The organism is Streptomyces sp. UW30 (assembly GCF_008042075.1).
Classification (GTDB): domain Bacteria; phylum Actinomycetota; class Actinomycetes; order Streptomycetales; family Streptomycetaceae; genus Streptomyces.
Window position 1 is genome coordinate 174359 of sequence record NZ_RDBN01000001.1, and the last position, 57038, is coordinate 231396.

The window sequence follows — 57038 nt, forward strand, 5'->3', positions numbered from 1 at the left end:
TTCATGGCCGCTCTGCGCAGGCCGCGCGGCGCGACCTTGCGCAGCCGGTGCAGCGCCTTGTCGAGCCGTTGGAAGGCGCCGTCCCAACTCGCCCAAGCCCCTTGCCCCGGCGGCGAGTTGGGACGGCGCCTTCCAACGGCTCGACAAGGCGCTGCACCGGCTGCGCAAGGTCGCGCCGCGCGGCCTGCGCAGAGCGGCCATGAACAGCGCCGCGCGCTGGATCATCGAGCGGCAGGAGAACGACGGCTGCTGGGGCGGCATCCAGCCCCCGGCGGTCTACTCGATCATCGCCCTGCACCTGCTCGGCTACGACCTCGAACACCCCGTGATGCGCGAGGGGTTGGCATCGCTGGACCGTTTCGCCATCTGGCGCGAGGACGGGGCCCGGATGATCGAGGCCTGCCAGTCGCCGGTCTGGGACACCTGCCTCGCCACCATCGCGCTCGTGGACGCCGGAGTGCCCGCCGATCATCCGCAGCTCGTCAAGGCGGCCGACTGGATGCTGGGCGAGGAGATCGTCCGGCCCGGCGACTGGGCGGTCAAGCGGCCCCAACTGCCCCCGGGCGGCTGGGCGTTCGAGTTCCACAACGACAACTACCCCGACATCGACGACACCGCCGAGGTGGTCCTCGCGCTGCGCCGGGTCAGGCATCACGACCCGGAGCGGGTGGAGAGAGCCATCGGCCGCGGCGTGCGCTGGAACCTCGGGATGCAGTCGAGGAACGGGGCGTGGGGCGCCTTCGACGTCGACAACACCAGCCCGTTCCCCAACCGGCTGCCGTTCTGCGACTTCGGCGAGGTCATCGATCCGCCGTCGGCGGACGTCACCGCGCACGTCGTCGAGATGCTCGCGGTCGAGGGCCTCGCCCACGACCCCCGCACCCGGCGCGGCATCCGCTGGCTGCTCGCCGAGCAGGAACCGGACGGCTCGTGGTTCGGGCGCTGGGGCGTGAACTACGTCTACGGCACCGGGTCGGTCGTCCCGGCGCTGGTGGCCGCCGGCATGCCGGGCTCGCACCCCGCGATCCGCCGCGCTGTGAGCTGGCTGGAGTCCGTCCAGAACGACGACGGCGGCTGGGGCGAGGACCTGCGCTCCTACAGGTACGCCAAGGAGTGGAGCGGCAGGGGCGCCTCGACCGCCTCGCAGACCGCGTGGGCGCTGATGGCGCTGCTGTCCGCGGGGGAGAGGGACTCCAAGGCCGTCGAGCGGGGCGTCGAGTGGCTCGCGGCCACCCAGCGCGAGGACGGCTCCTGGGACGAGCCGTACTTCACCGGCACCGGGTTCCCGTGGGACTTCTCCATCAACTACCACCTCTACCGCCAGGTCTTCCCGCTGACCGCGCTCGGCCGGTACGTCCACGGCGAGCCCTTCGCGGAGAAGTCCAAGGCGCCTCTCGTCGAGGCCAGGGTGAGCTGATGAGCCCACAGCCCGTCCCGGCCCCGCTGCTGATCGCCTGCGCGCTCGGCATCGAGCAGTTCGCCCTGCGCACGAGCGAGCGCGGCGGGGCCGGCGGGCCGGTCACCGTGCTCCGTACGGGCATGGGGCCGAAGGCCGCCGAGCGCTCCGTCACCCGGGTGCTGGCCGATCCGGCCCTCAGCGGGGCCGCCGTGCTCGCCACCGGCTTCTGCGCGGGGCTCGCCCCCGGGATGCACCCCGGCGATCTGGTGGTCGCCGAGGAGACCCGGGATCCGGCGGGAACCGTTCCGTGCGTGGGAACCGACCTACTCGTCAAAGAACTCGTGCGGACCGTCCCGGGCCGCACCGTCCACACCGGACCGCTCACCGGCTCCGATCATGTCGTCCGTGGTCAGGAACGGTCCGATCTGCTCGCGACCGGCGCAATCGCGGTCGACATGGAATCCGCGGTCACGCTCCTGAGCGCCGTGCGCGCGGGCGAGCGCCCGGTTGCGGCCGTACGGGTGGTCGTGGACGCTCCAGAACATGAACTCGTCCGGATCGGCACGTTGCGCGGTGGAATATCGGCTTTCCGCGTCCTTCGTACCGTTCTACCTGCATTCTACGAATGGCACCGTTCTTTGTTGCTCCCCAGGAGGTGAGCCAGATGGCCATGCCGCTGCGTCAGTCCATCAAGGTCGCTACTTACTTGGCCGAACAGAAGCTCCGCAGGCGAGACAAGTTCCCGCTGATCGTCGAGCTGGAACCGCTCTTCGCCTGCAACCTGAAGTGCGAGGGCTGCGGCAAGATCCAGCACCCGGCCGGAGTCCTGAAGCAGCGCATGCCGGTGGCCCAGGCCGTGGGTGCGGTGCTCGAATCCGGCGCGCCGATGGTGTCCATCGCCGGCGGCGAGCCGCTGATGCACCCGCAGMTCGACGAGATCGTGCGGCAGCTCGTGGCCAAGCGGAAATACGTCTTCCTGTGCACCAACGCCATGCTGCTGCGCAAGAAGATGGACAAGTTCACGCCCTCGCCCTACTTCGCCTTCGCCGTGCACATCGACGGCCTGCGCGAGCGCCACGACGAGTCCGTGGCCAAGGAGGGCGTCTTCGACGAGGCGGTCGAGGCCATCAAGGAGGCCAAGCAGCGCGGCTTCCGGGTCACGACCAACTCGACCTTCTTCAACACCGACACCCCGCAGACCATCATCGAGGTGCTCAACTTCCTCAACGACGACCTCAAGGTCGACGAGATGATGATCTCGCCCGCCTACGCCTACGAGAAGGCCCCCGACCAGGAGCACTTCCTCGGCGTCGAGCAGACCCGCGAACTGTTCAAGAAAGCCTTCGCGGGCGGCAACCGCAGGAAGTGGCGGCTCAACCACTCGCCGCTGTTCCTCGACTTCCTCGAGGGCAAGGTCGACTTCCCGTGCACCGCCTGGGCGATCCCGAACTACTCCCTGTTCGGCTGGCAGCGCCCCTGCTACCTGATGAGCGACGGCTACGTCCCGACGTACCGCGAGCTGATCGAGGAGACCGACTGGGACAAGTACGGCCGCGGCAAGGACCCGCGCTGCGCCAACTGCATGGCGCACTGCGGCTACGAGCCCACCGCCGTCCTCGCCACCATGGGATCGCTCAAGGAGTCGCTGCGCGCCATGCGCGAGACGGTCTCCGGAAACCGGGAGTGACGCCATGACCGCCATCTCCTTGGGCGTCCCCGAGGTACCGGTCCGGCCGGTCGCCGAGCGACGTGTGTCGCGGCAGATCCAGGTCGGCCCGGTGGCGGTCGGGGGCGGTGCCCCGGTGTCGGTGCAGTCGATGACGACGACCCGTACGTCCGACATCGGCGCCACCTTGCAGCAGATCGCGGAGCTGACGGCGTCCGGCTGCCAGATCGTGCGCGTGGCCTGCCCGACGCAGGACGACGCGGACGCGCTCGCGACCATCGCCCGCAAGTCCCAGATCCCGGTGATCGCGGACATCCACTTCCAGCCGAAGTACGTGTTCGCGGCGATCGAGGCGGGCTGTGCGGCCGTACGCGTCAATCCGGGGAACATCAAGCAGTTCGACGACAAGGTCAAGGAGATCGCGCGGGCCGCGAAGGACCACGGCACTCCGATCCGTATCGGCGTCAACGCGGGCTCGCTCGACAAGCGGCTGCTGCAGAAGTACGGCAAGGCGACGCCGGAGGCGCTCGTGGAGAGCGCGCTGTGGGAGGCGTCGCTGTTCGAGGAGCACGACTTCCGGGACATCAAGATCTCGGTGAAGCACAACGACCCGGTCGTGATGATCGAGGCGTACAAGCAGCTCGCGGCGCAGTGCGACTACCCGCTGCACCTCGGGGTCACCGAGGCCGGGCCCGCCTTCCAGGGCACGATCAAGTCGGCGGTCGCCTTCGGGGCGCTGCTCTCGCAGGGCATCGGCGACACGATCCGCGTGTCCCTGAGCGCCCCGCCCGCCGAGGAGGTCAAGGTCGGCATCCAGATCCTGGAGTCCCTGAATCTCAAGCAGCGGCGCCTGGAGATCGTCTCCTGCCCGTCGTGCGGGCGGGCCCAGGTCGACGTCTACAAGCTGGCCGACGAGGTCACCGCCGGCCTGGAAGGCATGGAAGTGCCGTTGCGGGTAGCCGTCATGGGCTGTGTGGTCAACGGCCCCGGCGAGGCACGGGAGGCCGACCTCGGGGTCGCTTCCGGCAACGGCAAGGGCCAGATCTTCGTCAAGGGCGAGGTCGTCAAGACCGTCCCCGAGTCGAAGATCGTCGAGACGCTGATCGAAGAGGCGATGAAGATCGCCGAGCAGATGGAGCAGGACGGGGCCGCATCGGGCGCCCCCACCGTCACGGGGAAACCGGCAGTGACTGTGAGTTGAGGCAAGGCACGGACCGAGAGGGGGCCCGAGCGTGACGATTCTGGAGAGCATCCGTGGACCACGCGACCTGAAGGCGCTGTCCGAGGCGGAACTCGGTGAACTGTCCGACGAGATCCGGGAGTTCCTGGTGCACGCGGTCGCCAGGACCGGCGGCCATCTCGGGCCCAACCTGGGGGTGGTGGAACTCTCCATCGCACTCCACCGGGTCTTCGAGTCACCGGTCGACCGCATCGTCTGGGACACCGGCCACCAGAGCTACGTACACAAGCTGCTGACGGGTCGGCAGGACTTCTCCAAGCTGCGCGGCAAGGGCGGCCTGTCCGGCTACCCCTCACGTGAGGAGTCCGAGCACGACATCGTCGAGAACAGCCACGCCTCCACGGCGCTCGGCTGGGCCGACGGGCTCGCCAAGGCCCGCCAGGTGCAGGGGGAGAAGGGGCACGTCGTCGCGGTGATCGGCGACGGGGCACTGACCRGCGGCATGGCCTGGGAGGCGCTCAACAACATCGCGGCGGCCAAGGACCGGCCGCTGATCGTCGTCGTCAACGACAACGAGCGGTCGTACGCGCCGACCATCGGAGGGCTCGCCAACCACCTGGCCACCCTGCGCACGACCGACAGCTACGAGCGGGTTCTGGCCTGGGGCAAGGACGTGCTCCAGCACACGCCCGTCGTCGGCAACACCGTCTACGAGGCGCTGCACGGCGCGAAGAAGGGCTTCAAGGACGCGTTCGCGCCGCAGGGGCTCTTCGAGGATCTCGGGCTGAAGTACGTCGGTCCGATCGACGGGCACGACATCGGGGCCGTCGAGTCCGCGCTGCGGCGGGCCAAGCGCTTCCACGGGCCCGTACTGATCCACTGCCTCACGGAGAAGGGGCGCGGTTACGAACCCGCCCTCGCCCACGAGGAGGACCACTTCCACACCGTCGGTGTGATGGACCCGCTGACCTGCGAGCCGCTCGCGCCGTCGGGCGGGCCGTCCTGGACGTCGGTCTTCGGCGACGAGATCGTACGGATCGGCGAGGAACGCGACGACGTCGTGGCGATCACGGCGGCCATGCTGCATCCCGTCGGGCTCGGCAAGTTCGCGGAACGGTTCCCCGACCGGGTCTGGGACGTCGGGATCGCCGAGCAGCACGCGGCCGTGTCGGCGGCGGGGCTCGCGACGGGCGGGCTGCACCCGGTCGTCGCCATCTACGCCACGTTCCTCAACCGTGCCTTCGACCAGCTGCTGATGGACATCGCGCTGCACCGCTGCGGAGTGACGTTCGTGCTGGACCGGGCAGGCGTCACCGGCGCCGACGGAGCCTCCCACAACGGCATGTGGGACATGTCGATCCTCCAGGTCGTCCCCGGCCTCAGGATCGCCGCCCCGCGTGACGCCGACCAGCTGCGGGCGCAGCTGCGCGAGGCCGTGGCCTGCGACGACGCTCCGACCCTCGTACGGTTCCCGAAGGAGTCGGTCGGGCCGACGATCCCCGCGGTCGACCGGGTGGGCGGCCTGGACGTGCTGCACCGGGACGCCGGTGAGCCGGACGTCCTGCTCGTCGCCGTCGGCGTGATGGCCCCGGTGTGCCTCCAGGCGGCCGAGCTGCTCCAGGCCCGCGGCATCAACTGCACCGTCGTCGACCCCCGGTGGGTCAAGCCCGTCGACCCCGCGCTCGCGCCCCTCGCCGCACAGCATCGGATGGTGGCCGTCGTCGAGGACAACAGCCGCGCGTCGGGAGTCGGTGCGGCCGTCGCGCTGGCGCTGTGCGATGCCGACGTCGACGTGCCCGTGCGGCGGTTCGGCATCCCGGAGCAGTTCCTCGCGCACGCCAAGCGGGGCGAGGTGCTCGCCGACATCGGGCTCACGCCCGTGGAGGTCGCCGGGCGGATCAGCGCGAGCCTCGCCCTCAAGGAGGCCGAGGAGAGCCTGGCGGCCCGCCCGGAGCAGGCCGGCGGCAGCCGTGACGGGCGTACCGGCAGCCATGACGGTCGTAAGCGTGACGGTCGTAAGGTCGTGTCAGTCAAGGAGAAAGCCGAATGACCACGGAGTTCGACCTCGGCCGCCTCCTGGCCGAGCGCGGAGCCGAGCGTTACGAGCTGCACACGAAGTACCTCAACCACCAGCTCCCGCGCATGCTGCACACCATCGGCTTCGACAAGGTCTACGAGCGGGCCGAGGGCGCGTACTTCTGGGACACGGACGGCGACGACTACCTGGACATGCTCGCCGGGTTCGGGGTGATGGGCCTGGGGCGCCACCACCCCGTCGTCCGCAAGGCGCTGCACGACGTCCTCGACGCCGGCCTCGCCGACCTCACCCGCTTCGACTGCCAGCCGCTGCCCGGGCTGCTGGCGGAGAGGCTGCTGGCGCACAGCCCGCACCTGGACCGGGTGTTCTTCGGGAACAGCGGTACGGAGGCGGTGGAGACGGCGCTGAAGTTCGCGCGGTTCGTCACCGGGAAGCCGCGCGTCCTGTACTGCGACCATGCCTTTCACGGGCTGACCACGGGCTCGCTGTCGGTGAACGGCGAGTCCGGCTTCCGGGACGGCTTCGCCCCGCTGCTGCCCGACACGGCCGTACCGCTCGGTGATCTCGACGCGCTGGCGCGAGAGCTGAAGAAGGGCGACGTGGCCGCCCTGATCGTCGAGCCGATCCAGGGCAAGGGCGTGCACGAGGCCCCGCCCGGCCATTTGCGGGCCGCCCAGGAACTGCTGCACAAGCACAAGGCGCTGCTCATCGCCGACGAGGTGCAGACGGGACTTGGCCGGACCGGTGACTTCTACGCCTACCAGCACGAGGACGGTGTCGAGCCGGACCTGGTGTGCGTGGCCAAGGCACTCTCCGGGGGCTATGTGCCGGTGGGCGCCACGCTCGGCAAGGACTGGATCTTCAAGAAGGTCTACTCGTCCATGGACCGTGTGCTGGTCCACTCGGCGAGCTTCGGGTCCAACGCGCAGGCCATGGCTGCCGGGCTCGCCGTCCTGTCCGTCATGGAGAACGAGCAGATCGTCGCGAACGCGCGGGCGACCGGGGAGCAGCTGAAGTCCCGGCTCGCGGCGCTGACCGACAAGTACGAGCTGCTCGCCGACGTCCGCGGCCGGGGCCTGATGATCGGCATCGAGTTCGGCAGGCCCGACTCGCTCAAGCTGCGCAGCCGCTGGACCATGCTCCAGGCCGCGCGCAAGGGCCTGTTCGCGCAGATGGTCGTCGTTCCGCTGCTGCGGCGGCACCGGATCCTCACCCAGGTGTCCGGTGACCACCTGGAGGTGATCAAGCTGATCCCGCCGCTGGTCATCGGGGAGCGGGAGGTGGATCGGTTCGTCGACGCCTTCACCGATGTGATGGACGACGCGCACAGCGGTGGCGGGCTGATGTGGGACTTCGGCAAGACGCTGATCAAGCAGGCGGTCGCCAACCGGTGAAGTCCGGGGCCGTCGATGGGGCGGCCCTTGGGCTGTTTTGCCTCTGAGGCAAAAAATTTGCCGCAGAGGCAAGCTTCCGGCTGAATGGAGAGCATGAGCTCTCCCGAGACCGAGCCGGAGCCCGAGACCGAGCCGGAGCCCGCGGCCCGGGCCGAGGCCGTTGCGACGGGGCCGGTCGAAGCCCTGCCCGTCGTCGCGCCCCAGCTCCGCGCGCTGCGCAGGCGCTCCTCCCTCACCCTGGAGGCCGCGGCCCGCGCCGCCGGGCTGTCGCCCGCTCACCTCTCCCGGCTGGAGACCGGGCAACGCCAGCCCTCGCTGCCCATGCTGCTCGCGCTCGCGCGTATCTACGGTACGACGGTCTCCGAGCTGCTCGGGGAGACGGTCGCCGACCGGGATGCCGTCGTGCGCGCCACCGACATGGAGTCGACCGCCGCGGGTGGCTGGACGTACTGGCAGGCGGGCGCGCCCGGGCGTGGGATGCAGGCCCTGCGGGTCCATGTGCCGCACGGCTCACAGGGCGACATCGTGCGGGTGCATCCCGGCGAGGAGTGGCTGTACGTCCTCGAAGGGCGGCTGCGGCTGCGCCTCGGCGACACCACGCACCGCCTCGCCCCGGGCGACAGCGCGCACTTCGACTCGCTCACCCCGCACCGCATCGCCGCCCAGGACGAAGGCGGGGTCGAGCTCCTGTTCGTCCACACCCTGTTGCAGAGCCCCACGGCCACCCTGTGCCTGGGCCCCATCCCTGGAGAGACGCCATGAGTGACATGGAGGAGAAGTTCCCGCGCGCCATGTGGGTGCGGCTCATCATCTACATCGCGGTGGGGCACGTCTTCGCCGCCTTCATCTACCTGCTGTTCGAGTTGGGGGCGAAGCAGTAGGCGCGCGGGGCGGGTGGGCGCCGGGGATCAGTCGAGCAGGCGCTCCCGCAGACGCTCCCGGGTCTCCGGGGTGATCCGCAGGCCCTTCTCCAGGTAGGTGTCGACGCCGCCCCACGTCTCATCGATCGTCTCGAAGGCCGCCGTCAGATACTCGGCCCGTGCGTCGAACAGCGGGCTGAGCAGCTCCATGATCTCGGGGGAGTAGGCGGCGGAGTCGCTGCCGCTGCGGCGCACCTTGTAGCGGCGGTGCTTCGCGTTGGACTCCAGGTAGTCGGCGACGATCGCCTCGCGCTCCACGCCGACGGCGAGCAGTGTCACGGCGATGGACAGGCCCGCTCGGTCCTTGCCGGCCGCGCAGTGCATCAGGGCCGGGACGCTGTCCTCGGCGAGCGCGWGCAGCACCCGGGAGTGCTCGTCGGTGCGCTCCTTGATGATCGAGCGGTAGGACACGATCATCCGGTTCGCGCCCTTGCCGTCCGCGAGGATCCCGCGCAGCTGGTCCAGATCGCCGTCCCGGACCATCTTCCAGAACTCCGCGCCGTCCGCAGGGTCGGACAGCGGCAGGTTCACATTGCGCACGCCCGGCAGCTCGACGTCCGGGCCTTCGAGCTTCTGGTCGGCCGCGTTGCGGAAGTCGAAGATCGTGTGCAGCCCGAGCGAGTCGAGGAAGTCGGCGTCCTGTGCGGTCGCGTGCGCGAGATGGCCGCTGCGGAACAGCACTCCGTGCCGCACCCGTCGTCCGTCCACTGTCGGCAGTCCGCCCACATCACGGAAGTTGCGAACCCCGGCCAGCTCGGGCTCGGTCGACGGGATCTGCTGCGTCACGGGGGCTCCTCCCGGTCGGCCCCGCGGCGCGGCTCGGCGATGCGGCCGACGGGGTGCGCTCTCGACCATACGACATGGATTCCTGGGGCAATGAGTTATCCACAGGCGTTGCCTCGGGGCCGCTCGGCCCTTGATGATGTTGGTACTTGATCGCACCTGTTCGTCTCTGTGGGGGCTTGATGCTCGAGATCTCCGACAACGGCCGTACGTGGCTCCTTTCCGGGCCGACCAGCAGCTATGCCGTCCATCTGACCGACGGCGACGAACTGCTGCACCTGCACTGGGGGCCGCGGATCGAGCTCGCGGACGCCGAGGCCCTCGCTGTCCGCCCACTGCCGGAGTACTGGCCCTTCGAGTCCCCGCTCGACGGCCGCGAGGAGTACCCGGTCGAGGGCGGCCCGCGCTTCGTACGGCCCGCCCTGTCCGTGCGCACCGACGGGCGGCGCGGCACCGAGTGGGGTTTCGAGCGCCACGAGACCGAGGGTGACGAGCTGCGGTTGCGCTTTTGTGACGGCGGGCTGAACGTCACCCTGCACTACCGGATGCGCCAGGACGTCGTGGAGCGCTGGGTGACTCTGGACAACGAGGGGCCCACCCTGGAGCTGCTGCGGGCCGACTCGGCGACCTGGACGCTGCCCGACCGGGAGGACTGGCGGCTGTCCCAGCTGCACGGCCGCTGGGGTGCCGAGTCCCGGCTGGCACAGGCCCCGCTCACCTACGGTGAGAAGGTCATCGGCAGCCGCCGCGGACATACCGGGCACCAGCACCTGCCGTGGGTCGCGCTCGACACGGACGCCACCGAGGAGCGCGGCGAGGTCTACGGCTGCGCGCTCGGCTGGTCCGGGTCCTGGCGCATCGGCGTGGCCCAACTCCCGGACGCGCGCGTGCAGATCGCCGGCGGCCTCGGGTACGACGACTCGGGTCTGCTGCGCCTGGCGGCGGGGGAGTCCTTCACGACACCCGTCTTCGCGGGCCTCTGGAGCGACGTCGGCTTCGGCGGGGCCAGCCGCGCCTGGCACGCGTACCAGCGCGCGTATGTGATCCCGGACGCCGACCAGGACCGGCCCGTGCTGTTCAACTCCTGGGAGGCGACGGAGTTCGACATCTCCGAGGAACAGCAGAGCCTGCTCGCGCGGCGGGCCGCGGCCATCGGCGTCGAGCTTTTCGTGGTCGACGACGGCTGGTTCGGCACGCGCACCAGCGACCGCGCCGGGCTCGGCGACTGGACGCCCAACCCGGACCGCTTCCCGTCCGGCCTCAAGCCGCTCGCCGAGTACGTGCACGCGCTCGGCATGCAGTTCGGCATCTGGGTCGAACCGGAAATGGTCAATCCGGACAGCGAGCTGTATCGCGCCCACCCGGACTGGGTGCAGTACCAAACGGGACGAAAGCGTACGGAGTTCCGCAATCAACTCGTACTGAACCTCGCCCGCGACGATGTCCAGGAGTACCTCTGGGAACAGCTCGACGGGCTCCTCTCCGGCGCCCCGATCGACTATGTGAAGTGGGACTTCAACCGCTGCTTCTCCGACGCCGGCTGGCCCGGCGAGCCGTATCCGCAGCGCCTGTGGGTCGACCATGTGCGCGGCCTGTATGCCCTGCTGGACCGGCTGCGTGCCGCTCATCCCGGCGTCGCCTTCGAGTCCTGCTCGGGCGGCGGCGGACGGATCGACCTCGGCGTGCTGAGCCGTACGGACCAGGTGTGGACCTCGGACAACACCGACCCCCTCGACCGGCTCGCCATCCAGCACGGCTTCAGCCAGATCCACCCGGCCCGGGCCATGGCCGCCTGGGTCACCGACAGCCCGAACGCCATGCTCAACCACCGCGCCAGCTCGCTGCGCTTCCGGTTCGTGAGCGCCATGGCCGGGGTGCTCGGGGTCGGCGGTGACCTCGCGCAGTGGACCGAGGAGGAGCTTGCCGAGGCCCGGGAGTGGGTGACGCTCTACAAGGAGATCCGGCCTCTGGTGCAGCGCGGCGACCTCTACCGGCTGCGGCCTCCACGTGGCGGGCTGAGTGCGGTGCAGTACGTGCTCGGGGGCGACACGGTCGTCCTCGCCTGGCTCCAGGCGCAGAGCTACGGCGAGCCCCTACCGGCTCTGCGGCTGCGTGGCCTGGATCCGACAGTGTCGTACGAATGCCTTGAAACGGGCGAAATTCACCGAGGGGCCGTACTGGTACATCACGGACTGCGTACCGGCCTGAAGGGCGATCTGGATGCGGCAGTTATTCGACTCCGTCGCATCTAGGCGTTCTGTCCGAATTGGCGCCTTCATTCCAACTCGCTCTGCAATAAAGAAAGCTGGAGCAGCGTCACGTGAGGAGCGTCATATCCGTGACGGTGCGTCGCCCGTCATGTCCACGTAATTCATGTGCTTTTCATGGGGCTTTGAGTCGGGCGGCGCCCCCATATTTCACGCACGGTGACGGCTAATTCCCACAAGGGATCAACAGGAACGCATTCGGACGGAACCTCTCACTTGTTCCTTTGCGTCTTCCTCGCTTACGTTCGCCACCAATCCGGACGGACGCCTAATCCTGCCGCCGCCTGGATCCCGCGCAAACTCACCCGTACACGGCAGGAGCGGGGGACCCACAGGTAGAACCGCCTGTTCCGGTCTCCGGAACGGCTTGGGGTCAAGTCGCGCCTCGGCGCGGCCGGGCATCTCCAGCCCGCACCCGACAGCTCACCTCGCAGGCGCCGGAGAGGAATTCGCCATGCCCGCGAAGGGTAAGCACCGCCGTCCGAAGTCCCTGCGCTTCACCCGCTCCATCGCCGTCGCCGGAACCGGTGGCGCCGCTCTCGCTCTTCCGCTCATGGGGGCCACCGGCGCCCACGCCGCTCCCTCGCAGACCGTTTCGGAAAAGGCCGTCTCGGCCCTTCCGGCCGCCGGCCAGAAGGCTGCCGAGAAGAAGTCCGCCAAGAAGGCGGACGTGCGGACCTATTCGGTGAAGGTCGGCGATTACCTTTCGAAGATCGCCAACGAGCAGAACGTCGGCGGTGGCTGGAAGAAGCTCTACGCCGACAACCGTGAGGCCGTCGGCGCCGACCCGTCGCTGATCCACCCCGGTCTGAAGCTGACGATCGGCGGCAAGAAGGCCGCGGCGACCGCCCCCAAGTCGTCGTCCTCCAAGCCCTCTTCGGCGTCCAAGTCGTCCTCGAACTCGTCCGCCGCGAAGTCCGCCACGCCGAAGAAGGCGCAGAAGGCGACCACGGCCGCCGAGACGACCAGCACCGTCAACGGCTTCTCCGCCCCGCTGGACGGCGCTTCCCTCGGCACCGGCTACAAGGTGGCGGGCAGCATGTGGTCCAGCGGCTATCACACCGGCGTCGACTTCGCCGCCGCCACCGGCACCTCACTGAAGGCGGTCGGCGCGGGCACCGTCGTCTCGGCCGGCTGGGGCGGTGCGTACGGCAACCAGGTCGTCATCCAGCTCGCCGACGGCTACTACGCCCAGTACGCCCACCTGTCCTCGCTCTCGGTCTCCAGCGGCCAGAGCGTGACCGCGGGCCAGCAGATCGGCCTCTCCGGCGCGACCGGCAATGTCACCGGCCCGCACCTGCACTTCGAGATCCGCACCACGCCGGACTACGGCTCGGACGTGGACCCGGTCGCCTACCTGGCCTCCAAGGGCGTCTCCATCGGCTGACGGGCGCCCCACGCGAAAACCACCCGCCTGACACGCGGCCGAAGGCCGGACCCCGATCCCCGGGTCCGGCCTTCGGCATGTTCCGGGACTGGCGGTTGCGCCCGTCAACACCCCTGATCAGAGGGATATTCCTCGCTTGGCGAACACTTTAGGAGTGGCTTATCTCACCGTTCGTCAAGCCCTTCCTACGGTCGCGTAGGTCACATTCGAAGGTGAATCATGTCCCGATGTGGCAGACGATTCGAAGAGTGACAGCAGATCAGTGATCGGGTCGTACGTTGCGGTGGGGGACAGCTTCACCGAGGGCGTCGGCGACCCCGGCCCCGACGGGGCGTTCGTCGGCTGGGCCGACCGGTTCGCGGTCCTGCTCGCGGACCGGCGCCCCGAGGGCGACTTCAACTACACCAACCTCGCCGTGCGCGGCAGACTGCTCGACCAGATCATCGAGGAACAGCTTCCGAAGGCCGCCGAACTGGCCCCGGACCTGGTCTCGTTCTGTGCGGGCGGCAACGACATCATCCGACCCGGAACCGACCCCGACGAGGTCGCCGAGCGCTTCGAGCGGGCGATCACCCGGCTCACCTCCGCCGTCGGCACCGTCATGGTGACGACCGGCTTCGACACCCGTGGCGTGCCCGTGCTGAAGCATCTGCGCGGCAAGATCGCCACGTACAACGGACATGTGCGGGCCATTGCCGACCGGTACGGCTGCCCGGTGCTCGACCTGTGGTCCCTGAAGACCGTTCAGGACCGCCGGGCCTGGGACGACGACCGGCTCCACCTGTCTCCCGAGGGGCACACGCGCGTGGCGCTTCGCGCGGGCCAGGTCCTCGGCCTGGAGATCCCCGCCGACCCCGACCAGCCCTGGCCGCCGCTCCCGCCGCGCGGCACGCTCGAGGTCCGTCGGGACGACGTCCACTGGGCGCGCGAGTACCTGGTGCCGTGGATCGGCCGACGACTGCGCGGCGAGTCGTCCGGGGACCATGTGACGGCCAAGGGCGCGCTGTCCCCGGACGACATCAAGATGCGGATCCGATCGGTGGCTTGAGAGCGGTTCACGAGCGACCGATACGTCCGGGCCATGCCGATGCCTGATCGGTACGGCCCGGACGTGTGCGTTCGGTACAGAGCCCTGCGCGGACGTGGGTACTTTGTACGGCGCTCACGTACGTGCTCGGTACGGCTCGCCCCGAACCCCCGGCGCCATCACCGCGTCGACGCCGTCAACGCCTTCCGCTCCAGCCCGAGTTCCCGGGCGAGCGCCTCGTCCGCCCACTCCTGGGCACGCGCGCGTGAGATCGCACCCGGATACGACGTCAGCTGTACGGCGAGCCCGTCGAGCAGGGCCGTCAGGCGTAGGGCCGCGCCGTGCGGGTCGGGGCAGTGGAACTCCTCCGCGGCGACGCCCTCGGCGATCACCTCGGTGATCGCCCCCTTCCACTGCCGGTCGAGGTCCCGCGTGACCTCCTTGAGCGCGGGCTCGCGCAGAGCCGCCGCCCAGCCCTCGATCCACAGCCGCCAGCCCTTGGCCTGGCCGGTCGGCGCATACCAGCGCACGGCCGCCCGCAGCCGCCGCAGCGCCGTCGTACGTCGCCCGAGGAGGCGGCGCAGATGGGCCAGGTCGCCTTGGGCCGCATGAGTGAACGCGGCCGCGACCAGCTTCTCCTTGGTGGCGAAGTGATAGAGCACCAGCGCGTTGCTCACACCGAGCACCGAGGCGACGTCGGCGATCCTGACCGCCGCCACGCCTCGCGCCTCTATCTGCTCGACGGCGGCTTGCAGCAACTCCTCACGCCGCTCCGCCACGCTCAACCGCACTCTTGCCACACCGTCACCCTAAAGCCTCGTCACCGGCCGGACCCGGGGCCCGGTCGGACCAGGCCCCCGCGACCGCCGTCACCGGTACCGCCCGAACCGCTCCGTGATCACCGGCAGCCGGTCCGCCGCGATGGCGTGCGCCGCGGCCCGCGGCGCCGAACCGTCCGCCTCGGCGCGGGCCAGCGTGAGGTCGGTCAGGGCACGCATCGAGCGCCGTGTGTGGTCGAACGCCTCGTCCGCTTCCGGGCCGATGTCCCCGAACAGCGTCCACCACCACCAGGCGTTCGTCGCCGAGTTGACCACGACGTCCGGCAGCACGGTGACACCCCGTACGGCCAGCAGTTCCTCCGCGTCGGGTCGTACCGGCATGTTGGCGGCCTCGGCGATCCAACGCGCGGTGACACGGCCCTGGTTCGAGGCGTCGATCGCGTACGACACAGCCGCCGGAACCAGGACCTCCGCCTCGACCGACAGCCAGGCGTCACCCGGCAGTTCGCGGTCGCCGGGGCGCAGCGAGGCGCGGTCGATGGTGCCGTAGGCGTCCCGTGCCGCCAGCAGGCTCTCGATGTCGAGGCCGGCCGGGTTGGCGATGGTGCCCTTGATATCGGCGACGGCCACTACGGTGAGCCCCGCGCGCGTGAGGAAGCGTGCCGTGGCCCCGCCCATGGTCCCCAGACCCTGCACGGCGACGCGCGTCCTCCAGTACGGCACACCGGCCCGGTCCAGAGCGGTCAGCACCGCCTCCGCGACCCCGCAGCCGCCCACCAGCTCGTCGAGACCGATGCCGTCGACCTCGACGGTGAACGCCTCCGCGAGCCGCCGCCGAGCGCCCGCCTCGTCGTCGAGCAGCGGATACACGGCCTGGACGGACGACACCAGCCCTGCCTCGACGGCCGCCCGGTCGACGACGTCCTGGGTGAGCCCGAGGTCCTCGCCCGTGGTCCAGAAGCTCTCGATGTACGGCCGCATGGCACGCAGGTAGCGCACCAGCAGGCCGTACGCCTCCGGATCCTGGGGGTCGCAGTCGATGCCGCCCTTGGCGCCGCCCAGGGGGACGTACCGCGACTCGGGGTCGTAGTGCAGCGCCTCCTTCATGCTCATGCCTTGGGCGAGTCCGGTGACCTCGTCCAGCGTGCAGCCCGGCCGCATCCGCAGCCCGCCGCTGGCCACACCGCGCACCAGCCGGTCGATGACCAGGAAGCCCTGGCGACCGGTGACGTCGTCGGTCCAGGTGAGCGACAGCAGGGGGGTGCTCGGGGTGGTCATGGGGTCTCCGGGGTCGGGGGCCGGTTTCCGGGCCAAGGGGCCGCGGCTCGGCTACTGAACGATGAGTCAGTATCAGAGCAGGGTGGGGACATGTCAACGTAGTGGGGTGGATCTCTGTGGACCGTCCGTGGCGAGGGCGGCGGGGAGGCGCCGGAGCCCGCCGCACCAGGGGGGATCCGAGGCTGTCGGAGGCGCCGACCATAATGGAACTCCTCACCGAATCCACCTGGAGGTACCGTGGCCGGTTTCCGATTCCCGAGCTCCGGGCTGCGCGCCCTGCGGCCCGAGGCCTTCGGCGTGGATCCGAGCGGTGAGCGCATGGCGCGGATCCGTAGATCGCCGCACTTCAAGGACGGGGTCTTCCAGAACCCCGGGGGTATCGCCCGGACCCGGCCCTCGGGGTCGATGCTGGAGTTCGCCAAGATCTACTTCGACAAGGAATCCCGGCCCCACCGGGCCCCGAAGGGCACCGTGCCGGTGCACCCCACCACCTTTGCCGACCTGGCCAAGCCGCCCGCCACGGGACTGCGCCTGACCTGGATGGGACACTCCAGCATCCTTGCGGAGATCGACGGGCATCGCGTCCTCTTCGACCCGGTGTGGGGCGAGCGGTGCTCCCCGTTCCCCTTCGCCGGACCGAAGCGGCTGCACCCCGTGCCGCTGCCGCTGGCCGCTCTGGGGCCGGTCGACGTCGTCGTGATCTCGCACGATCACTACGACCACCTCGACATGCCCACGATCAAGGCGTTGGCCGGCACCGACACGCTCTTCGCCGTGCCGCTCGGCGTCGGCGGCCACCTCGAACAGTGGGGAGTGTCCGCCGACCGGCTCCGTGAGCTGGACTGGCACGAGACGACGAAGGTCGGCGGGCTCACCCTGACCGCCAGCCCGGCCCGCCACTTCTGCGGGCGCGGACTGCGCAACACCCAGCACACGCTCTGGGCGTCCTGGGTCGTCGCCTCGGACGAGCACCGGATCTACCACAGCGGCGACACCGGCTATTTCGACGGCTTCAAGGACATCGGCGCCGAGCACGGCCCGTTCGACGCCACGATGATCCAGGTCGGCGCCTACTCGGACTTCTGGCCCGACATCCACATGACGCCGGACGAGGGCGTCCGGGCCCACCTCGACCTTCAGGGCGGCGATCCTGCGGCCGGCGTCATGCTGCCGATCCACTGGGGCACCTTCAACCTGGCGCCGCATCCGTGGGCGGAGCCCGGCGAGTGGATGATGCGGGCCACGCACAAGGCCGGGGTCACGATGGCGGCTCCGCCCTGCGGTGAGCCCTTCGAGCCGGCCTCGTTGGCGGCGGTGACGCCGTGGTGGCGGGATGTCGCGGAGACGCCCGCCGAGGGGTGGCAGGCATGGCCGCCGGTGGCTTCGGCGCCGGACGGGACGGCAGTTTCCTAGCGCGACCCACCGTTGGGGGGCGCGACGAGTCACTCCTTGCGCCCCTGTACGGCGATTCCTGCGGGGCGCGTGAGTGGGCGTGAGGGCGCTTGAGTGGAACCGTGCGCCGCTACTGCCGGTGACGTTCTGGGGGTAGGAGAACCGGGCGCGAGAGGTGCGGAAACGTCCCGGCCGGGGTGGTTGCGGGTGAGAGGTCGAGACGTCGTCGAGGGGCGGGGCACGTAAAGTGCCCCGCCCCTCGACTTTTCCCGTGACCACTTCTGACCAGGTCCGATCGTTCGAATGCTCCTTGTGGGCGAACGGTGGAACGGGTTATCGGTCTGTCGTACGAGACCTCATACCAGAGCGGGACGCTGCCTGCGGGAGTTTGTCAACTGCCCACCGCACTTGATGCGAAGGCGACTACTGTCAGTGTCCGTCGGGCGACGCGGAGCCGAATTCGTCGGCTCTGTCGACCGACATCGTGATGGCGCACGCCCCGGGCCGCGCAGAGCGCGCGCACCCCCAGGCCCCCGACCGACGGACCAGTACTGAGGACCCCGATGTCTCATCTACGCGCCCCGGCCACACGCGCAGACCGCCGTGAGGGCGGGCGGCACGGGCGCCCGGCTGCCCGCACCGCACCCGCGCTGCCCGAGACCCATATACGGCCCCAACTGCTGCGGCTGGCGGTGCTGCCACCCGTCGCGGTCACCCTCAGCGCCTGCGCGGCCGTGCTGTTCGTGGTGCGCTCCACGGGCGTGCGGCCGAGCCTCACCCTGTGGGCCGTGCTCGCCGGCGCGGTCTCGGTGACCTTGGCGGGCATCCTGATCGCCGCCGTGGCCGCCAACCGCACCGCCAGGTCCGTGAGCGACCGCATCCGCGCACTGCGCCGCAGCAGCGCGCGCAGCGAGGCCGATCTGCGGACCCTCGTCGAGACACTGCGGCGCGGCGACGGGCCGCCGAAGCGCAAGTCCCGCAGCGGTCCGCCCGAGGGCGCCGACGACTTCGAACTGCTCGCAGCCGACCTGGCCCGTGCCCACGACGGCGCCGTCACCGCCGTCGTCCAGGCCGCCCAGCTCTCCAGCCAGGCGGGCAGCGAGCAGAAGCTGGAAGTCTTCGTCAATCTCGCCCGGCGCCTTCAGTCGCTGGTGCACCGGGAGATCTCCATCCTCGACGAGCTGGAGAACGAGATCGAGGACCCCGACCTGCTCAAGGGGCTCTTCCACGTCGACCACCTCGCCACCCGCATCCGCCGCCACGCGGAGAACCTCGCCGTCCTCGGCGGCGCCGTCTCCCGCCGGCAGTGGAGCAACCCGGTCTCCATGACCGAGGTGCTGCGCTCGGCCATCGCCGAGGTCGAGCAGTACTCGCGCGTCAAGCTCGTGCCGCCGATCGACGGCACCCTGCGCGGGCACGCCGTCGCCGACGTCATCCACCTGCTGGCCGAACTGGTCGAGAACGCCACGGTGTTCTCCGCCCCCCACACCCAGGTGCTGCTCCGGGCCAACCTCGTGACCTCGGGGCTCGCCGTCGAGGTCGAGGACCGCGGGCTCGGCATGCCCGTAGGTGAGCAGAACCGCATGAACGCTCTGCTCACCGACCCCGACCAGGTCAATGTCGCCAGCCTGTTGGCGGACGGACGCATCGGGCTGTTCGTGGTGTCGCAACTCGCGAAGCGGCATGGCATCCATGTGCGCCTCCAGACCAACATCTACGGCGGTGTGCAGGCCGTACTGGTGGTGCCGCAGGGTTTGTTGGGGACTGAACCGGGAGCGCGGGCGGGTGCGGTCCGGGAGGAGCCGCAAGGGACGGCCGGTACGGCCATGCCGCCGCAGGCTCCTCCACAGGCCTCTTCACCGTCCTCGCCGCAGGCGCGTCAGCAGCCGCCCGTGCCGCCTCAGCAGCGTCGGCACCCTACGTCTGCCGGGTCGGCCGCGGCGGCTGCGCCGGTCGGAGCGCAGAGCGGTGGACAGCGCGGCATGACCGAGACGTCACAGGCGTCGTCGGTGTCGCAGGCCGCGCCGCGTCGGCACGAGCCGCAGGGCCGCGGAAGGGGCGAGGCCCCGAGCGCGAACGGCACCGCACCGGCACCGCTGCCCGTGCGGGGCGCCCAGGAACGGGCCAACCCGGCTGAGGCCGTGCCCGGCATCAGGCCCGACGATCGCCGGCGCGTCGCGGAGAACACCGGCGCACCGCCGACCCCACGCGTCAGCACCGTCCGCGGCACCATGGGCAAGCCCCAACTCCCGCGCCGCCGCGSCCAGGAACACATCGCACCCCAACTCCGTGGTGGTCCCGCACCACGACAGGAGTCCGACTCTCTCGCCGGGCACGACCCGGGGCTGATGGCGGCCTTCCAGCGGGGGATCGGGCTGGCCGAGACGCAGCAGCACATGGAGTCGGTGCGGGGGGATGCCGAGCATCTGGATGCGGGGTACATGGGCGCAGACCACATGGCCACCGGCCACACGAGCATGAGCAGCGGCCACACGAGCGCGGGCCACATGGACTCGGCGCACACCTCCACCACCCACGGGATCACCCCCGCCTACACCCCCTCACCGCACACCACGACCGACACCACGTCACTCACCCCGGAGTCGACCCGTCCGGAACCCACGGTCTCCCAGCCCACCCACCTGGAGTCCGTACGCCCGGCGCCCAGCCGACTGGAGCCGACGAGCCTCGACACAGCTCGCCCGCAGCCCACACATCTGCGCCCGACGTCCCTGGATGCACTCCACATGGATGTGACCCCCATGACCACGCGGCCGCCTATGGACGTCTCGCCCATGGACCCGGCCCATATGACCGAGCCGCACCCCGGGCCCGCGCCCGGTACCGACCACACCACCTGGCCTGACGGGAGCGCACCAGCCGGATGACCACGACCGTGACCAGCTCGAAGTCCGCCTGGGAGACCACCCCCAACCCCAGCGCTCCCGCAGACCTTCGTACCTCAAGGAGTCGATCCACCATGGCGAGCGAAGCGCCGACCGCCCATGTCTCCGATCTCGACTGGCTGATGAGCGGCCTCGTCCAGCGCGTACCCCACACCAGCAGCGCGGTCCTCCTCTCCTGCGACGGGCTCGTGAAGTCGGTCCACGGCCTCGACCCGGACAGCGCCGACCACATGGCCGCCCTGGCCTCCGGCCTGTACTCCCTCGGCCGCAGCGCCGGAGTCCGCTTCGGCGACGGAGGAGAGGTGCGTCAGGTCGTCGTGGAGCTCGACTCGACCCTGCTCTTCGTGACCACCGCCGGATCCGGTACCTGTCTCGCCGTGCTGGCCGGCCGCGAGGCCGACGCGGCGGTGCTGGGCTACGAGATGGCCATGCTGGTCAAGAGCGTCCGTCCGTACCTGATCACCGCCCCCCGGCAGCACTCCGTCGAACCCTCGGCGTTGAGGCCTTGAACATGACGGCGGCCGGCGACGGGCCCTGGCTCGACGACGCGGCCGGACGGCTGGTGCGCCCTTTCACGGTCAGCAACGGCCGTACCAGGCCCACCGTCGCGCTCGACCTCATGTCGCAGGTGATGGCCACCGGGGCGACCCCCCTCGGCTATCTCGGCCCCGAGCACGAGCAGGCGCTCGACCTGTGCCGCGCTCCCGTCTCGGTCGCCGAGGTGGCCGCCCACCTGAAGCTGCCGGCCGCGGTCACCAAGGTGCTGCTGTCGGACCTCGTCGACTGCGGGGCGCTCACCACCAAGCCCCCCGAGTTCCACCACAACCCGACAGACCGGGCCCTTCTGGAGGCAGTGCTCGATGGACTACGACGACAGCTCTGACCCCTTCCCCACCGCACTGAAGATCTTGGTGGCGGGAGGGTTCGGGGTAGGCAAGACGACCTTCGTGGGCGCGGTCAGCGAGATCGCACCACTCAGTACGGAGGAACTGCTCACCACCGTCAGCGCCGCGACCGACAGCCTCGAAGGCGTCGAGAACAAGGTCGAGACGACGGTGGCCATGGACTTCGGCCGCATCACGCTCGATCCGGAACACGTCCTGTACCTGTTCGGCACACCCGGACAGGAACGGTTCTGGTTCATGTGGGACGAACTCTCGGAGGGTGCGCTCGGTGCGGTCATCCTCGCCGACACCCGACGATTGGAGGACTGCTTCGCCGCGGTCGACTTCTTCGAGCAGCGAGGCCTCGGCTTCATCGTGGCGATCAACGAGTTCGACGGCGGCCACCGCTACGACCCGGAGGAGGTCCGCGCCGCCATCGACCTCGACCCAGAGATCCCCGTCGTCCGCTGCGACGCCCGCATCTCCAGCTCCGGCGTTCAGACGCTGCTGACCCTGGTACGGCACCTCATCGCCCACACGCCGGCACCCGCGCCAAGCCATGGCGCCCACATGTGACAGCCGCACACACCCGCACGGAGCCGCATATGACGTACGCCCACAGGGACGGAAACCGCCCATGAGCTACGGCCCACCCCATCCGGTCGCTCGCCTGCTGCTGACCCCCGAGGACAAGGAGGCCCCCGCCCGCGCCCAGCGGCTTTTCCGGCTGGGGCTGGGAGACCATGCCGACCCGGCCCTCGACGTCTTCGCGGACCATCTCGCCGACCTCACCGGGGCGCCGTACGCCATGGTCAACTTCATCGACGAGAACCGGCAGTTCTTCGCCGGGCTGCACGCACGGCACAGGGTGACACTCGCGCGGGCCGACGAAGCCAAGCCGGAGCTGGGCCGCCATATGGAGCGCGACCATGGGTTCTGCCCCCATGTGGTCGTGCGACGCAAGGCACTGGTCCTGGAGGACGTCTGCGACTATCCGCGGTTCGCCGGGAATCCGATAGTCGACGAGTTCGGTATCCGCTCCTACATGGGCGCGCCGCTCATCGACAGTACGGGTATGGCGCTCGGCACGGTGTGTGTCGTGGACGTGGAGCCGCGGCCCTGGGGGAGGGCCGGGCTGGAGACCATCAAGGCGTCGGCCGCGGACCTGGTGACCCGGCTGGAACGACGGGAGGCGGACGGTCTCCCGCTGCTCTGAAGGGGCGGCGGACCATGTGGCCCCGAACTCCTAGCCGACCGGTCTAGTACTTCCGTACACTGGAGCCGTGGGACGCACCAGTGACGCCAGGCAGAAGATCCTCGGTGCCGCGCGCTCGCTGATCGAGGGGCGCGGCTACTCGGCGTTGGGCGTGGCCGAGATCTGCAAGGCGGCCGGGGTACCGAAGGGCAGCTTCTACTACTTCTTCGAGTCGAAGGAGTCCCTCGCGCTCGCGGTCGTCGACGAGCACTGGGCGGCCCAGCGGCGCGACTGGGCGCGCGTCCTGGACGGTGACGGGGAGCCGTTGCAGCGGCTGCGGCAACTGTTCGAGGAGACTCAGGCGGGCCAGCGCGCCGTCCAAGAGGGCTGCGGCACCGTGTCGGGCTGCCTGTTCGGCAACCTCACGCTGGAATTGAGCAACCAGACCGAGGCGGTGCGCCGGCGATTGCAGGAGATCTTCGACGCGCAGGTCGACATGGTCCAGACGGTCGTCACCGAGGCCCGGGAGCGCGGCGACGTCACCGTGCCGGACACGCGTCAGGCGGCGCGGGCCGTGGTGGCGCAGCTGGAGGGCCAGGTGATGTTCGCCAAGCTCTACAACAGCACGGAGCGCATGAGCCCGCTGTGGGACAACTGCCTGGCGCTGCTCGGCGCCCGCTGACCCTCGGCCCCGCATCAACCCCTAGAAGCCGCGCCACACGTTGTCGAACGCGGCGTCCTCGATCGCCCGCCGCTGCCGTACGGCCTCCAGCTCCATCACCGCGTTGCCGACGGCGGCCAGCACGGTCGTGACCGCTTCGTCGGTCAGCTCCTCGGTGGCGTCGGCCGACTCGTCGTTGATCCCCGCGGCGGTGGCCAGGGCGGCGAGGACCGGCTCGCCCGACGTCCAGCGCTCCTCCGCCTGACGCCGGGCCGCCGAGTCCACCGGCGCCGTCCGTGTGGCCCGCAGCGAAATCCGGCGGCTGCGCGGCCGGGCGGTGAGCCCCACGCGCTCCAGATCCTGGACGTAGGCCGCGGACAGTCCCCGGCCCCGGCGCCACAGCCAGTCCTCGACCGACTCGTACGGGTCCTGCCGTACGAGTGAGGAGGCGGCCTCGTCCAGCAGGCGGTCGCCCGTCGGCGCCTGCGCGCTGGGTGTGATGAGGTCGCCGTCCAGGACGAGGGCCCGGGCGTCGATGAGGTCGAACACCTCCGCCGCCGCGAGCGCGAGCGACAGATCGCCTTGTTCCACTGTGTGGTCCGGCGCCATGTCCAGAGCGACGATCGCGAGGTCCCGTGCGGTGTTCATGAGCGGCTCCTGGTCAGTCGGCCGAGTAGCGGGGCGGGTATCGGCATGCCTCGGTGCTCCGGGCGTACTACGTCGATTCTCGCTGCCGTTCGGGCACTGTGTGGCGTACTACCACCATGTGGTGCGCGCACACCATTCTCAGCGCGGCGGCGGCCGCGGCCCACGAGGGCGGTCAGGAGCAGGGCCGGGGGGTGGGGCGGTCACCGGGAGGCGTCGAGCCGGCCCGGGTCGTTGGGGTGGGACTCCAGCGGGGTGACGGTCAGTGTCATCCAGGGGCGCAACGGCAGTGTGCCGAGTACCTTCTCGTGGAGTTCCTCCTCGTCGGTGGCCCGCCACACCCCGATGCTGCGCAGCTCGCCCACGGGGCGCCACAGGCGGGCGAGGTTGCCGGTGGCGGCCAGTTCCGCGGCGCGGGCGGCCTCGGCGGAGCGCCGCCGGTCGACCTCCTCCTGCCCGGTGCCCTCGGGGACGGTGGTGGTGATCTCGACCAGGAACTCGCGCATGGCCTCTCTCCTCAGGGGGCGGGCCGCGCTGCGGTGCCGGCGGCCGCGATGCCCCCATCGTGTGCTCGTCACCTGCGCCGATGCCAGGACCGGCTTGCTCGCTGCTGATAGGCGCAGCCTCCCAGCGCGCGTAGCATGACCGGCGTGGAGCTGCGCCAACTGCGGTACTTCGTCGCCGTCGCCGAGGAACTGAACTTCGGCCGGGCCGCCGAGCGGTTGCTCATCGCCGGGCCCTCGCTCTCCCAGCAGATCAAGGCGCTCGAGCGGGATCTGGGGGTGCGGCTTTTCGACCGTGATCGCCGCTCGGTCTCCCTCACCCCGGCCGGCGCCGCCCTGCTCCCGCACACCCGGTCCCTGCTGGAACGGGCCGACGACCTGAAGCGGCGGGCCGGCCGACTGTCGGGCTCGGAGTCGGTACGGCTCGGCTACGTCAACTGGCTCCCCGCGGATCTGACTTCACGCACCGCCCCGGTGGCCCGGGTGCATGTCGACGCATGGGTCGCGCCCTCCCACACCCAGGCCGCCCGGGTCGCCGACGGCAGCCTGGACCTCGCCGTGTGCTGGGTGCGGACCGAGGACCTGAAGCGGCTCGGGCTGCGGGCCCGGCTCATCGGCGCGGACCGGCTCTACGCCGTGGCCAAGGGCACGGACACCGGTGACGTCGCGGCGCGGGACATGGACGTGCTCATCGACGACGACGTCACGTCCTGGGCGTCCTGGAACGAATACGCCGAGGAACTGGCGCGGGACACCGGCGCCAAGGCCGTACGCATCTCCGACGGAGCCATCACCGGGCCCGCCTTCTTCGACCACGTCCGCCGCTGCACCCGCCCCGTCCTCAACTCGCCCAAGGGGCAGACCACTCCACTGCCACCCGACCTGGTCCGCCGGGAGGTCGACGCGCCGAAGGTGTACTGGACCTGGTCCCTCGTCCGGCGTGAGAGCGAACTGCGCACCGGCGTCCTGGCCGTCGTCGACGCCCTGTGCGACGGCGTCGGGGACCTCGGGATACGCACCCCGGATGCCTGGCTGCCCTCGGACGATCCGTACGCACTCGGGCGCTGACCTGTACTGGGAGCCGGTGCCTCCCACACGGGAGGAAACGGGTCCCGCGTAAACCCCTTCTGACCTTTGACGTTGCCGCGAGCCCGACTTACCTTCCAAATAGTCGACCGGTCGGCTAGTACGGTCATCAGCTTGAGGAAGGTCACCATGAGCACTCGGAACCAGAAGGTCGCGATCATCACCGGCGCCTCGCAGGGCATAGGCGCCGCCCTCGTCGAGGGCTACCGCAAGCTCGGATACGCCGTCGTCGCGACCTCGCGCACCATCGCACCCGTCGACGACGCCGACGTCCTCACCGTGCAGGGCGACATCGCCGATCCCGCCACCGCGGAGCGGGTCGTCGCCGCGGCCGTCGAGCGGTTCGGCCGGATCGACACCGTGGTCAACAACGCGGGCATCTTCGTCGCGAAGCCGTTCACCGAGTACACGGCCGAGGACTACGCCGCCGTGATCGGGATCAACCTGTCCGGCGTCTTCCACCTCACCCAGCGGGCCGTGCCGCACCTGCTCGCCCAGGGCGGCGGGCACGTGGTGGCCATCACCACCAGCCTGGTCGACAACGCGGACTCCAACGTCCCGTCCGTCCTCGCTTCGCTGACCAAGGGCGGGGTGCAGTCCGCCACCAAGTCCCTCGCCATCGAGTACGCGACCCGTGGCATCCGCGTCAACGCCGTGTCGCCCGGCACCATCAAGACCCCCATGCATCCGGAGGAGAACCACGAGTTCCTCGCCGCCCTGCACCCGGTGGGGCGGATGGGCGAAGTGAGCGACATCGTCGACGCCGTGCTCTATCTGGAGACGGCTCCGTTCGTCACCGGCGAGATCCTGCACGTCGACGGCGGTATGAGCGCCGGACACTGACGGCCCGTCCGAGCCACGACCCGGGAAACGTACATGGGAACGACCAAGGAGTGAGCATGACCGCCACGAAGGACGCGAAGGCGATCCTGAGCAGCGTCCTCGACCAGTGGAAGGCCGGTGTCGACGGGCACCAACCCGAGCGTGTCGCCTCCCGCTTCACCGAGGACGCCATCTTCCAGGGGCTGCACCCCTACACCGTCGGCCGGCCAGGTGTGGCCGAGTACTACGCCTCCCAGCCACTGGGTATGCGGGCCACATACCGCATCCTCGAGACCAGGCAGCCTGCCGACGGCCTCGTCCTCGGCTACATGGACGTCCGGTTCTCGTTCACCGACCGGCCTGCGCTGGACGTCAAGCTCGCGGTCCTCGTGACCCTCGTCGGGGACGACTGGTACATCAGCCACTACCAGGTCTCCCGCCTCGACTAGGCCCCTCTTCACGAGCAGCCGAGAGCAGGGCGTGAAGGAAAGCTGTGGCGCCGCTTAAGAAATCCTCGATGGACCGCGGCGCCGCAGTACGGCAGATTGCTACGCGATTCCACCCCCCTCCCCGGCTGCGGGCGCCATCGGCATGCCCGCAGCCGGGACCTCACGCACAGGAGCCGTAGCGTTGAAGGCGCTGGTCAAGGAGAAGGCGGAGCCCGGGCTGTGGCTCGCGGACGTTCCGGAGCCGGCCGTCGGCCCCGGCGATGTACTGATCAAGGTGCTGCGCACCGGGATCTGCGGCACCGATCTGCACATCCGGTCCTGGGACGGCTGGGCGCAGCAGTCGATCCGTACCCCGCTCGTGGTCGGGCACGAGTTCGTCGGCGAGGTCGTCGAAACCGGCCGGGACGTGGCCGACATCAACCCCGGAGACCGGGTCAGCGGCGAAGGCCACCTGGTCTGCGGCAAGTGCCGCAACTGTCTGGCCGGCCGCCGCCACCTGTGCCGCGCCACGGTCGGCCTCGGCGTCGGACGGGACGGCGCCTTCGCCGAGTACGTCGCGCTGCCCGCCGCCAATGTGTGGGTGCACCGTGTGCCCGTCGACCTCGATGTCGCCGCGATCTTCGACCCGTTCGGCAACGCCGTGCACACCGCGCTGTCGTTCCCGCTGGTCGGCGAGGACGTCCTGATCACCGGAGCCGGCCCGATCGGCCTCATGGCGGCGGCCGTGGCCCGGCACGCGGGCGCGCGCCACGTCATGATCACCGACGTCAGCGAGGAGCGGCTGGAGCTGGCCCGCAAGATCGGTGTGAGCCTCGCGCTGAACGTGTCCGAGGCGAGCATCGCCGAGGGCCAGCGCGCACTCGGCCTGCGTGAGGGCTTCGACATCGGCCTGGAGATGTCAGGCCGCCCCGAGGCGATGCGCGACATGATCGCCAACATGACGCACGGCGGCCGTATCGCCATGCTGGGTCTGCCGGCCCAGGAGTTCCCGGTCGACTGGGCCCGGATCGTGACCTCGATGATCACGATCAAGGGCATCTACGGCCGCGAGATGTTCGAGACCTGGTACGCGATGTCCGTGCTGCTGGAAGGCGGCCTCGACCTCGCGCCCGTGATCACCGGCCGGTACGGCTACCGCGACTTCGAGGCGGCGTTCGCCGACGCGGCGAGCGGCCGCGGCGGCAAGGTCATCCTCGACTGGACCGCGTAACCCCCCTCAATCGCCAGCACCTTCAGGAGCCTTCTCATGTTCGACTCCGTGCGCGACGACCTGCGTGCCACCCTCGACGAGATCCGTGCCGCCGGCCTGCACAAGCCCGAGCGCGTCATCGACACCCCGCAGTCAGCGACCGTCAACGTCAGCGCGGGCGGCCGCCCCGGCGAGGTCCTCAACTTCTGCGCCAACAACTACCTCGGCCTCGCCGACCACCCCGAGGTGATCGCCGCCGCCCACCAGGCGCTCGACCGCTGGGGCTACGGCATGGCCTCGGTCCGCTTCATCTGCGGCACGCAGGAGGTGCACAAGGAGCTGGAGGCCAGGCTGTCGGCGTTCCTCGGCCAGGAGGACACGATTCTGTACTCCTCCTGCTTCGACGCCAACGGCGGCGTGTTCGAGACGCTGCTCGGCCCCGAGGACGCGGTGATCTCAGACGCCCTCAACCACGCGTCGATCATCGACGGCATCCGGCTGTCCAAGGCCCGCCGCTTCCGGTACGCCAACCGCGACATGGCCGATCTCGAGCGGCAGTTGAAGGACGCGTCGGACGCCCGGCGCCGGCTGATCGTCACCGACGGCGTCTTCTCCATGGACGGCTATGTGGCGCCGCTGCGCGAGATCTGCGACCTCGCCGACCGCTACGACGCCATGGTCATGGTCGACGACTCGCACGCCGTCGGCTTCGTCGGCCCCGGCGGCCGCGGCACCCCCGAGCTGCACGGCGTCATGGACCGCGTCGACATCATCACGGGCACCCTCGGCAAGGCGCTCGGCGGCGCCTCCGGCGGCTACGTCGCGGCCCGCGCCGAGATCGTCGCCCTGCTGCGCCAGCGCTCCCGGCCGTACCTCTTCTCGAACACCCTCGCCCCGGTGATCGCGGCGGCTTCCCTGAAGGTCCTCGACCTGCTGGAGGCGGCCGACGACCTGCGCGTCCGGCTCACGGAGAACACCGCCCTGTTCCGCCACCGTATGACGGAGGAGGGCTTCGAGATCCTCCCTGGCGACCACGCCATCGCGCCCGTGATGATCGGCGACGCGGCAAAGGCCGCCCGGCTGGCCGAGCTGCTGCTGGAGCGCGGCGTGTACGTGATCGGCTTCTCGTACCCGGTGGTGCCGCAGGACCAGGCCCGCATCCGCGTCCAGCTGTCCGCCGCGCACTCGACGGACGACGTCAACCGTGCCGTGGACGCCTTCATCGCCGCCCGGGCGGAACTGGAGGCCTGACGTCCGGCCGGCCCGGACATATTGCGATAATCGATCTCATGATCGAAGCGCGGCGGCTCCACATCCTCCGTGCGGTGGCCGACCACCGCACCGTGACGGCGGCAGCCGCCGCGCTGTATCTCACGCCCTCCGCGGTCTCCCAGCAGCTCGCGGCCCTGGAGCAGGAGACGGGCCACCGCCTGGTGGAGCGCGGCGCCAAGGGCGTACGGCTGACCCCGGCCGGCGAGATCCTCCTCAGCCACACCAACGCCGTCCTCGCCCAGCTGGAGCGGGCGGAGGCCGAGCTTGCGGCGTACAGCTCGGGTGCGGCCGGTACGGTCACGGTCGCCTCCTTCGCGACCGGCATCGCCCAGGTCGTCGCGCCCGCGGTGGCCCGCCTCGCCGGGACGTCCCCCGGCATCCGCATCCGCGTCCAGGACGCCGAGGGCGACGCCAGCCTGCCGATGGTGCTGGACCGGCAGGTCGACATAGCTGTGGCCGTCGAGTACCGAGGGGCGCCGCCCGCCGACGATCCCCGCCTCGCTCACGTGCCGCTGTACGCCGAGCCCTTCGACGCGGTCGTCCCGGTCCGCCACCGGCTGGCGGACAAGGCCGAGGTCCCCCTCGCGGAGCTGGTCAAGGACACCTGGATCGGCCCCTACCCCGGCAACCCCTGCCATGACGTGGTCGTCCTGGCCTGCGAGAACGCCGGCTTCCAGCCCCGCCTCGAACACTCCTCGGACGACTTCCGCGCGGTCGTCGCCCTCGCCTCGGCCGACGCCGGAGTGGCGCTCGTCCCGCGCTCGGCGCTGCGCGGCATGGACCTCACCGGGGTCGTCGTACGGCCCGTCGACGGGGTGGCGCCGACGCGCCGGGTCTTCGCGGCCGTACGGCGAGGAGCCGAGGAGCACCCCCTGATCCGGCCGGTGCTGGAGGCGCTCGGGGAGGCGGCGGGGGAGTGAGCCTGCCGTAACACCACCGTTTCACATCTGGGATAGCGTCCCGAATATGAAACAGGATGTGCGTGAAGCGGGCGATGGCGACGCTCCGGACACGGTCGACACCCGCCTCGGCGCCCGCCTGGCCGAGCTACGGGCCGAACGCGGCTGGTCCCTCGGTGAGTTGGCGGAGCGCAGCGGCATCAGCCGCTCGACACTGTCCAGGGCCGAGCGGGCGGAGATCAGCCCCACGGCCGCGCTGCTGAACCGCCTCTGCCATGTCTACGGCCGCACCATGTCCCAGCTGCTCAGCGAGGTGGAGTCGGAGCCCGCGCTGCTGGTGCGGGCGGCCGAGCAGTCGGTGTGGGAGGACCGTTCCGCCGGGTTCGTACGGCGATCCGTGTCGCCGCCGCACTCGGGGCTGCGCGCCGAACTCGTCGAGGGGCGCCTCACCGCGGGCGCCGACATCGCGTACGACCGGCCGCCCGTACCGGGGTTGGAGCAGCACATCTGGGTGCTGGAAGGAGCGCTCGACGTGACGGTTCAGGACGTCGAGCACCATGTCGGTGCCGGGGACTGTCTGCGGATGCGGGTGTGGGGGCCGACGCGGTTCCGGTGCGCGGGGCCCGGGACGGTGCGGTATCTGCTGGCGGTGGTGCTGCCGTGATCGTGACGCGACTGGACGAAGCCCAACTGCTCGACCGGGCCGATGACTTGGCCGACCTGCTGGTGGACACGGTGGCCGACGGTGCCTCCGTGGGGTTCCTCGCGCCCCTCGACCGTGCGGCGGCCATGGCCTGGTGGAAGGAGCGCGCGACTGGTGTCGGCGCCGGGCGGCTCGCGGTGTGGGTGGCATGCCGGGCGGGGCGAACCGTCGGCACGGTCGGCCTGGCCTTCGCCGACAAGCCCAACAGCGCTCACCGGGCCGAGCTGGTCAAGCTGATGGTGCACCGGGAGGCGCGGGGACATGGTCTTGGCCGCAAGCTGCTGACGACCGCGGAAGAGGCCGCCGTCGGCGCGGGCGTCACCCTCCTCCACCTGGACACCGAGACCGACAGTCCCGCCGAGCGCCTGTACGACGCGGCCGGCTGGACCCGGGCCGGGGTGATCCCGGACTACGCGGCGAGCCCGGCCGGAGTGCTGCGGCCCACGACGATCTACTACAAGCTCGTGTGACCCCGGACGCCCCGTGCCGGCGCCGTTGTCAGTGCCGCGTGGAACACTCGCCGTCGTTGATCGATCAGGGGGCCGAACGGGCCCTGCATCAAGGGGGATTGCCTGACATGAGTGTGACCATCTCGTTCATCGCCGCGACGACGGAGGAGCTGGACAGGGCGGAGAAGGACCCGAGTTGGGCCGAGGAGTTCATCGACTCGCTGTACGACGGCGACGTCTACCCGTCGCAGGACCGCCCCGACGCCGGGCCGGACAAGGCATGGGGCGGTCTCCAGTTCCTGTTCGACGAGGCGGAGGTGGGCCCTGAGTTCCTGATGGACGGGTTCATGATCCAGGAGGACGGAACCCTGTTCGGATGGACCGCCGAGCAAATAGAGGGCCTGGCACGGCAGCTGGGGGCGACCCCCTGGGAGCAGTTGGCGGCTCACTACGACGCGGTGCGGATGACGGAGAAGGACGTGTACCCCAACGTGTGGAGGTTCGACCCCGAGGGCGAGCTGGACTGGCTCAAGCACGCCTACGACGACCTGGTCGCGTTCTTCGCCGCGGCGGCCGAGCGCGGCTACGGGGCGTTCATGAACTTCAGCTTCTAGAGCGCGCCCCCTCGGGCGGGACCGGCCCCCCTCACCAGGTGATTGTCGGTGGTGGGCGCTACCGTGCGTCTCATGCCGGATGCCGAAGACGTACGCCGTATCGCCCTCTCTCTGCCGGACACGACGGAGAAGATCGCCTGGAGCATGCCCACGTTCCGGGTCGCGGGCAAGATGTTCGCCACCTTGCCCGAGGAGGAGACCTCCCTCGCGGTGCGCTGCCCCAAGGAGGAGCGCGACGAACTGGTCCTGGCCGAGCCGGGGAAGTTCTGGATCGCCGATCACGAGGCACAGTTCGCCTGGGTGCGGGCCAGGCTTGCCGCGCTCGACGGCGAGGACGAACTGCGCGACATCCTCGCCGACTCCTGGCGCCAGGCGGCGCCGCCCCGCCTGCTGGAGGCCTATCCGGAGTTGGGGCTGCCGACGGGGGAGTGAGATCCGGGGGCGTTGTCAGTGGCTGGGCCGGGAGGGACTTGAGGGGGCATGGGTAAGAGGACGCAGGCCGGGGCGCGCTCGGTGTGGTCGCGGGACTTCGGACTGTTCTTCGTCGCGCGGGCCGTCGCTCAGCTCGGGGACACGATGCTGCCCGTGGCCCTCGCCGCGGGCCTCCTGCAGCACGGTTACGGCGCGGGCGCGGTCGGCCTCGCCCTGGCCGCGACATCGGCAGCCTTCGCCGGGCTCATCGTGTTCGGCGGGGTCATCGCCGACCGCTTCAGCACCCGCAGGCTGATGATCGGCGCCGACCTGGTCCGCCTGTGCACCCAGTCCCTGGCCGCCGTGCTCTTCTTCTCCGGGCATGTGGTCCTGTGGCAGATCTGCGTGATCGGCTTCGTCAACGGCGTCGCGGGCGCCGTGTTCCAGCCCGGAGTCGCGGGCACGGTGCGCCGGCTCTCCACCGACGTCCAGGGCGCGAACGGCGCCATACGGATCGCCGAGGCCATTGCGCAGCTCGCCGGCCCGGCCTTCGCGGGCCTGCTCGTCGGCTTCGCCTCACCCGGCGGCGTGTTCACGGCCCACGCGGCCACGTACGCGGTCAGCGCGCTGTGCCTCCTGCTGCTGCGCCTGCCCGCGCAGACCCGGCCGCAGGGCAGCGCCGCCGGCCGAAGGGGAACCATGGCCTTCCGCGCCGATCTGGCGGAAGGCTGGCGGGAGTTCAGAGCCCGCAGCTGGCTCTGGGGCGTCATAGCCGTCTGGTGCGTCTACATGATCACCGTGTGGGGCCCGACCGTCCCGCTCGTGGCCACCGAGGTGGTCCAGCAGCACGGCCCCGGCGCCTACGGCCTGATCAACTCCGCCCTCGGCGCGGGCACCGTCGCCGGCGGCCTGCTCGCCCTGCGGCTGCGCCCTCGCCGCATGCTGCGCGCCGGCGGGATTGGAATCTTCGCCTTCGCCGGCTTCCCGGTGGCGGTCGGCCTGGGACTGGGTGTCCCGGCCATGGCGGCGGGAGCCGCGGTCGCCGGGGCCGGCATGGCCTTCTGGAGCGTGATGTGGGCGACGAGCGTCCAGACTCAGGTCCCGGTCGACGTCCTCAACCGCATCCACGCCTATGACGTGGCGGGCTCCCTGGCGATGATGCCGGTGGGCCAGGCCCTCGCCGGACCGGCCGCCGCCACCCTTGGCGCCGATCATGTGCTCCTGGTCGCCGGAGGGATGAGCCTCGTCGTCGCGGGTTCGCTGCTCTCGGTGCGGTCGATACGGAACCTGGTGCGCGCGGACGCGCCGACGACGCTCGGGCCGGCCCCGGTGACGACGGACGAGCGTGTGCGGCCGGAGGGGCGCTGAAGCGGGCGGGCACGCATTAACGGGTGCGCGACCATCGACCCGAGTGCGGTATTGTTTCCCTGCACGTTCGGCCGGGGGAAACCCCAGGTCAGGCGGGCATCGGGACGTGGCGCAGCTTGGTAGCGCACTTGACTGGGGGTCAAGGGGTCGCAGGTTCAAATCCTGTCGTCCCGACTTGTGAAGCAGCAAGTCAGAGGCCGTATCGGAATCACCGATACGGCCTTTTGGTGTTTCCGGGGCCCGCCGTCGAGCCGGTACGTCGACGAGTCCAAGTCCGATGTGAAGAACGCCTTCCGACCACTCGTCATCCGGTGACCCCGCCGTCCACGGCCCGGGAGGGTTCCAGGTCCGTGCGGTCCGGGGAGGGGGCGCGGACGCAGGCGATACGGCCCCTGCCGCCGAGGCGCTCCGCATCGCGCTGGTCGTCTCATGTGCCCGGACCGCGGCCCGCGCCCGTGACCTCGACGGCGCCCTGCGGCTGTTGCACGAGGCCGACGACGCCCATCGGGACGTACTGGACCTGCTGGCCCGTGTGCACGCCCAGCGCGGGGAGTTGGCTCAGGCGGCGCAGTATTGGCGCCGGGTCCAGGAGCGGCACCCGCAGGATCCGGCGGCCGCGGCCGGGCTGGCCAGGATCGACCGACTCGGCCGACGCGGCCCCGTGCGGTGCCGGCCCGGCATCGCGCCGGTACGGCAGTGGCCGCCGCGGTCTGTGCCGTGGCCGCGATCACGGCCGGCACGGTCGTCCTGACCGGCGGATCCGATGGGGGGCCGGCGCCGCCGGGTCCGTCCCGGGCCGACCGGGCGGAGCAACTCGCCCAGCGCCTCGATGCCGAACGCCGCGCGGAGCAGGCCCGGGAGACGGCTCGTCGGACGGAGGCGGCCGCGGCGCTGGCCGACGCGCTGCGGGCGCCGGGTATCGCCCCGGTGGTGCGGGGCGGTTCGGTGGAGGTCCTCTTCTCCGACGGGCTCTTCTCCGAGGGCGCCGAGCTGACCGCGACCGGCGCCGAGCGGCTCGCCGTGCTGGGCGGGCGCCTCGCGGGACGGAAGGTACGCGTGGAGATCTACGGCCAGACCGCCACCGTCCCCGGCGCCCCGAGAAGCGGCGGCTCCGTCCTCTCCCTCTGGCGAGCGCTCATCGCCGCCCGGGAGCTGAGCGCCGCCGGCGGCAAGCCCCTGACCGCCTTCACCACCGCCAGCGCGGACCAGCGCGACGCGCCGAACGAGAGCGTCGCGAAGAACCGGACGGTGACGGTGGTGATCACGCCGGCCTAGGGCTTGTCCGGCGGATCATGCCGGCGTCGCGGTGCCTGGCACGCCTCCCCCGAGAGAGCGTGCCCCCAGCGGCGTTGTCGTCGGTTGCCGACGTCCCCCAGCCTTCGGCCGGAAGGTGCCCCCACCGCGTCGACGCCCTCGTCCGCCTTGCAGCTGGACGCACCAGGCCCCGCTCACCTGCGCTGATGCGATGCCGTTCCTTGGAACCGGCCTGATCCGCCGGACAGGCCCTAGTACGCCGCGTCGAGAATCCCGAGGATGTCCTGCTCGGTGGGCTGTCGCGGTGCGTTCCGGGTCACGGCGTCCGCGAGGGCGCCGGAGGCGATGGGACCCAACAGGTTCGGGCGGACGCCGAGTTCGCGCAGGGGCTGCTTGATGCCGAGAGCACCGGAGATCTCGCGGACGGCGTCGATTGCGGCGCGGGCCCAGTCGCCGTCGGCGGGCGGGCTGAGGCGCAGCGCGCGGGCGGTCTGCTCGTAGGCGTCCTGCGCGGCCGGGGCGCTGAACTCCAGGACCTCCTCCAGGACGGCGGCGAGGGCAACGCCGTGCGGGGTGCCGGTGTGGGCGGTCAGGGCGTGGCCGATGCCGTGCACGAGGCCCAGGCCGGAGATGGTCAGCGCCTGGCCCGCCAGGTGGGCGCCGAGCATCAGCTGCGCGCGGGCTTCCAGGTCGGAGCCGTCGTCGAAGGCGATCGGGAGCCAGCGCCCGACCATGGTGACCGCCTGGGTCGCGTACGCCGCCGAGACCGGGTTCGCCCCGCGCGAGGCGAGGGACTCGATGCCGTGCACGAGGGCGTCGATGCCCGTGGCGGCCGTGATCCGGGCGGGCAGGCCGAGCGTCAGCTCCGGGTCCAGGAGCGCGATCCGCGGCTTGACCGAGGGGTGGCCGAGGTACACCTTGCGGCAGGCGGCGGTGTCCTCGATGACGCCGAATCCGTTGGTCTCCGCGCCCGTGCCCGAGGTGGTGGGGATCGCGATCAGCGGCAGGCCGTCGAGCGCCTCCCACAGGGCGTCCGCGTCGGCCGCCGCCGCATCCGCGTTGCCGACCAGCAGCGAGATGCCCTTCGCGGCGTCGAGGACCGAGCCGCCGCCCAGGGCGACGACGACCGCCGGGCCGAAGGCGCGCGCCCGGGCAGCGCCCTCGTCGACGTTGCCGGTGGACGGGTTGGCGCCGACACCGTCGTACACGCCGTGCTCCACGCCCGCCGCGTCCAGGGCCTTGAGCACCTGGTCGACGATGCCGGCGGCCCGCAGACCGCGGTCGGTGACCACGAACGCGCGGGTCATGCCGAGGGAGGAGACCAGCTCCGGGAGAGCCGCGACGCGGCCGGGGCCGAACTCGATGCGGCAGGTCGGGTCGATGGTCAGCTGGTCGATGGTGGACTCGCCCATGGCGTACGGCTCCTGGAAACGCGGCGGGGAAGGGGGCTGGGGGTCCGCCGGGCCGGCCCTGACCGGCTCGGCGGACACGACGGAACGGATCAGACGGGGCTCAGCGCCGCGTCGTCGTGGGCGGTGGTCGGATTCGGCAGGCGGAACTCCCGTCCGGCCAGGGCCTCGTACAGCCGGACCGGGCTCATCTCCCCGGCCAGGTCGCCGTGGTGGGCCCGGGAGCGGCGGTAGATCTGTTCCACGAGTGCGGACAGTTCCGTGGCGACGCCCACGTCGCGGCCGAGGTCGACGGCCAGTCCGAGGTCCTTGCAGGCGAGGGCCATCGCGAACGAGTCGTCGTAGTCGCCGTCGACCAGAATGGACAGCACATCGTGCTCCAGAAAGTGCGACGCGGCCGGGCTGGCGAGCAGCGAGCTGCGCAGCACACCCAGGTCCACGCCCGCCTTGGTGCCCATGGCCAGCACCTCGGACGTGGCGACGAGATGCGTGAACCACAGCAGGTTGATCATCAGCTTGACCGTGTAGCCGGCGCCGAGCGGGCCCACGTGCAGGACCTTGTCGGGGTCGCCCAGGGTCTCGAAGACGGGGAGGCACATCCGGAAGTCGTCCGCCGTGCCGCCGACGAATATCTGCAGCCGCCCCGCCTCGGCACCGTGGGCCATGCCGCTGACGGGGGCGTCGAGGCGGCGCACCCCGCGCCGGTCCAGCACCTCCGTGGCGATCCGCTCCGCGGCGGCCGGGGTGGAGGTCGACATGTCGATCCACAGGGCGCCCTCGGGCAGCGCCTCGGCGGCACCGCCGTGCAGCAGTACCGCCTCGACGACGCGCGGGTTCGGCAGCATGGTGATCAACAGTTCGGCGTCGGTCGCGCACGCCGCGGGAGTCTCGGCCCAGCGCGCGCCGAGCGCCAGGTGCTCGACGGCGGCCTCGGGCCGGGAGTCGTACACGGTGACCAGGTGTCCCGCGTGGATCAGATGGCGGGCCATGTGGCTTCCCATGTTGCCCAGGCCGATGAAACCGATCCTCATCGATGTCCTCGCTATGTACAGGTGAGATGGGGTACAGGTGAGATGGGGTACGGGTGAAATGGGGTACGGGTGAGAACGGCGATGGCCGTTCAGGCCAGGTCGATCCAGGTGGTCTTGAGTGCCGTGTACGCGTCGAGCGCGTGCAGGGACTTGTCGCGGCCCGCGCCGGTGGCCTTGAAGCCGCCGAAGGGGGTGATGACGTCGCTGGCGTCGAAGGTGTTGACCCACACCGTGCCGGCCCGCAGCCGCCTCGCGGTGCGGTGGGCGACCTTCACGTCCCGGGTCCAGACGGAGGCGACGAGCCCGAAGTCGCTCTGGTTCGCCAGCCGTACGCCCTCGTCGACGTCGCCGTCGTAGGACACCACGGCCAGGACCGGGCCGAAGATCTCCTCCTGGCCGACGACGGACGTGTTCACGACGCCGTCGAGCACGGTCGGTTCGACGAAGGTGCCGCCGGACTCGGTGAGCGTGCGCCCGCCGCCCAGCAGCACCCGCGCGCCGTCCTCCTTGCCGCGCTCGATGTAGCCCAGGATCTTCACCAGTTGGCCCTCGTCGACGATGGGCCCCATCACGGTGGCCGGGTCGAGCGGGTCGCCGACCCGGAAGGTGTCCGCGGTGATCTGCCGTACGGCATCGAGGAGTTGGTCCTTCACCGACGCGTGGACGACGATCCGCGAGCCCGCGTTGCAGGTCTGCCCCGCGTTGTAGAAGATCCCCCACGCCACGGCGGACGCGGCGGCCTCGATGTCGGCGTCGGCCAGCACCAGCTGCGGCGACTTGCCGCCCGCCTCCACGGCGACCTGCTTGCCGTTGGACTCGCCCGCGTACACCTGGAAGAGCCGGGCCACCTCCGCCGAGCCGGTAAAGGCGATCTTGTCGACCTCGGGATGCCGGCCGAGGGCCTGCCCCGCGACCTCGCCCCGCCCCGGGACCACATTGAACACACCGTCGGGCAGCCCCGCCTCGGAGGCCAGCGCCGCCAGCCTGAGCGCGGCGAGCGAGGTCTGCTCGGCGGGCTTGAGGACGACGCTGTTGCCGGTGGCCAGCGCCGGGCCCAGCTTCCAACTGGCGATCAGCAGCGCGTAGTTCCACGGCACGACCGCGCCGACGACTCCCAACGGCTCCCGGGTGATCAGCGCGAGCGCGTCACCGGGCGTCGGCGCCACCTCGTCGTACGTCTTGTCGATGGTCTCGGCGTACCAGGCGATGGTCTCGGCGGCCTTGTCGACGTCGATGCGCACCGACTCGGTGATGGGCTTGCCCATCTCCAGCGTGTCGAGCAGCGCCAGTTCCTCGGCGTTCGCCCGGATCAGCTCGGCCCAGCGCAGCAGGACCCGCTTGCGCTCCTTCGGCGCGAGGTCCCGCCAGCGGCCGTCCTCGAAGGCGGCACGCGCGGACCGCACCGCACGGTCGACGTCCTCGACCCCGGCGGCCTGCACCTCTGCCAGCACCGCACCGTCACGGGGCGAGACACTGGTGAAGCTGTCGCCGGAGGCGGCGTCGGTGAAGGCGCCGCCGATGAACAGGCGCGTCTCGAAGGAGAGCTTGCCCGCTGCCGCCAGCCACTCGTCGTACGAGCGGGACAGCAACTCCTCGATCGTGTACGTCACTTGATCCTCCAGCGGTCGATCGCGTCCTCGTCCAGCTCCACGCCGAGCCCGGGCCTGTCCGGGATCTCCAGGTCGCCCTCGGCGTTCACCCGGACCGGCTCGGCGAGCATGAAGTCGCGGCGCTCGGGGGTCCAGCCGGGCGGGTCGTAGGGGAACTCGAAGAAGGGGCCGCCGCCGACGCCCGCCGCGACGTGCAGGTTGGCGAGCACACCGATGCCGTTGGTCCAGCTGTGCGGGGTGAACTGACGGTGCTTGAGGTGCGCCAGCTCGGCCAGGGTGCGGGCGCGCTGCATGCCGATCGCGAGCACCACGTCCATCTGGTAGATGTCCAGGGCGTCCTCTTCGAGGTAGCGCAGCAGCTCGGTGGGGGAATGGTGCATCTCGCCCGCGGCGATCCGCACCCCCGGGTTCTCCGCACGCAGCCGCTTGAAGCCTGCCAGGTCCGCGTACGGCAGCGGCTCCTCGACCCAGAACACGTCGAGCTCGGCGAGACGGGCGATGGTCTTGCGGGTCCTGGCGAGGTCGGAGGCGTTCGCCGTGTCGCCCGCCATCCGCCAGGACTGGTTCAGGTCGACCATGATCTCGAAGTCGGCCCCGAGCTCCTCACGCACGGCGCGCACCGCGGCGATGCCCTCGTCGACGCGGCTGCGGTCGATCCGGATCTTCATGGCCCGGAAGCCCGCCTCACGCACCTTCAGGGCGGTGGCGACCCGCTCCTCGGGGGACTTGAGCTCCCCGGAGGAGGCGTACGCGGGCAGCTTCTTCGCCGTGTTGCCGAAGAGCTCCGACACCGGGCGGCCGTGCACCTTGCCGATGACGTCCCACAGCGCGGCCTCCAGGGGCCAGTAGTGGGCGCCGTGGAAGTTGGCAGTCTCGATCGCCCTGACGTGCCGGGTGATGTCGAGGGGGTCCTCGCCGACGAACAGGTGCTTGTACGTCTCGAAGCCGTCCATGAGGTCGCCCGAGCCGATGCCGGTGACGCCCTCGTCGGTGTGGACGCGGACGATCGTCGCGTCGAAGGTCCGGCGCGGCTCCGGGTCCCAGGCGGCGCGGAACGGCGGGTCCAGCTCCAGGCGCAGCCGGTCCAGGGTGATGTCGGTGATCTTCATCGGGCGAGCACCTCGGCGGTCGGCGTGTAGAACGGGTTGGCCGGGCCCTCCTTGGCGGCGGCCTGCACGTCGGAGACGCTGGGCGTGCCGGTCACGGCGGCCCGCACCGCGCCGTACGCGGCGGCGCGCTGGTTGCGGAAGGAGACGTCCAGGTCGCCGACCGCCGGGTTGACCCACACCGCGGCGATGATCAGCAGGTCGTCGGCCTCCTCGGCCGGGATCAGCCCGTCGTCGACCGCGTCCGCGACCCCCTGCGCAAGCCCCGCCTGCGCGGAGCCCCAGGTGGCGCGCTGGTGCAGCTCGCCCTCCGCCGCGGCCTTGGCCACGAACAGGGTCAACGGCTTCACCGGCACGGACGGCCGCACGACCGTCATGAACGGGACGTGCCCGGCGCTCGGGGTCGCCAGAGCCGTCGCCCAGGCGGTCTCGACGGGGCCGCCCTTGCGTCCGATCACGATGTTCGTGTGGGCGGCGTCGGCGCCCTCACCGACGAAGGACTCGCCGATGAGCGCGGTCGGGGCAAAGGGCGAAGGCATGGAATCTCCTGGATCTCCGGGAGCGGGAAGCGGCGCCGGACCGGGCGAGCCGGCGAGGTGTGCGCAAAGCTCGCATACCTCGCAGTTCACCGGCCCGATGCGGCGAATCTAGGTCCGCCGCCACCCCCTCGCAAGGCGCTCGCGGGAATCGAAATGCCCGTTGCTCTCCTGACAACTTCCGGCCTGACCTGGGGGTTCCCTTGCCGACGGGCACGCATACGATGACCCCGTGACCGACTCCTCCTCGGCCTCCCGCGGACACGGCCTGCGCCGTGACATCGACCTGCTGGAGGCGCTCGCCTCCGACGAGGCGCAGAACGCCGGCGGCCTCGGCGTCGTACGCCTCGCGCAGCTGGTCGGCCGCGAGAAGACCCAGGTCTCCCGGGCCCTGAAGGCCCTCGCCGCCGAGGGCATCGTCGAGCGCGACCCCGACACCCTGGAGTACCGCCTGGGCTGGCGGCTGTTCTCCCTGGTGGCCCGCACCTCCGAGAGCCGACTGGTGCGGGTGGCCGAACCGGTCATGCACACCCTGTCGGCGGACCTGGAGGAGACCAGCCACCTGTGCGTGCTCAGCGACCGCGACGTCCTCACCCTGCTGTCGGTCTCCGGGCACTCCTTCCGCGTCCACGGCTGGGAGGGACGCGGGGTGCCCGCCTGGCGGCTGTCCGCGGGGCGCGTCCTGCTCGCCGACGCCACGCCCGACGAGCTGTACGTCCGCTTCGGCACGACCGGCGAGATGCCGGTGCAGGACCTGTGGACCCTCATCCAGGACGCCAAGGGGCGGGGCTACGCGCAGGTGAGCGAGGAGTTCGAGGAGGGGCTCGTCGGCGTGTCGGCACCGGTGCGCGACTTCCGGGGCCGGGTCGTCGCGGCGATCAACATCTCCGCCCCCAAGGCCCGCCTCGGCGAGCGTCTCGACGAGGCGGGGCGTACGACGGCCCGGGCGGCGGGACGGGTGTCGTCGCTGCTGGGCTGGGAACCGCGCCGCACTCCGCTGCTGCGGGCCCGGCTGACCTGACGGCCGTACTGCTCCCCCTACTGCCGGGCATGATCGGCGAGTTGCCCTCAGAGCAACCCCCGTTTCGATCCGCCGGGGTTGCCTTGTCGGCCCCATGACGCGCTCGTAAATTCACCGCGCATCGGACGAGCCCCGTCCGAAACGGAGAAAAGAGCAGCTCATGAACCTCGCCGGCATCGACCTCCTGGCCAAGGCGCCGCTCGCGGAAGGCGATGTGTTCCTCGGCGGCCGCTGGCTCCCGGCCGCCGACGGACGGACCTACCCGGTCCACGACCCGGCCACCGGCGAGCTGATCCGCCACGTCGGCGCGGCGGGGCCTCAGGACGCCCGCGCGGCGATCGAGGCGGCACAGTCGGCGGCGGCCGGCTGGCGCACGACACCGGCCCGGCGCCGTTCGGAGATCCTCCACGACACCTTCGCGCTGATGCGCGAGCACACCGACACCCTCGCCCGGCTCATCGTGCTGGAGAACGGCAAGGCCCACCGGGACGCGGTGGCCGAAGTCGGGTACGCCGCCGAGTTCTTCCGCTGGTTCGCCGAGGAGGGGGTCCGCGTCGGCTCCTCCTTCGGGGACGCCCCGGCCGGCGGCTACCGGCATGTCGTACGCAAGCATCCTGTCGGCGTCACCGCCTTCGTGACCCCCTGGAACTTCCCGGCCGCCATGGCCACCCGCAAGATCGCCCCGGCGCTCGCCGCGGGCTGCCCGGTCCTGCTCAAGCCCGCCCCGCAGACCCCGCTCACCGCTCTCGCGATCGCCGCGCTGCTCGCCGAAGCCGGCCTGCCCGACGGCCTGCTGAACGTCCTGCCGACCGACCGCGCCCCCGAGGTCGTCTCGGCCTGGCTCGGCGACGACCGGGTCCGCAAGTTCTCCTTCACCGGCTCCACCGCCACCGGCAAGGTGCTCCTGGAGCAGGCCGCGGCGAACGTCGTCAACGTCACGATGGAGCTGGGCGGCAACGCCCCCTTCGTCGTCTGCGCGGACGCCGACGTCGACGCGGCCGTGCGCGGCGCGATGGACGCGAAGATGCGCGGGGGCGGCGAGGTCTGCGTCGCCGCCAACCGGTTCTACGTCCACGAGTCCGTCGCCGCCGAGTTCACCGAGAAGTTCGGCGCCGCCATGGCCGCCGTACGCGTCGGACCCGGCATGGAAGGCGGCGTCACCCTCGGGCCCATGGTCGACCAAGGCGCCGTCGACAAGATCCGCTCCCTCGTCGACGACGCCCTCGCCCGCGGCGCACGGATCGCCGCACAGGGCTCGATGCCCGACGGGCCCGGCCACTTCCACCCGGCGACCGTCCTCGTCGACGTCCCCGACGACGCCCGGATCCTGCACGAGGAGGTCTTCGGACCGGTAGCGCCGCTCACCACATTCACCGACGAGGTCGAGATGATCGCCCGCGCCAACGCCACCGTCCACGGCCTGGCTTCCTACGTCTACTCCCGCGACGTCGGCCGTGCACTGCGCATCGCCGAACGCCTGGAGGCCGGCATGGTCGGCGTCAACCGCGGCCTGCTGTCCGACCCGGCCGCCCCCTTCGGCGGCGTCAAGCAGTCCGGCCTCGGCAGGGAGGGCGGCCGTGAAGGCATCGAGGCCTTCCTGGAGACGCAGTACATCGCCCTGGACTGGCCCAACTGACCTCCCCCGCACGCCTCTTCCGCTCACGCCGCTCATGACAAGGAACACCCATGGCAATGACGCCTGCGACCCAGCATCAGCCCAGCACGCCTGAAGTCCCCGACCACACCCGCGAACGCCGCCGTCTGCACACCAAGTTGAAGCTCGCCACGCAGATAGGGCAGGGCATCGACGGCTACATCATCGGCGGCATCGGCATGGCGATGGCCGCGCTCACCACCGACCTTCACCTCTCCACCTTCATGCAGGGACTGGTCGGCGCCTCCCCGCTGATCGGCATCTTCATCGGAGGCCCCCTCTTCGGCCGGCTCGCCGACCGCTTCGGCCGCCGCCCGGTGTTCCTCGTCGACATGCTGATCTTCCTGATCGGCTCGGTCCTGCAGTTCTTCGTCACCGACGGCACCCAGCTCTTCCTCATCCGCCTGCTGATGGGCGTGGCGATCGGCGGCGAGTACGCCATCGGTGCACCGCTGCTGTCCGAGTACGCGCCCCGGCAGGGCCGCGGCCGGCTGCTGGCCAGCCTGGAGATCAGCTGGTACGTCGGATATGCGCTGGCCACGGTCGTCGGCGCCCTGTTCGCGGACGTCGACGGCGGCTGGCGGTGGTCCCTGGCCAGCAGCGCGGTCATCGCCGTGGTGTGCGTCGCGCTGCGCGGCGGCATCCCGGAGTCGGCCCGCTGGCTGCTGAGCAGGGGGCGCCGCGAGGAGGCCGAAGCGCTGATCGAGAAGTACGGCATCGAGGTCGACGTCGACGCCGAGCTCGACGAGTCCGACGCACCGGCGAGGGAGGGCTTCCGGGCGCTGTTCAACCGCCGGCACCTGCGCAGCACCGTGTTCGCCAGCGTCTTCTGGGCTGCGCTGGTCCTGCCGTACTTCGCCATCGGCACGTTCTGGACCCAGGTCTTCGAGGCCCTGAACATGGGCGACAACGCGGTCGCGGCGCTGCTCGTCTACTCCTTCACCGCTGTGGCCGGCGTGACGGCGGGCTGCCTCGTCGTCGACAGGATCGGCCGGCGCAGGCTGCTCATCCCGCCGTTCTGGATCACCGCCGGCTGTCTGGCGCTGGTCGCCGTGTGGCCGTCGTCCACCCCGGTCATCGTCGGCGGCTTCCTCTTCTTCATCTTCCTCAACGCCGCCTCCAGCGCACTCACCGCCATCTACCCGCTGGAGGTCTTCCCGACCTCCCTGCGCACCACGGGCGTCGGCTTCGCCACCGCGATGAGCCGGGTCGGCGCGGCCATCGGCACCTTCCTGCTGCCGATGGGGCTCGAGCGGTTCGGCGCGGAGTTCGTGCTGCTGATCGGCGCCGGGGTGCTCGCGCTCGGCGGCCTGGTCTCGCAGTTCCTGGCCCCGGAGACGACCGACATGGACCTCGCCCGGGCGGCGCGCGAGGCACGCGGGCCGGTGGGCGCGAACAAGGTGTAGGACCGCGGACATGGGAAAGGCCCCGCAGGCCGGCGCCTGCGGGGCCGTTTTCGTCCCACCTTGCAGCCGGGCGTCAGGCGTACGGGTCGAAGGGGATTCCGTCCGGGCCGGCGTAGTCCAGAGCCCACTGGAAGTCGCCGTCGTCGATCTTGACGGTGGCGGAGCCGAAGTCGGCGCTCATGAGCTTGTCGCGGTATCCGGCCGGATAGCCGTTCCAGCCGACCAGGCGCGGGAAGAACCAGTTACCGGTGGCGTTCTCCGCGGGCTCGTCATTGCCGTTCGCGAAGCGGAAGCAGTGACTGGAGACGCCGTCCTTGTGGTAGACGATCTTCGGATGGGTGCCGTCGAAGCGGATCGCCGAACGGGCCGCCAGCTGGTAGGTGTTGTGCTGGGACACGGCCACGTACTCGACCTGGTTGTCCTTGGTCCACACGATGACGTGCTCCCAGTCGTGCGTGTGCCCGAGGGCCGCCGGACCGAGGGTGACCTGGTCCTTCTCGAAGTAGCTGGCGTACATCACCGCGCACCAGCCGTTGTTGCACTTCGCGCGCGAGTAGGTGTTGGCGTTGGCCAGCTGGGCGTAGTCGTGGCACTTGCCGTTGACGTCGCCGCCGAGCTTCAGGCCCGGGTTGAGGGTGCCGTCGGCGCCGATGGCGGCCGTGGCGTAGCAGCCGTCACCGTCGTAGTCGTAGGCCGGGGAGAACGTCTGCTCCAGGCCGTCGGCGTTCTGCGGCAGCAGGGTCAGGACGTTCGCGTGGGCACTCGCCGGGAGGGCCACGACGAGGGTCATCGCACCGAGGGTGCCGAGGACGGCCTGGGCGAGGGATCTCAACTTGCGCATCGCGTCTCCTTGTTGAGCGGCGTCGTCAGCAGTAGAGGTTGCCGCCCGGCGAGACGCCGAGGATCGAGGTGAACCGGTTGTAGGCGTCGACGCGGCTCTGCACCTGGGCCGGGTTCTTGCCGTCGCACTCCAGGGAGCCGTTGATGGAGCGGATGGTCTGGCCGAAGCCGGCTTGGTTCACCATGGCGTTGTGCGGGGTCATCGTGCCGGGGCCGGACTGCGTGTTCCAGTACCAAAGGCCGGTCTTCCAGGCGACGGCAGCCTCGTTCTGGACCCGCCAGGGGTTGCCCAGCAGGTCGATGCCGAGCGCGTCACCGGCGGCCTTGTAGTTGAAGTTCCACGAGAGCTGGATCGGTCCGCGGCCGTAGTAGGCGGCCTGGCCGGCGGGGCAGCCGTAGGGCTGGTTCCAGTCGCAGTAGTGGGGGTAGTTGGCGGTGTTCTGCTCGACGATGTGGACGAGTCCGCCGGTCTCGTGGTTGACGTTGGCGAGGAAGGCGGCGGCCTCCTGCTTCTTCACCGTGTCACTGCCGGTGTTCGCGAAGCCCGGGTAGGCGCTCAGCGCGGCGGTCAGGCCGCTGTACGTGTAGAACGAATTCCGGCTCGGGAACATCTGGTTGAACTGCGCCTCGCTGACGACGAACCCGGACGGGTTGCCGCCGCCCCCGCTCGCGGGCGCGTTCCACTTCTGGTTGGCTCCGCCGCCGCAGGTCCAGATCTGCAGCCGGGTGCCGTTGGCGCTGTTGTTGTCCCGGACGTCCAGGCACTTGTTCGCGGCCGGGTTCACGATGTCACGAGCCCCGGAGACCACCCACTGCTGGTTGGCACCGCCCGAGCAGTCCCACAGCTGGACCGCCGCGCCGTCCGCCGTGCTGCGCTCGACGACGTCCAGACACTTGCCGAGCGCCCGCAGGGTGCCGTCGCCGGAGTTGGACCAGATCTGCGCGCCGGTCCCGTTGCAGTCGTAGAGCTGTACGGCCGTGCCGTTGGTGTTGCTCGCGCCCGCCACGTCGACGCACTTGCCGGCGAGGCCGGTGATCGTGCCGTCGGCGGCCCGGGCGGGGGTCACGGTGAGTAGGGCGGTGAGGACGGCGGTGAGCACCGCGAAGATCGCGAGCCGGGGTCTGAGCTGGGTCATGGACATGGTCGAGGACGCTCCTTTGAGGTGTCGGGGGGTGCGTCGGCCGCCCCTCGTTGCGAGGGGCGGCCGACGGTGGAGCTCAGGGACGCGCTACGGGTAGTTCGTCAGATTGGCCACGTTGGAGCTGGAGTTGGACGGGCCACCCGTGTTGTTGACGACGTGCCGGATGGTGCCCGTGCCGCCGAGCGAGACGGTCACCATGCTGGTGAACCGCACTCCCGCGTTGTTCGGCGCCTCGATGGCGTGCTCGGCGGCCACGCTCGAATTGACGTTGAAGAAGCAGTAGCTGCCGAGTCCGTAGGCCTGGTGGCTGGTGACGGAGTCGGCGACCTTGTAGGCGGCGTAGCCCTGCGTGGAGCCGTTCATCCACGCCGCCTGGTTCGGCGGGTCGTAGGGCATCTCGTTCTGGTAGAAGTACGTCCGGCCGCCGTTGCCGTTCCAGATGGTCTGGTACTTCTGGTAGTGCTCGACGAACAGGCCGTACGCGGTGACGTTGTCGCCGTTGACGATCAGGCCGGTGTCGCCGGTGTTGGTGTTCCAGCCGACGCCGCTGCCATGGTCGGCGCGCCAGATCCACATGTGGTCGCCGATGACGTTGTCGCTGTTGATGACGAGGCTGGTGGTGGCCTTGCCGACGGCGGCGCCGCCGACGCGGAAGTACACGTCGTGCAGGGACGTCGGGTTGGCGGAGTGCGAGGCGGACGAGCCCGTCGGGCCGACCTCCATCAGGGTGGGCGAGTTGGTGGTGCCCGCGTCGAAGAGGACGCCCGCGACCTTCACGCCGTCGACGTCGGCCACCTTCATCGCGGTGACGCCGTTGTCCGGGATGAACGTGGCGAGCCCCAGACCGAGGACGACCGTGTCGGCGCGGTTCACCTGCAACGTCTGGTTGAGGTGGTAGACGCCCGGGGTGACCAGGAGATTCTTGCCCGCCGCCAGCGCCGCGTTGATGTCCGCGGCGCTCGCGCCCGGCTTCACGACGTAGAAGGTGTCCATCGACAGCGAGCTGCCCGACGCGGATCCGCCGGCCCAGCTGGTCGCCGTGGAGTTCGACCGCACCGACGGCACGAACACCTTGTACGTGCCGTCCCCGTCGACGTACAGGAACGGCTTCTCCCGGCTGACCGGGCTCTGCGCGACCGTGGTGTACGGAGGGTTCGGGAAGCTGGTGCCCGGGACGCCCTGGCTGCCGACGAAGACCATGTTCCAGTTGGAGCCGGTCCAGCTGCCGAGCTGGGAGTTACGGGTCAGCCACTGCTGCTGGGTGCCGGAGTTGACCTGGCCGTCGACCTTGGTGTCGGCGAACAGGCCGCCGCTGGACCAGCCGCCGTCGTCCAGGGCGAGGTTGCCGCGCAGATGCATCCGGCGGTAGGCCGAGGCCTGCGAGACCGCCCAACGGTCGCTGCCGCCCGTCGGGTTGACGGACAGGTTCTCGGCGCCGCGCCAGAAGTTCTGGGTGGCGTTCTGCGGCGGGAACCAGTCGGCCTCGGCGTGCACCGCGCCGTTGATCGTGACCGCGTCCGGGGACAGACCGAGCCCGGCGACCTGGGTGTAGAAGCCGACGTTGACGTCCGCGCTGTAGGAGCCCGGCTTGAACAGGACGGCGTAGCGCTGGGAGCCGAACTGGTTCGTCTCCTGCTGCTGGAAGATGGTGTTGAGCCTGCCCTGGATCGTCGAGGACGACATGGACGGGTCGAACACGACGACGTTCGGGCCGAGATCCGGGTTGGCGGTCGACTGGTTCACCGGCACCACCTGGAACCGCTGGGCGGCGCTGCCGTTGCACGTGTACTGCACGAACTGCACGCTGTCGGCGAGCGAGGCGCCCGGGTCGTCCAGGCACTTGCCGCTGCCCCGGTTGACGAAGCGGTAGACGCCGCCGCCCTCGTCGACGGGCAGCCACTGCTGGTTGGCGCCGCCGCCGTAGGCCCACAGATGCACCGGCGCGTTGTCGGCGGTGGACACGTCGGCGACGTCCACGACCTGGCCGGTGTTGTTGCGGTTGTTGATGCGGACGTAGCCGTCACTGGTGGGCGTGAAGTTCCAGTTCTGGGCCGTGGAGCCGTTGCACGCGTACTGCTGCACGACGGTGCCGTTGGCGGTGGCGGCCGCCCGGGCGTCCAGGCATCTGCCGCTCGCGGCGTTCATGATGGTCGCGAAGTCCGCGGGCAGCGCGGCGGCCGCGCTCTCCACGGCGCCGGCGGGCGCGGGAGCCGAGGTGAGCAGGGAGGCGGCTGCCACGGTGACGACCGTGACGGCGGTGGATCTGCGAAGGCGCGTGAGCGCGGGTCGCAACGAGCTGAGCACGGATTCTCCTTGCCGAGCGAAGCGAGACGGGTCCCCCGGCCGAAGGCGGCCGGGGGAGAGTCGGTCGACGGTGGGGTGGCTTGATCAGCCGGTGTATCCGGCGAACACGCGCGTGAAGTCCCAGTCGGACTGGTTCACGCCGGAACAGCTGTCGGCGGGGCCGCCGGTGCAGGGGCGGTCGCGGTTGACGGACCAGAAGGTCAGCCGCGCCAGGTGGTGTTGCTGGGCGTAGGCGAGCATCGTCCGGAAGTCATTGACTGTCACGGTCTCGTTCTGGTCGGTGATCCCGTTCATCGACGAGATGCCCATGGACCGGTAGGCCTGGTCGTCGCCGTAGCCGTACGCCGACTTCAGCGCGTTCTTCAGCCCCTCGGCGGCCCGCACGGACAACTCGCCCATGTTCTGTCCGTTGCCGCCGAAGTTGAACGGCATGATCGTCCAGGCGTCCACGGTCAGACCGGCGCCCGCGGCCCGGTTGATCAGGCTGGTGTCGGGCCCGTTCTGCCCCGTGCCGATGGTGACGTACACCTTCAGGCCGGGGTTGTCGGCCTTGACCTTCTTCAGGGCGTCGACGGTGCGCTGCTGCACGGTCGGGCTGTCGTAGGCGTCGGCTTCGAGGTCGATGTCGATGGCCTTGAGCCCGAAGGCGCTGATGACCTTCTGGTAGGCGGCGGCCAGTTCGCCGGCGCTTGAGCAGTAGCTCTCCAGCTTGTTGCCGCTCCAGCCGCCGAAGGACGGGACGACGTCACCGCCGCCTGACCGCACGGTGTCGATCGTCCGCTGGTCGACACCGCCGGTCAGCGCCCGGCCGCCGTCCCACTGCGGGTTGCAGTAGCCGTTGCTGAGCACGAAGGCGAGGGTGAAGTACTTGACGCCGGTGGCGTTGGTGATCGTGGTGGGGCTCGGCGGGCTGCCCCAGCCGTTGTAGAGGTAGGGCGCCACCGCCATCGGTGCGGCGAGGGCGGCCGGGTCGTCGGGTGCGGCCTGTGCGGGGGGAGTGGAGAGCAGGCCGGTGGTGAGGGCGAGCGTGGTGAGGGATATGGCCGCGGGGAGAGTTTTGGGCATGTGCGCGGAAGCCCTTCGTGGGGGGTGAGCAACCGGGGCCGCGTTCACCTTCTGAACGGTGAGTGCGTCACGAGGTGGTCTGGTTGACCCGTGAACCTAAAGGTATGGACCACTTCCGTCAAGACGTGAAGTAAGCATTGGCAACAATCAATTGCGGCCCCGCTCGGAACGGGCCGACTCGCCTCCCCGAGTCCCGCCGCGGCACGTGGTACTTCTTGCCTTCCCGGCCTCGCCGCCGTACCAGTCCGTCGACGATCCGCCTGGTGGCACCGATATGACGAACCACCCCACCGGCCTGCGCCGCCGTCACGTGTCCGTGGGTCCCGAACGACTACTCGCCCTCGGTGACGCCGTGTTCTCCATCGCGATGACACTGCTCGCGCTCGACATCACCGTCCCGGACGGCCTGCCCGAGACCGAGGTCGCCGACGCCGTGGCGGATGCCGTGCCCACCATGGGCGCCTATCTGCTCAGCTTCGCCGTCATCGGCACGCTCTGGCTGGTCCAGCACGGCCTGTTCCGCCTGATCGCGACGCTCGACCGCTGGCTGCTCTTCCTCTACTTCGCGCTCCTGGCACTGGTCGCCGCGCTGCCCTTCCCGACCCGGCTGATCAGCGAGTACGGCGAGACGGTCACGGCGACCGCCTGCTATGCGGCGGCGATCGCCCTGGCCGTGTCCCTGATGTGCGGCATGTACGTGCGCCTGCTCGTGAACCCCGCAGCGGCGGCGCCGCACACCTCTCGCACGGCACTGAAGGGGGAGATCCGCCATGGCGTCCTGCTGGTCCTCGTCTTCGCCACTTCGGTCCCGGTGGCCTTCTACTCCCCGACCCTCGCCAAGTACTGGTGGCTGCTGGCCATCGGGACGAGGCTGCTGTACGGCAGGCCGGCCGGCACCTCGCGGGCACCGGCCGACGCGGCGGAGTGACGCCCCGCCAGGTGTCGCCGGCTCAGTCGGCGTCCCCGAACCACCGGCGCAGCCGTTCGAGCAACTCCTCCTGGTCCTCGCCGACCCACGCCACATGGCCGTCCGGCCGCAGCAGCACCGCGGGCACGTCCAGGTCCTCGCTGACGTCGACGACGTGGTCGACCCGGTCCGCCCAGCCCTCCACCGAAAGGCGGCCGGTCCGGTCGAGGAGCAGTCCGCGGCCGTCGTGCATCAACTCGTAGAGGCGGCCCCGCTTCAGGGGCACGTCCCGCATGCGCAGGCCGAGCAGGTCGTGGCCCTCGCCGAAGTCGTAGCGGACGCCGACCGCGGTGATCAGCCCGGTCACGTACCGGTTCACCTCCTCGAAGTCCATCAGCTTCGAGAGCAGCTCCCGCAGCGCGGTCGGGCCCGGATCGGTCCCCAGCAGCGTGATCTGCGCGCGGGTGTTGGCCAGCACGGCGGCGCCCACGGGGTGCCGTTCGGCGTGATAGGTGTCCAGTAGCCCCTCCGGCGCCCAGCCCCGGACCGCGGCGGCCAGCTTCCAGCCGAGGTTGAAGGCGTCCTGGATGCCGAGGTTGAGCCCCTGCCCGCCGGTCGGCGGGTGGATGTGCGCCGAGTCGCCGGCCAGCAGCACCCGGCCGACCCGGTACTGCTCGGCCTGCCGGGTGGCGTTGCCGAACCGGGAGAGCCAGCGCGGCGAATGCGCGCCGAAGTCGGTGCCCGCGGTCGCCCGCAACTGCTGCTTGAACTCCTCCAGGGTCGGCTCGCTCGCACGGTCCTCGGCCACGCCGTCGGCGGGCACGCCCACGCGGTACGACCCGTCCGGGTTGGCGGTGGCGCCGAACCGCAGCTGCGTCTTGCGGACTTCGGCGATGACGGCGGCGATCGTGTCCGGATCCTCCGTCAGCTCCATCTCACCCAGCAGCGTCTCGACCGTGGAGGCCTCGCCGGGGAAGCCGACGCCGAGCTGCTTGCGCACCAGGCTGCGGCCGCCGTCGCAGCCGGCGAGGTAGCGGGAGCGAAGCCGCGTGCCGTCCGCCAGCTCGACGCTCACCCCGTCCTCGTCCTGGCTCAGCCCGGCCACCTCGCAGCCGCGCCGGATCTCGGCGCCGAGTTCGAGGGCACGCTCGCCCAGCAGCCGCTCCGTGACCGGCTGCGGATGCGCGAGGCCGTACGGGTGGGCTGTGTCCAACTGGTCCGGCCACGGCTTGGTGATGCCACCGAAGAGCCCACCGACCTGGAACTTCTTACTGACCGCGACAAACCGGTCCAGCAGGCCGCGCTGGTCCATCATCTCGACGCTGCGCGCGTGCAGGCCCTGACCGCGGGACTGCGCGGTCGGCTCGGTCAGCTTCTCCAGCACGACCACGTGCACGTCGTGCAGCCGCAGCTCGCAGGCCAGCATCAGACCGGTCGGTCCACCGCCGACAACGATCACGTCGATCATCACAATCCCCGTTTCCGCAGGTCCTGGCTTCGGTCGGTGATTGTGCGCCATGAGGGGGGCCTTGCCGCAAGACCCCCGGTGCGCTATAAGTTGAGAGTGGCAAGGAGTCAGTGAGCTCCTTGCCTTTGTCGTTTCCGACGCCTTTTTGCGTTCCCGACGCCTTTTTGCGTTCCCGACGCCTTTGTCGTTCCCGACGTCGCGCGCCGAGGCGAGTCGGGCGGTCAGATCACGCAGCCCACGTGCGCCAGCGCCTGCTTCAGCAGCACCCCGTGCCCGCCCGGCATCTCGCTCTGCACCGCCGGCGACAGGGCCTCCTGCGGGCTGAACCAGACCAGGTCGAGGGCGTCCTGGCGGGGCCGGCAGTCGCCGGTGACCGGGACGACGTAGGCGAGGGAGACCGCGTGCTGACGCGGGTCGTGGTACGGCGTGACGCCGTGCGTCGGGAAGTACTCCGCGACCGTGAACGGCTGCAGGGACGTCGGCACCCGGGGGAGGGCCACCGGGCCGAGGTCCTTCTCCAGATGGCGCAGGAGTGCGTCACGGACACGCTCGTGGTGCAGCACGCGGCCGGAGACCAGGGTTCGGCTGACCGTGCCGTCCGGTCCGATGCGCAGCAGGAGGCCGATGCTGGTGACCTCACCGCTGTCGTCGACGCGCACGGGCACGGCCTCGACATACAGGATGGGCATGTTGGCGCGTGCGTGCTCCAGCTCGTCGCTGCTCAGCCAGCCGGGCGTGGTTTCGGTCATGTCAGACATTGCTTGATCATACTTTCCGGGAATTGCGAACGCTCAGTCGCGAGGGGGACGGGGGACGGGTTCGGGGAAGTCCGTAGAGGCGGCGGGCGTTGTCGTCGGCTGTCCACGCCGCGATCCGCAGCGCGTCCGGCAGGCTCAGCTCGTCGGCGTCCACCCGTTCCTGGAGCAGTTCGCCCAGGCCGCGACGGAACGCCAGTGCGCCGAGCCGGTACGACTCGGCCAGACCATAGGCGTCGGAGCTGTACAGCAGTTTGCGGAACGGGGTGATCTCCAGGGCTTCGGCCAGGATCGCATGGGAGCGGGCCGGGCCGACATGGTGCAGGGTGAGGCCCACGTCCAGGTACACCTGCTCGAAGACGGCCGCCAGATAGGCGGCCTGGCGTTGGTACGGCCAGCAGTGCAGCAGCAGGACCGGGATCGTGCCCTTCGTCAGATGCAGCCAGTCCGTGAGGTGGGTGGGGTCCACCCGGTGCAGGCGGATGTCGTTGTCGCCGAAACCGGTGTGCAACTGGAGCGGGAGCCCCAGGTCGACCGCGGTCCACAGCAGATGCCGTACCAGGACCGGGTCGGCCAGCCGTCCGCCGTCCGCCAGCCACTGGCGGGCCGCCGCGGCGACGAGCGCGTCCGAGGGGCGCGCCGGGTCCAGGTCGAAGCCGGTGCGGTAGGCGGCCACCGACTTCACGGCCACCACGCCCGGACGCCGTACCGCCTCCTCGGCGGCCGTGCGGAACGCGCCGGGGTACGCGTCCGGTTCGACTCCGGCGGCCGCGACCGCCTCGGCCACCGACTCCAGCCGTACGACCTCGTACGCGGCAGCGCCGGCGCCGGCGCTCTGCGCCAACTCCTCGGGTGTGGTGATCGGGTGGGGCGTGTATCCCGTGTCGACGCAGAACGCCTCGGTTGCGGCGGCGGTCAGGAACCGTCGGTTCACCTCGTCCGCGCCCAGCTCCGCACGCCGGGCCAGATAGGCGTCGGCCGGGGCGTGCCGCGGCAGGTCCAGCAGGGGTGCGCAGTGGCGGCGTACGGCGAGGCCGAGCGGGGTGTCGAAGGTGGAGATGCCGGGCCAGGGCTCACCCTCGGTGAGCAGGGACTCGAAGCCGGCGCTGTCCAGGTCGGCGGTGACGATCCCATGGCAGTGATGGTCCACCAGCGGCAGCGCCGCGAGCGCCTCGTGGACCGGCCCTGTGGCGCTCATGTCAGTACTTCCACCGGTACGCCGCGGCCACCTGGTCCTCGTCGAACCCGGCGACCGCTTCGATCTCGCCCTGTCGTACGGCGATCACGGCGTCGGCGAGCACCGGGCCCAGCGCGTCCCGCAGCAGCCGGCTGGCGCGGAACTCCTCGACGGCCTCGGCCAGCGAGGTCGGCAGCCTGCGCACCCCTCGGGCGGCCACGTCCTGCGCACCGAGCTGCGCCGGGTCGCCGGTGATCTCCTCGGGCAGCCGCGCGCCCGACGCCAGTCCGTCCAGACCGGCGGCGATCAGGCAGCCCAGGGCCAGATACGGGTTGGCGGCCAGGTCCACCGGCTTCACCTCCAGGTTGGCTGCCTGGTCGCGGTGGCCCGCCGTGCCGGTGACCACGCGCAGGCCCGCCTCCCGTGTCTCCCGGCCCCATGCCGTGAACACCCCGGCCCACTGCGAGGGTTTGAGCCGCAGATAGCTGGCCGGGCTCGGCGCGGTCACCGCTGTCAGGGCGGGGAGATGGGCGAGGACGCCGCCCGTGAAGGACTCGGCCTCGGTCCGCATGCCGTGGCGGCGGTCACCGCCCGCGTGCAGGTTGACCCCGTCGCGCCAGGCGGAGAGGTGGACATGGCCGCCGTTGCCGACGCCCTGCCCGAGGACCGCCGGGGCGAACGACACCGCGAGGCCGTGGCGCTGCGCCACCGCCCGGATCGTCTGCCGCAACAGCACGCTGCGGTCGGCCGCCGCCACCGGGTCCAGCGCCGCCACCGACAGCTCGAACTGCCCGGCCGCGTACTCCGGATGGAACTGGTCGACCTCCACGCCCTGCCGCGCGAGCGCCGCCAGCAGATCGGCGGCGCAGTCGCTCAACTCGACCTGGCGGGTGGCGCCGTACGCCGGACCCGTGACGGCCGGCACGAACGCGCCGTCGGCACCGGGCGGCCGCCCGAAGGCCCACTCGATCTCGATGCCCGCCTTGAAGGTGAGGCCGTCGCGTTCGGCGGCCTCCCGGACCGTGCGCCGCAGGAAGGTACGGCCGCACCCGGGATGCCGCTCGCCCTCCTGGGTGATCCGGTCGACCGGCGCCCACGCCCAGCCGGGCTGACCGGCGAGCTCCACCAGCTGGTCCAGGTCGGGGTACAGGCGCAGATCGCCGTCCGGGGAGCCGAGGACGTCGGTCGTGACGATGGAGTCGTTCGCCAGGAACGTGTCGAACACCGGCGACATCCCGACGCCCCAGGCCGCCGCCGAGGCCAGCTTCGCCGTCGGGATCGTCTTCACCCGGGCGATGCCCGCCGTGTCGACGTAGGCCAGGACGATCCCGTGCACACCCCGCCCGGCCAGCTCGCCGCTCAGCGCGGTGGCCCGCTCGACGTCACCGGGACGCCCGCCCGGAGCGGGGTCGGCAAGGGTGGTCATACGGTCTCGGTCTCCTCGGCGAACGGGGCCGGCTCGTGCCGGTTCGTTTCGCTTCGTGCGGTCCCTGTCGGCGTCAGGGTTTCACGGCCACCGCGCCGTACTGCGGCACCGCGGCGGGAGAGTCGGGGGCGCGCCACTGCGAGCAGGACACCAGGCCCGGCTCCAGCAGCTCCAGGCCCTCGAAGAAGGCGGCGATGTCCGCGCCGCTGCGGGCGGTGATCGGCGGCGTGGCGTTCTCGTTCCAGAACTTCATCGCCGGGATCTGGCCCTCCCCGCCGAGCTCGGAGTCGAAGGTCGGGTGCGTCAGGACCAGGAGGCTGCCGGAGGGGACGGCGGCCAGGACGCGCCGCACGATCTCGCGGGCCTTGTCGTAGTCCAGGACGAAGTTGAGGATGCCCAGCATCATCACCGCGACCGGCCTGCTGAAGTCCAGGGTCTGCGCGGCCCGTTCGACGATGGCGTCCGGGTCGTGCACATCGGCGTCGATGTAGGCGGTGACGCCCTCGCGGGTGCCGGTCAGCAGCGTGCGGGCGTGCACGAGCACGATCGGGTCGTTGTCGACGTACACGATCCGCGAATCGGGTGCGACGCGCTGGGCGATCTCGTGGGTGTTGTCCGCCGTCGGCAGCCCCGTGCCGATGTCCAGGAACTGCCGTATGCCGCGCTCCTCGGCCACGAAGCGCACGGCGCGGCCGAGGAAGTCGCGGTCCGCGCGCGCGATGTCACGGATGATCGGGAACATCCCGGCGACCTGCTCGCCGACCTGCTGGTCGACCTCGTAGTTGTCCTTGCCGCCGATCCAGTAGTTCCACACGCGCGCGTTGTGCGCCACACCGGTGTTCAGCCTCGCCGACCCGCCCGACGGGGTGTGGCCATCACTCACGACTCGTCCTCTCCTCGCACGAACGACCGAAACCGGTCATCGTCGCCATTGTGCCGCTCCGTTGATCACGCTGTCCGGGGAATCGGCAGAGCAGGTGCGGCCGCCCGCGTGCGTGCGAGGAGAGAGCGGCGGGCGGGCCGGGCTAGTCGAACTCGCCGGGGGTCGGCGCGGGCGTCTTGCCGGCCAGGACGTCGTTCAGGCGCTGTGTGCCGAGCTTCACCGCCTGTTCCACGGAGTCGGGCTGGCCCCCGTCGAGGCCGCCCGCGGTGACGGTGATCGCGTCGGTGCCGACGCGCACGGCGGCGACGTCCTCGGTGAGGGTGGTCGGTTCGCCGTCCGCGGTGCCCTTCATGGTGACCCGCAGGCCGACGCGGTCGTCCCCCTCCTTGGGCAGCGTCGTCTCGATGACCTGGACCGTGCGGTCCCCGCCGCCCTTGCCGGTGACGGTGAACTCGTCGCACTCCTGCGGCAGGGTCTT

Annotated in this window: 53 protein-coding genes, 1 tRNA gene, 2 pseudogenes and 1 riboswitch (1 of these 57 cut by a window edge); of the genes and pseudogenes, 36 read left to right on the forward strand and 20 right to left on the reverse strand. The window is 70.8% G+C overall.

Annotated elements, in window-relative coordinates:
• Positions 1-79: 79 nt before the first annotated feature.
• From shc to EAO75_RS00820, 8 genes and pseudogenes are all read left to right on the forward strand, one after another.
• Positions 80-1417, forward strand: a pseudogene (gene shc, locus EAO75_RS00785) (squalene--hopene cyclase); the annotation flags it as partial.
• Positions 1417-2058 carry a 1-hydroxy-2-methyl-2-butenyl 4-diphosphate reductase gene (locus EAO75_RS00790; RefSeq protein WP_147993077.1) on the forward strand — a complete coding sequence of 214 codons (642 nt, stop codon included), beginning with the start codon at positions 1417-1419 and terminating at the stop codon, positions 2056-2058. The pseudogene shc and the gene EAO75_RS00790, both read left to right, overlap by 1 nt.
• A gap of 5 nt (positions 2059-2063) precedes the next feature.
• Positions 2064-3086 (forward strand): adenosyl-hopene transferase HpnH, encoded by a 1023-nt coding sequence (hpnH, locus tag EAO75_RS00795; RefSeq protein WP_147993078.1) that lies wholly within the window; start codon positions 2064-2066, stop codon positions 3084-3086.
• Positions 3087-3090: 4 nt separating this feature from the next.
• Entirely contained in the window at positions 3091-4266 is a 1176-nt protein-coding gene (ispG, locus tag EAO75_RS00800) for a flavodoxin-dependent (E)-4-hydroxy-3-methylbut-2-enyl-diphosphate synthase (protein WP_147993079.1), read from the forward strand.
• A 31-nt stretch (positions 4267-4297) separates the two neighbouring features.
• Positions 4298-6295 (forward strand): 1-deoxy-D-xylulose-5-phosphate synthase, encoded by a 1998-nt coding sequence (gene dxs / locus EAO75_RS00805; protein ID WP_261989096.1) that lies wholly within the window; start codon positions 4298-4300, stop codon positions 6293-6295.
• A complete protein-coding gene (locus EAO75_RS00810; protein WP_147993080.1) occupies positions 6292-7677 on the forward strand; it encodes an aspartate aminotransferase family protein in 1386 nt (461 codons plus the stop codon). Before dxs ends, EAO75_RS00810 begins: the two co-directional genes overlap by 4 nt.
• Before the next feature lie 93 nt (positions 7678-7770).
• Complete coding sequence (locus tag EAO75_RS00815; RefSeq protein ID WP_187284247.1) at positions 7771-8439, forward strand: helix-turn-helix domain-containing protein; 669 nt, start codon at positions 7771-7773, stop codon at positions 8437-8439.
• Positions 8436-8558 carry a DUF6126 family protein gene (locus EAO75_RS00820; RefSeq protein ID WP_147993081.1) on the forward strand — a complete coding sequence of 41 codons (123 nt, stop codon included), beginning with the start codon at positions 8436-8438 and terminating at the stop codon, positions 8556-8558. The genes EAO75_RS00815 and EAO75_RS00820 overlap by 4 nt, the downstream gene beginning before the upstream one ends.
• Before the next feature lie 27 nt (positions 8559-8585).
• Here the strand turns inward: EAO75_RS00820 and EAO75_RS00825 are convergent, their stop codons facing one another.
• Positions 8586-9383 carry a tyrosine-protein phosphatase gene (locus EAO75_RS00825; RefSeq protein ID WP_147993082.1) on the reverse strand — a complete coding sequence of 266 codons (798 nt, stop codon included), beginning with the start codon at positions 9381-9383 and terminating at the stop codon, positions 8586-8588.
• Positions 9384-9562: 179 nt separating this feature from the next.
• Between EAO75_RS00825 and EAO75_RS00830 the strand changes: the two genes are divergently transcribed.
• The 3 genes from EAO75_RS00830 (at position 9563) to EAO75_RS00840 (ending at position 14082) form a co-directional block, all read left to right on the forward strand.
• The gene (locus EAO75_RS00830; protein WP_147993083.1) at positions 9563-11632 is read left to right on the forward strand and encodes an alpha-galactosidase; all 2070 of its coding nucleotides are present in this window, start codon (positions 9563-9565) and stop codon (positions 11630-11632) included.
• 307 nt (positions 11633-11939) lie between these two features.
• A riboswitch (cyclic di-AMP (ydaO/yuaA leader) is annotated at positions 11940-12097 on the forward strand.
• Between the two features lie 4 nt (positions 12098-12101).
• Complete coding sequence (locus tag EAO75_RS00835; RefSeq protein ID WP_147993084.1) at positions 12102-13034, forward strand: LysM peptidoglycan-binding domain-containing M23 family metallopeptidase; 933 nt, start codon at positions 12102-12104, stop codon at positions 13032-13034.
• 262 nt (positions 13035-13296) lie between these two features.
• Complete coding sequence (locus EAO75_RS00840) at positions 13297-14082, forward strand: SGNH/GDSL hydrolase family protein (protein WP_147993085.1); 786 nt, start codon at positions 13297-13299, stop codon at positions 14080-14082.
• 158 nt (positions 14083-14240) lie between these two features.
• Here the strand turns inward: EAO75_RS00840 and EAO75_RS00845 are convergent, their stop codons facing one another.
• Together EAO75_RS00845 and EAO75_RS00850 are read right to left on the reverse strand one after the other, a co-directional pair.
• A complete protein-coding gene (locus EAO75_RS00845) occupies positions 14241-14861 on the reverse strand; it encodes a TetR/AcrR family transcriptional regulator (protein WP_261989097.1) in 621 nt (206 codons plus the stop codon).
• 69 nt (positions 14862-14930) lie between these two features.
• A complete protein-coding gene (locus EAO75_RS00850) occupies positions 14931-16118 on the reverse strand; it encodes a Glu/Leu/Phe/Val dehydrogenase dimerization domain-containing protein (RefSeq protein WP_147993086.1) in 1188 nt (395 codons plus the stop codon).
• Positions 16119-16355: 237 nt separating this feature from the next.
• Between EAO75_RS00850 and EAO75_RS00855 the strand changes: the two genes are divergently transcribed.
• The 7 genes from EAO75_RS00855 (at position 16356) to EAO75_RS00885 (ending at position 23177) form a co-directional block, all read left to right on the forward strand.
• Positions 16356-17531, forward strand: coding sequence for an MBL fold metallo-hydrolase (locus EAO75_RS00855; RefSeq protein ID WP_147993087.1), 1176 nt, complete (start codon positions 16356-16358; stop codon positions 17529-17531).
• 542 nt (positions 17532-18073) lie between these two features.
• Positions 18074-20398, forward strand: coding sequence for an ATP-binding protein (locus EAO75_RS00860; RefSeq protein ID WP_147993088.1), 2325 nt, complete (start codon positions 18074-18076; stop codon positions 20396-20398).
• A 92-nt stretch (positions 20399-20490) separates the two neighbouring features.
• Entirely contained in the window at positions 20491-20925 is a 435-nt protein-coding gene (locus EAO75_RS00865; protein ID WP_147993089.1) for a roadblock/LC7 domain-containing protein, read from the forward strand.
• A 2-nt stretch (positions 20926-20927) separates the two neighbouring features.
• Positions 20928-21299: a DUF742 domain-containing protein gene (locus EAO75_RS00870; RefSeq protein ID WP_147993090.1), complete on the forward strand. Its 372-nt coding sequence runs from the start codon at positions 20928-20930 to the stop codon at positions 21297-21299.
• Positions 21277-21876 carry a GTP-binding protein gene (locus tag EAO75_RS00875; RefSeq protein ID WP_147993091.1) on the forward strand — a complete coding sequence of 200 codons (600 nt, stop codon included), beginning with the start codon at positions 21277-21279 and terminating at the stop codon, positions 21874-21876. The genes EAO75_RS00870 and EAO75_RS00875 overlap by 23 nt, the downstream gene beginning before the upstream one ends.
• A gap of 61 nt (positions 21877-21937) precedes the next feature.
• On the forward strand, positions 21938-22516 hold the full coding sequence (locus EAO75_RS00880; RefSeq protein WP_147993092.1) for a GAF domain-containing protein: 579 nt from the start codon (positions 21938-21940) through the stop codon (positions 22514-22516).
• A 67-nt stretch (positions 22517-22583) separates the two neighbouring features.
• Positions 22584-23177: a TetR/AcrR family transcriptional regulator gene (locus EAO75_RS00885; RefSeq protein WP_147993093.1), complete on the forward strand. Its 594-nt coding sequence runs from the start codon at positions 22584-22586 to the stop codon at positions 23175-23177.
• Positions 23178-23198: 21 nt separating this feature from the next.
• Here the strand turns inward: EAO75_RS00885 and EAO75_RS00890 are convergent, their stop codons facing one another.
• Together EAO75_RS00890 and EAO75_RS00895 are read right to left on the reverse strand one after the other, a co-directional pair.
• A complete protein-coding gene (locus tag EAO75_RS00890; RefSeq protein WP_147993094.1) occupies positions 23199-23804 on the reverse strand; it encodes a GOLPH3/VPS74 family protein in 606 nt (201 codons plus the stop codon).
• 200 nt (positions 23805-24004) lie between these two features.
• Complete coding sequence (locus tag EAO75_RS00895) at positions 24005-24307, reverse strand: muconolactone Delta-isomerase family protein (RefSeq protein ID WP_147993095.1); 303 nt, start codon at positions 24305-24307, stop codon at positions 24005-24007.
• A gap of 135 nt (positions 24308-24442) precedes the next feature.
• On the opposite strand from EAO75_RS00895, the gene EAO75_RS00900 reads away from it, so the two are divergent.
• From EAO75_RS00900 to EAO75_RS46935, 14 genes are all read left to right on the forward strand, one after another.
• Positions 24443-25372 (forward strand): LysR family transcriptional regulator, encoded by a 930-nt coding sequence (locus tag EAO75_RS00900; protein ID WP_147993096.1) that lies wholly within the window; start codon positions 24443-24445, stop codon positions 25370-25372.
• 147 nt (positions 25373-25519) lie between these two features.
• Complete coding sequence (locus EAO75_RS00905; RefSeq protein WP_147993097.1) at positions 25520-26233, forward strand: SDR family NAD(P)-dependent oxidoreductase; 714 nt, start codon at positions 25520-25522, stop codon at positions 26231-26233.
• A gap of 56 nt (positions 26234-26289) precedes the next feature.
• On the forward strand, positions 26290-26661 hold the full coding sequence (locus EAO75_RS00910) for a YybH family protein (protein WP_147993098.1): 372 nt from the start codon (positions 26290-26292) through the stop codon (positions 26659-26661).
• A gap of 181 nt (positions 26662-26842) precedes the next feature.
• Positions 26843-27871, forward strand: a complete 1029-nt coding sequence (gene tdh / locus EAO75_RS00915; protein WP_147993099.1) for an L-threonine 3-dehydrogenase — start codon at positions 26843-26845, stop codon at positions 27869-27871.
• Positions 27872-27907: 36 nt separating this feature from the next.
• Positions 27908-29101, forward strand: coding sequence for a glycine C-acetyltransferase (locus tag EAO75_RS00920; protein ID WP_147993100.1), 1194 nt, complete (start codon positions 27908-27910; stop codon positions 29099-29101).
• 38 nt (positions 29102-29139) lie between these two features.
• Positions 29140-30042 carry a LysR family transcriptional regulator gene (locus EAO75_RS00925; RefSeq protein ID WP_147993101.1) on the forward strand — a complete coding sequence of 301 codons (903 nt, stop codon included), beginning with the start codon at positions 29140-29142 and terminating at the stop codon, positions 30040-30042.
• 46 nt (positions 30043-30088) lie between these two features.
• On the forward strand, positions 30089-30685 hold the full coding sequence (locus EAO75_RS00930) for a helix-turn-helix domain-containing protein (protein ID WP_147993102.1): 597 nt from the start codon (positions 30089-30091) through the stop codon (positions 30683-30685).
• Positions 30682-31194, forward strand: coding sequence for a GNAT family N-acetyltransferase (locus EAO75_RS00935; RefSeq protein WP_147993103.1), 513 nt, complete (start codon positions 30682-30684; stop codon positions 31192-31194). The genes EAO75_RS00930 and EAO75_RS00935 overlap by 4 nt, the downstream gene beginning before the upstream one ends.
• Positions 31195-31301: 107 nt before the next feature.
• Positions 31302-31787, forward strand: a complete 486-nt coding sequence (locus EAO75_RS00940; protein ID WP_147993104.1) for a YfbM family protein — start codon at positions 31302-31304, stop codon at positions 31785-31787.
• A 72-nt stretch (positions 31788-31859) separates the two neighbouring features.
• A complete protein-coding gene (locus EAO75_RS00945) occupies positions 31860-32219 on the forward strand; it encodes an MmcQ/YjbR family DNA-binding protein (RefSeq protein ID WP_187284248.1) in 360 nt (119 codons plus the stop codon).
• 48 nt (positions 32220-32267) lie between these two features.
• Positions 32268-33566: an MFS transporter gene (locus EAO75_RS00950; RefSeq protein ID WP_147993106.1), complete on the forward strand. Its 1299-nt coding sequence runs from the start codon at positions 32268-32270 to the stop codon at positions 33564-33566.
• 100 nt (positions 33567-33666) lie between these two features.
• A tRNA-Pro gene (locus EAO75_RS00955) sits at positions 33667-33740 on the forward strand.
• A 358-nt stretch (positions 33741-34098) separates the two neighbouring features.
• A complete protein-coding gene (locus tag EAO75_RS46930; RefSeq protein ID WP_261989102.1) occupies positions 34099-34317 on the forward strand; it encodes a hypothetical protein in 219 nt (72 codons plus the stop codon).
• Positions 34284-34841 (forward strand): hypothetical protein, encoded by a 558-nt coding sequence (locus tag EAO75_RS46935; protein ID WP_261989098.1) that lies wholly within the window; start codon positions 34284-34286, stop codon positions 34839-34841. The genes EAO75_RS46930 and EAO75_RS46935 overlap by 34 nt, the downstream gene beginning before the upstream one ends.
• A gap of 230 nt (positions 34842-35071) precedes the next feature.
• Here EAO75_RS46935 and EAO75_RS00965 read toward each other — a convergent pair whose 3' ends face one another.
• The 5 genes from EAO75_RS00965 to fae form a co-directional block, all read right to left on the reverse strand.
• Positions 35072-36232, reverse strand: coding sequence for an iron-containing alcohol dehydrogenase family protein (locus EAO75_RS00965; protein ID WP_147993107.1), 1161 nt, complete (start codon positions 36230-36232; stop codon positions 35072-35074).
• A gap of 89 nt (positions 36233-36321) precedes the next feature.
• On the reverse strand, positions 36322-37260 hold the full coding sequence (locus EAO75_RS00970; protein ID WP_147993108.1) for an NAD(P)-dependent oxidoreductase: 939 nt from the start codon (positions 37258-37260) through the stop codon (positions 36322-36324).
• Between the two features lie 89 nt (positions 37261-37349).
• Entirely contained in the window at positions 37350-38870 is a 1521-nt protein-coding gene (locus EAO75_RS00975) for an aldehyde dehydrogenase (protein ID WP_147993109.1), read from the reverse strand.
• On the reverse strand, positions 38867-39979 hold the full coding sequence (locus EAO75_RS00980) for a mandelate racemase/muconate lactonizing enzyme family protein (RefSeq protein WP_147993110.1): 1113 nt from the start codon (positions 39977-39979) through the stop codon (positions 38867-38869). Before EAO75_RS00980 ends, EAO75_RS00975 begins: the two co-directional genes overlap by 4 nt.
• Positions 39976-40515 carry a formaldehyde-activating enzyme gene (gene fae / locus EAO75_RS00985; protein WP_147993111.1) on the reverse strand — a complete coding sequence of 180 codons (540 nt, stop codon included), beginning with the start codon at positions 40513-40515 and terminating at the stop codon, positions 39976-39978. Before fae ends, EAO75_RS00980 begins: the two co-directional genes overlap by 4 nt.
• Before the next feature lie 229 nt (positions 40516-40744).
• Here fae and EAO75_RS00990 point away from each other — a divergent pair, with 229 nt between their 5' ends.
• From EAO75_RS00990 to EAO75_RS01000, 3 genes are all read left to right on the forward strand, one after another.
• Positions 40745-41533 carry an IclR family transcriptional regulator gene (locus tag EAO75_RS00990; protein ID WP_147993112.1) on the forward strand — a complete coding sequence of 263 codons (789 nt, stop codon included), beginning with the start codon at positions 40745-40747 and terminating at the stop codon, positions 41531-41533.
• A 160-nt stretch (positions 41534-41693) separates the two neighbouring features.
• Positions 41694-43169 (forward strand): NAD-dependent succinate-semialdehyde dehydrogenase, encoded by a 1476-nt coding sequence (locus EAO75_RS00995; RefSeq protein WP_147993113.1) that lies wholly within the window; start codon positions 41694-41696, stop codon positions 43167-43169.
• A gap of 50 nt (positions 43170-43219) precedes the next feature.
• Positions 43220-44593: an MFS transporter gene (locus EAO75_RS01000; protein ID WP_147993114.1), complete on the forward strand. Its 1374-nt coding sequence runs from the start codon at positions 43220-43222 to the stop codon at positions 44591-44593.
• Positions 44594-44666: 73 nt separating this feature from the next.
• Here EAO75_RS01000 and EAO75_RS01005 read toward each other — a convergent pair whose 3' ends face one another.
• From EAO75_RS01005 to EAO75_RS01020, 4 genes and pseudogenes are all read right to left on the reverse strand, one after another.
• Positions 44667-45434, reverse strand: coding sequence for an NPP1 family protein (locus EAO75_RS01005; protein WP_147993115.1), 768 nt, complete (start codon positions 45432-45434; stop codon positions 44667-44669).
• Between the two features lie 25 nt (positions 45435-45459).
• Positions 45460-46569, reverse strand: a complete 1110-nt coding sequence (locus EAO75_RS01010) for a glycoside hydrolase family 19 protein (RefSeq protein WP_410092139.1) — start codon at positions 46567-46569, stop codon at positions 45460-45462.
• Positions 46570-46662: 93 nt separating this feature from the next.
• Positions 46663-48813 carry an RICIN domain-containing protein gene (locus EAO75_RS01015; RefSeq protein ID WP_147993169.1) on the reverse strand — a complete coding sequence of 717 codons (2151 nt, stop codon included), beginning with the start codon at positions 48811-48813 and terminating at the stop codon, positions 46663-46665.
• Between the two features lie 150 nt (positions 48814-48963).
• Positions 48964-49836: pseudogene (locus tag EAO75_RS01020) on the reverse strand (chitinase); the annotation flags it as partial.
• Positions 49837-50218: 382 nt separating this feature from the next.
• Between EAO75_RS01020 and EAO75_RS01025 the strand changes: the two are divergent.
• Positions 50219-50872 (forward strand): TMEM175 family protein, encoded by a 654-nt coding sequence (locus tag EAO75_RS01025; protein ID WP_147993117.1) that lies wholly within the window; start codon positions 50219-50221, stop codon positions 50870-50872.
• Between the two features lie 22 nt (positions 50873-50894).
• Here EAO75_RS01025 and rox read toward each other — a convergent pair whose 3' ends face one another.
• The 6 genes from rox to EAO75_RS01055 all read right to left on the reverse strand — a co-directional run.
• Positions 50895-52319, reverse strand: coding sequence for a rifampin monooxygenase (gene rox, locus EAO75_RS01030; RefSeq protein ID WP_147993118.1), 1425 nt, complete (start codon positions 52317-52319; stop codon positions 50895-50897).
• 221 nt (positions 52320-52540) lie between these two features.
• A complete protein-coding gene (locus EAO75_RS01035; protein WP_187284255.1) occupies positions 52541-53068 on the reverse strand; it encodes an NUDIX hydrolase family protein in 528 nt (175 codons plus the stop codon).
• 16 nt (positions 53069-53084) lie between these two features.
• Positions 53085-54272 carry an amidohydrolase family protein gene (locus EAO75_RS01040; protein WP_147993120.1) on the reverse strand — a complete coding sequence of 396 codons (1188 nt, stop codon included), beginning with the start codon at positions 54270-54272 and terminating at the stop codon, positions 53085-53087.
• Between the two features lies 1 nt (position 54273).
• A complete protein-coding gene (locus tag EAO75_RS01045) occupies positions 54274-55677 on the reverse strand; it encodes a glutamine synthetase family protein (protein ID WP_147993121.1) in 1404 nt (467 codons plus the stop codon).
• 73 nt (positions 55678-55750) lie between these two features.
• A complete protein-coding gene (locus EAO75_RS01050) occupies positions 55751-56560 on the reverse strand; it encodes an SAM-dependent methyltransferase (protein WP_147993122.1) in 810 nt (269 codons plus the stop codon).
• A gap of 142 nt (positions 56561-56702) precedes the next feature.
• On the reverse strand, positions 56703-57038 hold the end of the coding sequence (locus EAO75_RS01055; RefSeq protein ID WP_147993123.1) for a hypothetical protein. It continues 477 nt past the right edge of the window; the window shows 336 of its 813 coding nt (coding positions 478-813); the start codon falls outside the window, past its right edge; its stop codon occupies positions 56703-56705.

Excerpts from the sequence above, each read along its gene's own strand:
- EAO75_RS00790 (WP_147993077.1), top strand. The coding sequence starts at position 1,417 with ATGAGCCCACAGCCCGTCCCGGCCCCGCTGCTGATCGCCTGCGCGCTC.
- ispG (WP_147993079.1), top strand. The coding sequence starts at position 3,091 with ATGACCGCCATCTCCTTGGGCGTCCCCGAGGTACCGGTCCGGCCGGTC.
- EAO75_RS00810 (WP_147993080.1), top strand. The coding sequence starts at position 6,292 with ATGACCACGGAGTTCGACCTCGGCCGCCTCCTGGCCGAGCGCGGAGCC.
- EAO75_RS00815 (WP_187284247.1), top strand. The coding sequence starts at position 7,771 with ATGAGCTCTCCCGAGACCGAGCCGGAGCCCGAGACCGAGCCGGAGCCC.
- EAO75_RS00820 (WP_147993081.1), top strand. The coding sequence starts at position 8,436 with ATGAGTGACATGGAGGAGAAGTTCCCGCGCGCCATGTGGGTGCGGCTC.
- EAO75_RS00830 (WP_147993083.1), top strand. The coding sequence starts at position 9,563 with ATGCTCGAGATCTCCGACAACGGCCGTACGTGGCTCCTTTCCGGGCCG.
- EAO75_RS00835 (WP_147993084.1), top strand. The coding sequence starts at position 12,102 with ATGCCCGCGAAGGGTAAGCACCGCCGTCCGAAGTCCCTGCGCTTCACC.
- EAO75_RS00850 (WP_147993086.1), bottom strand. The coding sequence starts at position 16,118 with ATGACCACCCCGAGCACCCCCCTGCTGTCGCTCACCTGGACCGACGAC.
- EAO75_RS00865 (WP_147993089.1), top strand. The coding sequence starts at position 20,491 with ATGGCGAGCGAAGCGCCGACCGCCCATGTCTCCGATCTCGACTGGCTG.
- EAO75_RS00870 (WP_147993090.1), top strand. The coding sequence starts at position 20,928 with ATGACGGCGGCCGGCGACGGGCCCTGGCTCGACGACGCGGCCGGACGG.
- EAO75_RS00875 (WP_147993091.1), top strand. The coding sequence starts at position 21,277 with ATGGACTACGACGACAGCTCTGACCCCTTCCCCACCGCACTGAAGATC.
- EAO75_RS00880 (WP_147993092.1), top strand. The coding sequence starts at position 21,938 with ATGAGCTACGGCCCACCCCATCCGGTCGCTCGCCTGCTGCTGACCCCC.
- EAO75_RS00890 (WP_147993094.1), bottom strand. The coding sequence starts at position 23,804 with ATGAACACCGCACGGGACCTCGCGATCGTCGCTCTGGACATGGCGCCG.
- EAO75_RS00895 (WP_147993095.1), bottom strand. The coding sequence starts at position 24,307 with ATGCGCGAGTTCCTGGTCGAGATCACCACCACCGTCCCCGAGGGCACC.
- EAO75_RS00900 (WP_147993096.1), top strand. The coding sequence starts at position 24,443 with ATGACCGGCGTGGAGCTGCGCCAACTGCGGTACTTCGTCGCCGTCGCC.
- EAO75_RS00905 (WP_147993097.1), top strand. The coding sequence starts at position 25,520 with ATGAGCACTCGGAACCAGAAGGTCGCGATCATCACCGGCGCCTCGCAG.
- EAO75_RS00910 (WP_147993098.1), top strand. The coding sequence starts at position 26,290 with ATGACCGCCACGAAGGACGCGAAGGCGATCCTGAGCAGCGTCCTCGAC.
- EAO75_RS00920 (WP_147993100.1), top strand. The coding sequence starts at position 27,908 with ATGTTCGACTCCGTGCGCGACGACCTGCGTGCCACCCTCGACGAGATC.
- EAO75_RS00925 (WP_147993101.1), top strand. The coding sequence starts at position 29,140 with ATGATCGAAGCGCGGCGGCTCCACATCCTCCGTGCGGTGGCCGACCAC.
- EAO75_RS00930 (WP_147993102.1), top strand. The coding sequence starts at position 30,089 with ATGAAACAGGATGTGCGTGAAGCGGGCGATGGCGACGCTCCGGACACG.
- EAO75_RS00940 (WP_147993104.1), top strand. The coding sequence starts at position 31,302 with ATGAGTGTGACCATCTCGTTCATCGCCGCGACGACGGAGGAGCTGGAC.
- EAO75_RS00945 (WP_187284248.1), top strand. The coding sequence starts at position 31,860 with ATGCCGGATGCCGAAGACGTACGCCGTATCGCCCTCTCTCTGCCGGAC.
- EAO75_RS00950 (WP_147993106.1), top strand. The coding sequence starts at position 32,268 with ATGGGTAAGAGGACGCAGGCCGGGGCGCGCTCGGTGTGGTCGCGGGAC.
- EAO75_RS00965 (WP_147993107.1), bottom strand. The coding sequence starts at position 36,232 with ATGGGCGAGTCCACCATCGACCAGCTGACCATCGACCCGACCTGCCGC.
- EAO75_RS00970 (WP_147993108.1), bottom strand. The coding sequence starts at position 37,260 with ATGAGGATCGGTTTCATCGGCCTGGGCAACATGGGAAGCCACATGGCC.
- EAO75_RS00980 (WP_147993110.1), bottom strand. The coding sequence starts at position 39,979 with ATGAAGATCACCGACATCACCCTGGACCGGCTGCGCCTGGAGCTGGAC.
- fae (WP_147993111.1), bottom strand. The coding sequence starts at position 40,515 with ATGCCTTCGCCCTTTGCCCCGACCGCGCTCATCGGCGAGTCCTTCGTC.
- EAO75_RS00995 (WP_147993113.1), top strand. The coding sequence starts at position 41,694 with ATGAACCTCGCCGGCATCGACCTCCTGGCCAAGGCGCCGCTCGCGGAA.
- EAO75_RS01000 (WP_147993114.1), top strand. The coding sequence starts at position 43,220 with ATGGCAATGACGCCTGCGACCCAGCATCAGCCCAGCACGCCTGAAGTC.
- EAO75_RS01005 (WP_147993115.1), bottom strand. The coding sequence starts at position 45,434 with ATGCGCAAGTTGAGATCCCTCGCCCAGGCCGTCCTCGGCACCCTCGGT.
- EAO75_RS01010 (WP_410092139.1), bottom strand. The coding sequence starts at position 46,569 with ATGACCCAGCTCAGACCCCGGCTCGCGATCTTCGCGGTGCTCACCGCC.
- EAO75_RS01025 (WP_147993117.1), top strand. The coding sequence starts at position 50,219 with ATGACGAACCACCCCACCGGCCTGCGCCGCCGTCACGTGTCCGTGGGT.
- rox (WP_147993118.1), bottom strand. The coding sequence starts at position 52,319 with ATGATCGACGTGATCGTTGTCGGCGGTGGACCGACCGGTCTGATGCTG.
- EAO75_RS01035 (WP_187284255.1), bottom strand. The coding sequence starts at position 53,068 with ATGACCGAAACCACGCCCGGCTGGCTGAGCAGCGACGAGCTGGAGCAC.
- EAO75_RS01040 (WP_147993120.1), bottom strand. The coding sequence starts at position 54,272 with ATGAGCGCCACAGGGCCGGTCCACGAGGCGCTCGCGGCGCTGCCGCTG.
- EAO75_RS01045 (WP_147993121.1), bottom strand. The coding sequence starts at position 55,677 with ATGACCACCCTTGCCGACCCCGCTCCGGGCGGGCGTCCCGGTGACGTC.